Here is a 54,690-nt window from a genome sequence, read left to right as displayed (position 1 = left end):
CTATCATTTCGATCTGGTCCGGCCCGGCTACGCGCTCTACGGCGGACAGGCATCGCAAATCGCCCCAGCGCCGGTACACGCCGCCGTTACCGTTGCAGCGCGCATTCTCGCCGTCGCGGACGTCGCCCCTGGCGAAACGGTTGGCTACTCTGCGACGTGGCGCGCCAAACGCCCAAGCCGTATCGCCACGATTGCCGCCGGATATGCCGATGGCGTTCCGCGCAACGCCAGCGCGCCCGATGGCCGTCCCGGCGGACACGTCCTCATCAGCGGCCACTTGGCGCCGATCGTCGGCCGCATCTCGATGGACCTCATCACCGTCGACGTCACCGATCTGCCTGAAGGTGCCGCCATGCCCGGCGAATTCGCGAAACTCATTGCTGAAGGTCTGACGATCGAGGACGCCGGATTCTCAGCCGGGACCATCGGCTACGAAATCCTGACACGCCTCGGCAACCGCTTCACGCGCCTCTATCTTGATGAGAATCCGTAGGCGCCATGGCAAAGCCCTCGCGCTCCCTTTACGTCTGCCAGAATTGCGGAGCGACTGCGTCGCGCTGGGCGGGAAAGTGCACCGCCTGCGGTGAATGGAACACGCTCGTCGAAGAGACGGACGCAGGCCCCCCACCCGGCGCAGGCGTCACGCGCCAGAGCAAAGGTCGCGTCATCAAGCTCGAAACGCTGAAGGGCGAAGCTGAAGAAGCGCCGCGCTTTTCCAGCGGCATCGCCGAGCTTGATCGCGTGACCGGGGGCGGCATCGTTCCGGGCTCGGCCATTCTCATCGGCGGCGAACCCGGCATCGGCAAATCGACGCTTCTGCTTCAGGTCGCAGCGCACCTCGCCCGCAGCGGCGGACGCGCGTTCTATTTTTCCGGCGAAGAAGCCATCGCTCAGGTCCGCCTGCGTGCGAACCGCCTCGGACTGGCCGATGCACCGGTCGCGCTTGCCTCCGAGACGAACCTGTCGAACATCCTGGCGACGCTCGGTGACGGCAAGGCACCGGATCTCATCATCATCGATTCCATCCAGACGCTCTGGGCCGATACGCTCGATGCTGCGCCTGGCACCGTCAGCCAGGTCCGAGCCGCAGCGCTGTCGCTGATCCGCTACGGCAAGATGGCGGGAGCGGCCATGCTGCTCGTCGGCCACGTGACCAAGGACGGCCAGATCGCCGGACCGAAAGTCATCGAGCACATGGTCGACACCGTGTTGTATTTCGAAGGCGATCGCGGCATGCCCTATCGCATTCTGCGCGCCGTGAAGAATCGCTTTGGGCCGTCGGACGAGATCGGCGTGTTCGAAATGGTCACCGGCGGCTTACAGGAAGTTGCCAATCCGTCAGAGCTGTTCCTCGGCGACCGCGACAGCCGCAGCCCCGGCTCGGCGATCTTCGCAGGCGTCGAAGGCACGCGCCCGTTGCTCGTCGAGATCCAGGCGCTCGTTGCGCCGTCGGGCTTCGGCACCCCGCGCCGCGCCGTCGTAGGCTGGGACTCGAACCGTCTCGCCATGCTGCTCGCCGTACTCGATGCCCGCTGCGGTGTTTCGTTCGCCAACCATGACGTTTACCTAAACGTCGCTGGCGGGCTGAAGATTACCGAACCGGCCGCCGATCTCGCCGCCGCCGCGGCGCTTTTGTCATCCATCTCCGGCATTGCCTTGCCGCGCGACGCCGTCTATTTCGGCGAGGTCTCGCTGTCGGGGGCCGTCCGCGCCGCCGCCATGATGACACCGCGCCTGAAAGAGGCCTCAAAACTTGGATTTGGACAGGCGGTTCTGCCGGAAAACGGCGACGTCGATGTCCAGGGCATGAAGCTGTCGCTTTCCCGCATCGCACACCTCAAGTCGCTTGCAGACGCTACGGCGTCATGCGACTGATTCTTGGGGTGAGTCTCATGCTCGGGGAGCACGCGACCAAAGAGGGGATACGGCCATGGTCGGCCCGTTCACTTACCTAGACCTGGCGCTGATCGCCGTCTCGTTCATATCCGGTCTTCTTGCGATGTACCGGGGCTTCGCGCGCGAGCTGCTGTCGATCGTCTCCTGGATTTCCGCTGCTGGCGTCGGCTACTGGATCTTCGCCACCAAGAAGGAGATGACGGCCGATCTCGCAACCCAGACCGGCCTGCCACCGCAAATCGCGACGGTCGGCGTGGCAGTCGCTGTCGCCCTCATCGTCCTCATCATCGTGCACCTGATTACCGCGCGCATCTCCGATGCAATTCTGGATAGTCAGGTCGGCATGATTGACCGGGTTCTCGGCTTCATCTTCGGGGTCCTGCGCGGCTTTCTTCTCTTCGTCATACCCTACATGGCCTATGAGGCCTTCATTTCGCCTGAGAAAGAAAAGCAGCATCCTCTTGTTCGGGATGCATTTTTTAGGCCCTACGTGAAGGCGACGGGGGAGTCGATCCGCAATGTCCTGCTGCAGGTCATTCCGCAACCGTCCGCGACGCCGCCACCGGCTTCGCCAAACGAACAGCCTGGACAGCAAGGCTTTCTTGAGCAAAAGGGTCGTTCAGTCGCGCTGGTCATCAATGGCCAACGGTACTATATGACGCTCGCGTGACGCGGGTAGCGTCAGCGGCGACGGCACGTTCGGAATTTAGTTACCCGGCGTATCGGGCAGAGCAGGGCGGCTCAATCGCGGGAGGTGCCTTATGGCACAGCAAGGCGGCGCGACGACGAAAATCGACGGGCTCACGTTCACGCGCTATGGCGATGATCGTCTACGCGAAGAATGTGGCGTCTTCGGCATCTTCGATCATCCCGATGCGGCGGCGATCACAGCACTGGGTCTACATGCCCTGCAGCATCGCGGCCAGGAAGCAGCCGGCATCGTCTCCTACGACGGCCGCAACTTCCACTCCGAGCGCCGCATGGGCCTCGTCGGCGACAACTTCTCGAAACCCGAAGTTCTCGCCCGCCTCAAAGGTCGCATGGCCATCGGCCACGACCGCTACTCCACAACCGGCGATCCCCTCATCCGCAACGTCCAGCCGCTTTTCGCCGACATCGATACCGGCGGCTTCGCAGTCGCCCACAACGGCAACCTCACCAATGCTCTGACGCTCCGGCGCGAACTGATCTCATCCGGCGCCATCTGTCAGTCGACCTCCGACACGGAAGTCATTCTTCACCTTCTCTCCCGCTCCAAGAAGCGCCGCATCGTCGAGCGCCTCGTTGATGCGGTTCGCCAGGTCGAAGGCTCTTACGCCCTCGTCTGCATGACCAACGACATGATGATCGGCGTCCGTGATCCGGTCGGCATCCGCCCGCTGGTCATCGGCCGCCTCGGCACCTCTTATGTGCTGGCTTCTGAAACCTGCGCGCTCGACATGGTCGGCGCAGAGTTTTTGCGCGAAGTGGATAACGGCGAAGTCGTCGTCATCACTGACGAAGGGCTCGAAAGCCACCGCCCCTTCCCGATGCGCCCAGCGCGTCCATGCATCTTCGAATACATCTATTTCGCGCGTCCGGATTCCATCGTCGGCGGCCAGACCGTTTATGATATCCGCAAGCGCATGGGCATCGAACTGGCGCGCGAATCCGCGCCCGCCGCCGACGTCATCGTGCCGATCCCGGATTCCGGCGTGCCGGCTGCTATCGGTTTCAGCCAGCAGAGCGGCATCCCGTTCGAACTCGGCATCATCCGCAATCACTACGTCGGCCGAACCTTCATCGAGCCCGAGCAGCGCATCCGTCAGCTCGGCGTCAAGCTCAAGCACTCGGCGAATTCCGGCGTCATTCGCGGCAACCGCGTCGTCCTGATCGACGACAGCGTCGTGCGCGGCACCACGTCGAAGAAAATCGTCCAGCTCATCCGCGACGCGGGCGCAGCCGAAGTCCACATGCGCATTTCTTCGCCACCGATTACGCATCCGGATTTCTACGGCATCGACACGCCGAGCAAGAAAGACCTGCTCGCCGCCAACATGTCGCTCGACGAAATGCGCGACTTCATGGAAGCCGACAGCCTTGCCTTCCTGTCGGTTGACGGCATCTATCGCGCCATCGGTCTTGAGGGCCGCGACAACCGTGCGCCGCAGTTCACCGATCACTGCTTCACCGGCGATTACCCGACCAATCTGACCGATTACGGTGGCGAAGCCATTCCGAGGCAGCTATCCCTTCTCGCCGAAGTCGGCTGATGAGGGCGGCCTGTCCGTCCGTTGCTTTTGAAGAGTGACACATGACGGACACTCCCCTCTCAGGGCGCATTGCGCTCGTCACTGGCGCGTCCCGCGGTATCGGCCGCGCCGTTGCTCTCGGCCTCGCGAAATCCGGAGCTCACGTCATCCTGGCAGCGCGATCGCTCGGCGGGCTCGAAGCGGTTGACGATGAGATCCGGGCACTTGGCGGCGCCGCGACCCTTCTTCAGCTCGACCTCAAAAAAGGCGACCGGGTCGATCAGCTCGGGCCGACAATCTATCAGCGCTGGGAGCGCCTCGATATTCTGATCGCCAACGCCGGTATCCTCGGCCCGCTCTCCCCGCTCGGCCACACGACCGACGAAGGCTTTCTCTCCACCATCGACATCAACCTCAACGCCAACTGGCGTCTGATCCGCACGCTCGATCCGCTGCTGAAGCGTTCCGACGCCGGCCGGGCTGTGTTCGTGACGTCGGGCGCCGCCAGCGGCAAATACGCTTACTGGGGCGCCTATTCCGCGTCGAAGGCCGGTCTGGAAGCGCTCGTCAAAACCTGGGCCGCCGAACTCCAGAGCACGTGCGTTAAAGCCAATCTGATCAATCCTGGTGCCACGCGCACACAGATGCGTGCCAAGGCATTTCCGGGCGAAGATCCTGAGACGCTTCCCGCTCCTGAAGATCTCGTTCCCCTCTTTCTCGAACTTGCATCGCCGCAGTGCGAAAGAAACGGCGGGATCATAAACTTCCGCGAATGGCGCGAGCCATTAGCCTAGCGAGCGCCATATTTACTTTTTCGACAGCTGCCGTCCCTAGACTCCCGAACCATCGATGGAATCTGAGTCGCGCATTGCAGGCGAGGTCTGCAGTGACGGATGTCGCCTCATTACGGTCACATCAACGCGCGTTTTGACGATCGCGGTCGGGGGGCCGCTTCCGGTCGTTCCGGACTGATGGGAAATTCAAAGGGGAAGTCAGGGGAATGCTCTCGAAGAGAAGTCTTGTATTGTTGCTTACGTTTGCGGGCAGCACGCAAACGGCGTTGGCGGATGCTTCGATGGACCGCGTGCTCAAGGAGCTTCAGCCGGAAGAACGTGCGCATCAGGTCTGCAATCTTCGCGGCATCGACGCCGTCCGCAAAGGAAGCCATTTGAAAGGCATCGACCGCGTCACGACGACCATTCAGAAGCCGGCGATATTCAAGGACAACGTCGTCACCGCAAAAGGCGGCGCAGTGCGCGCCAACAACCGCTGGTATTTTCTCGATTTCACCTGCACGGTCACGCCTGACCAGATGCGAGCGAAAACATTCACGTATAAGCTGGGTGGTCTGATCCCCGAAGCGAAATGGGACGATTACGGCCTTTGGCGATGACGTCAGGCGGCGTTCGCGCCGCCCTTCCTCAGGTAAACGAAATCATCATGCCGTCGTAAGCCGGCTCCACGCCCGCAGGCAATTCGCGCGCCAGCGTCGCGTAATCGAGTTCGCTGGTCATATGCGTCAGGATTGTGCGCTTCGGCTTCAGACGCTCAGCCCACATCAGTGCCTGCTTCACGCTGAAATGGCTTTCGTGCACGCCGTGACGCAACGCATCGACGATCCAGACGTCGAGGCCTTCAAGCAGCGGAATGGACTCCGCCGGAATGTCATTGATGTCCGGCGAATACGCGAGATTGGAAACCCGGTACCCGAGCGACAGGATCGAACCGTGATGCTGCTGGATCGGCCGTGCCGTGATCGTGCCGCCGCCGCCCGCAATTGCGACCGGTGTTACGCCGTCGATCTCATGACCGTTGAGCATCGGCATGTACGCCGATCCGGGCGGCGTCTCGAAGCAATACGAAAAGCGCGACTTCAAGCTGTCGCCCGTCGCCTTGTTGAAATAGACCTCGACGCGCCGCTTCATCGAAAAGGCGACCATGCGCAGATCGTCGATGCCGTGCGTGTGGTCGGCGTGATCGTGCGTATAGAGCACGCCGTCGAGCGCGGTGAGACGCGTCGACAAAATCTGCTCGCGAAAATCCGGGGAGGTGTCGATGAGAACCGACGTCCGCCCGCCCGACCCGGTGCGTTCGATCAGCGCCGAGCAGCGCAGACGCCGGTTCTTCGGATTCTCAGGATCGCATGCCCCCCAGTTCATGCCAATGCGCGGCACGCCACCGGAAGAGCCGCAACCCAATATCGTGCATCTGTAGTTCATGCTGCGGCAGACCCGCCTTCCGTGGACGAAAGAGATTTCGGCGGCTTTGCCTTGCTGTAGAGCCGGAAGAAATTCGCCGTCGTAGCGGCAGCAATCTCGTCAGGCGTGACGCCTTTCACATCGGCCAGCGCCGCCGCTGTGCGCACGACATAAGCCGGCTCGTTGCGCTTTCCCCGGAACGGAATGGGCGCGAGGAACGGCGCGTCCGTTTCGACAAGCAATCGGTCGAGCGGCACGTCGCGCACGATCTCGCGCAAGCCCTCCGAGTTTTTGAAGGTAATCACGCCCGTGAAAGATACGTAAAGCCCAAGCTCCAGCGCGCGCATCGCGAGCTTGCGCCCGCCGGTGTAGCAATGGAGGACGGCCGGAAATGCACCCTTTGCCGTCTCGTCTTCGAGAATGGCGAGCGTATCCTCGTCGGCATCGCGCGTGTGAATTTCGAGCGGCAAACCCGTCTCGCGCGCCGCCGCGATATGCCGGCGAAAACCTTCCGCCTGCGCGGCCGGTGTCGAGGTATCGTAATGATAGTCAAGACCGGCTTCCCCGATCGCAACGACCTTCGGGTGCTTTGAAAGCGCGATGATACGTTCGAGCGGAATGTCGAGCTCTTCGTGCGCATTGTTGGGATGCGTGCCGACCGAGCAGTACACATCCTCGAAGCGCTCGGTAATCGCCTTCAGCTTGTCGAACTCGCGGATCCGCGTCGAGATCGTGACGAGCGTGCCGACGCCTGCCGCGCGCGCCCGCGCGACGACATCATCAAGCTCCGGCGCGAAGTCGGGAAAATCGAGATGGCAATGATGATCGACAAGCATCAGGTCGTTTTACCCTCTACAGGCCGCGCCGCGCCGTGCGGCGCGTTGTCCGCTCACGCCTTGCTTTCCTCCGGCGCGACGTAGCGGGGGAAAACGCCTTGTGGTTCAGGGGTTTTCGTCCCCGGCTTCAGGCGTCCTGTGGCCCCGAGACTTGCGAACATGCGATCCTCCGGCGCAACTGCCAGCAGATCGAGCAGTTTCGCCGCACTTTCGGGCATTACCGGCTGAATGAGGATTGCAAACTGGCGCACGCATTCGGCCGTGACGTACAGGATCGTCGCCATCCGCGCGGGATCTGTTTTCTTCTTTGCCCACGGTTCTTCGGCGGCGAAGTAACGGTTGGCATCCGCGATGACCGCCCAGAGCGCATCGAGATATTTGGTGATGCCCTGCCGTTGCATCTCAGCGCGTACGGTGACGTAGAGCCCGTCTGTCGCAGCGAGGATCGCTTCATCGGCTTCGCTGAGTGCGCCCGGCTGCGGAATAGCTCCATCGCAATTCTTGAAGATCATCGACAGCGACCGCTGCGCCAGGTTGCCGAGGTTGTTCGCGAGATCGGCGTTGATCCGATTGACGATGACCTCGGATGAGTAGCTGCCATCCTGACCGAACATCACTTCGCGCAGGAAGAAATAGCGCACGGCATCGCGGCCGAACGTTTCAACCAACTCGAACGGATCGACGACGTTGCCGACAGATTTCGACATCTTCTCGCCGCGGTTGAACAAAAAACCGTGCGCGAAAACCCGCCTGGGCAGCTCGATGCCCGCCGACATCAAAAACGCCGGCCAATAAACGGCATGGAAGCGAACGATGTCCTTACCGATCATGTGGACGTCGGCAGGCCAGTACTTCCACCTCTCGGCGCCGTTATCGGGATAGCCCGCGGCGGTAATGTAGTTCGTCAAAGCGTCGACCCACACGTACATCACGTGCTTCTCGTCGCCCGGCACCGGTACGCCCCAGTTGAACGTCGAGCGCGAAACGGACAGATCCTTGAGGCCGGATCTCACAAAGCTCGCAACTTCGTTCAGTCGCTCTGGCGGGCCGACGAATTCCGGATTGCTCTCGTAGAGTGCGAGCAGTTTGTCCTGATAGGCCGAGAGACGGAAGAAGTAGCTTTCCTCCTCGTTCCATTCGACGGGCGAGCCGAGCGGTTCGCGACGTACGCCGTCTTCGCCGACCGTCGTTTCCTTCTCGTCGAAATAGGCTTCCTGGCGAACCGAATACCAACCGCCGTATCGACCGAGGTAGATGTCACCGTTGGCTGCCATCTTTTCCCAGATCGCCTGGCAGGCTTTGTAGTGACGCGGCTCCGTCGTGCGAATGAAGTCATCGTTCGAAGCGCCGAGAGCTTCGTACATCGAGCGGAAGATCGCCGAGTTGCGATCGGCCAGCGCGAGAGGCGTAATACCTTCCTTCTCGGCGGTCTGCTGCATTTTGAGACCGTGCTCGTCGGTGCCGGACAGGAAGAACACGTCGCGGCCATCGAGACGCGCGAACCTGGCGAGCGTGTCGCTCGCAATCACGGTATAGGCGTGACCGATATGGGGTTTGCCGTTCGGATAGAAGATCGGCGTCGTGATGTAATATTTTTCCGCCACTTTAGGTTCTTTCTGCAGTGCCAGATGCGGCGCGCATGCGCACCCTGCTCAGCCGCGGCTCGCTGCCTCGAGGCGCGCGAAACTTCCGAGGATGAGCGATTTGCGGTCAAGGTTGAGCGTAACGGTGTCAGCCTTGTCGCGGGCCAGTGTTTCCCATAGCTCGGCAAAAGTCGCAAGGCGCTGAGGCCCTATCAGCCGGGCCGCCAGCTCCACGTCGCGCTGTGCCCCCTCGCCCGTCGCCGCCGCTGAGATCAGGCGTCCCAGGCTCGCCTGGAAAAGGTCCATGAAGAGCTGGAATTTCCGGTCCTGGGCTATGGGTTGTAGCTCATCCGCAAGGCCGTGAACGACCCTGAGATCGAGCTTCGGTAGGCTCCCGAGAACCTGATCGATACGCGCCTGCAGGCCGAGCCCTCCGCCTCCGAGCAGGATCAGCGCCCGCCCGACGCTGCCACCGGCCAGCGGCAAGAGCTTGTCCCAATCATGCTCTTCCGGGAGTGCCATCTCTGCCGCCGTCAGCGCCTGCGCAGCAGCACGCTTCAGGTCGCTGTCCGACAACGGCGGCATGGCAATGACGCGGCACCGCGACCGGATCGTTGCGAGCAACCGTCCCGGCGCCGATGTGATGAGGAGGAAGACCGTTCGCCCTGGCGGCTCTTCGAGCGACTTCAAAAGCGCGTTGGCCGCGTTCTGATTGAGCTCGTCGGCACTGTCGACGATGACGACCCGCCGGCCTTGGTCGCCCGAGCTGAGCGACAGGAAGCCTTTGAGCTTGCGCACCTCGTCGATCGGTATGGTCTGCGGGAAACGCTTCGTCTTCTGATCGTACGGCCGCCGGATGACAAACTGTGCCGGATGCGAAAGCGCGCGCACCTGCCGATCCGTCCGCGAGTCCGGTTCGATCGTGAGACCCTGCCCGAACATATCGCGCTCGTCGGGTTCGGCGAGCGCCGCACGCGCCACGAGATAAGCCAGCGTCGCCTTGCCGATGCCGGCTGGCCCTGCGAGCAACCACGCATGATGCATGCGCCCGCCGGCGAGTGCTTCTGCGAACACCTCTTGTGCTGCGTCCTGGCCATAGAGAGCACGCGTCTCCCGCGGGTGCGGAAAATCATCGAGCCGATCCGCTTCCGGCAACGCCTCGATGTCGGCCCCCAATGGCGCACGCGCCATCAATCGGCCTCAGCGAGCAGATGCGCGGTGACCGCCTGCCACACCGCCGTCTCGACGCTCGCCACCGGCAGATGGCCGTCGATCAGCACGCAGCGCTGCGGTTCCTGCTCGGCGATTTCGAGGAAGCCCTCTCGCAACGTCTCATGCGTTTCGATGCGCTCGGCATCGTAACGCGAAAGCGTGCCGCGCAGCTCCGCCCGCTCGATCCCCGCGCTCGCAGGCAGGTCAAGGATCAACGTCAAGTCCGGGTAGTCCGGCGCCACGATGAACTTTTCCAGTTGTTCGATAAAGGCGCGCTCCAGACCATAGAGCTTGCCTTGGTAGACGCGCGTTGAATCGATGAAGCGATCCGAGATCACCCACGTGCCGTCATAGAGCGCTGGGCGGATCACCGACGTCATATGCTCGGCTCGTGCCGCGGCGAAAAGCAGAAGCTCTGTCACCGGATCGGTTGGACGATCCTTCATGATAAGGGCGCGCACGTCTTCGCCGACCGGCGTGCCACCCGGTTCGCGTGTTACGATGACGGGAATACCGGCGCGTTCCAGCCGTTCGGCCAGGCGCTTCGACTGGGTCGATTTTCCGGTGGCCTCGCCGCCTTCGAAGGTGATGAATTTTCCGCGCTTCATGGCTCGCCTCTGCTTTTCGGCGGGCGTAATCTAGAGTGCCAGCCGGCGCAAGGCCATTAGCACAAGGGAGTCGACGCCCTGGCGGACGATCCCGCCGTTCGAAACGTCCTCCGTAGCATAGAGCGGCACTTCGGCCGATGCGCTGCTTGAACTCGAAATACGCAGCGTCGCGACCTGATCGCCTTTCTTCACCGGCGGCTTCAAGGGCGCCTTATAGACGATTTCCGCCGAGATCCGCTGATTTGCCGGATATTTAGGCATCGTAAACATCACGTCGCCCTTGGCGGCGAGCGGCACATACCAAGTCTTCCCGCCCCAGACGCGCGCTTGCCCGACGATTTCGCCCGCGTTGAAAAGTTTGACCGCGCTGAACGACTGAAAGCCCCACGTCAGAAGCTTCGCAGCCTCGTCCTTTCGCTGATCCGCTTTCTCTAGGCCGCTGACGACGACGATAAGCCGCTTGCCGTCCTGAACGGCCGAACCGACCAGGCCATAGCCCGCAGCCGCTATATGCCCGGTCTTCATGCCATCGGCACCGATGTTCAAGAACAGCAGCGGATTGCGATTGATGAAGCGATGCTGGCGGTAGCGAAATTCCTTCTGGCTGAAAACCGGGTAGAAGTCCGGATATTCACGGATGACGTACCGCGCCAGAATGGCAAGCTCCCGCGCCGTCATCAGCTGGTGGGGATCAGGCAGCCCCGTCGAATTGCCGAACGTTGATTTTTTGAGGCCGATCCGCCGCGCCTCCTCGTTCATCATCCGCGCGAACGCGCCTTCGGTTCCCGCCATGTTCTCGGCGATGCACATGGCGGCATCGTTGCCCGACTGAACCGCGACCCCCTGAATAAGCTCATCTACCGTCACCGTTGTATTGACCGGTACCATCATCGCCGACGTACCCGACGGCGCGCCGCCGTTGCGCCAGGCGTTGACGCTCATCTTGTATTCGTCGGTCTTTTTAACGCGGCCTTCCTTGATGGCGCGGAAAAGCACCTCCAGCGTCATCAGCTTGCTCATGCTCGCTGGCGGGAAAAGCTCGTCGGCGTTGTGCTGATAGAGGATGGCGCCCGTTTCCGCGTCCATCAGCATGGCATGCGGTGCCTTGGTCGCAAACCCCGTCTCAGCGGCTTCCGCATTTTGCAACACGACCGCAAGCAGCCCTGCGATCGCAACAATGACGAGCCAAATGCTCCGCGTCTTCCACATCGCTCGAATCGTTTCCGTGTGATGCCGCCTGGCTAGACGACCCGACTGATGGAAACCGAAGTATCCGACTGCATTGAGACATGGTCAACGCCGGGTTAACGCAAATTGTGCAACGAGCCGCTTAATCCATCACGATCGCGGTATTCGCGACACCATATGTCGCAATGCGGCTCTGGGCGCGCGACGCCTCGCCCTGCGAGAAAGGCCCAACGCGGACGCGATAGACTTGCATCCCGTTGCTGGCTTGTAGAGGCGCTACTTCCACCGGACCCAAAGCGCCAAGTTCACGCCTAAGTCTCTCGGCATTGGAGCGATCTCGGAAAATGCCGACTTGCACATACGCGCGTTCGGAATAGCCGCTACTCGCAGGCTCGTCGTACGCCGATACGGGCAGATAGGCGTCGCCGTTTTCGGCCGAAGTCTGCGCCGGCGCAAACGGCTGCGGGGCGTCGAATGGCTCGGGCTCAGGTTCCGGCTGACGCTGGGGCGCGGCCGTCAAAGACATGCGCTGCGTAAAATCAGGCTCGCCGATACTCGCCGTCTGCACCAACTGGCGCCGCGATCTCTGGGCCGGTGCAGGTGCTGGCGGCACGGGCTTGCCCGCGAGCGCCGCGCGATAGCTGTTTGGGTCCCACCGATCGGATGCATCTGCAGGCAAGTCGGAGGCATTCGTCTCGGCCGCCGCATATTCGCGCGCGGGCGAAGGCTGGCCCTGATACGGCTGGTTGTTCTGCTGCGCCAGGAATTGCCGTTCTCGGCTGTCGTCGCCATTGAGCGGCGCCAATCCGGCATACCGCACGCGGACGCGTGCACGCCCCTTGCCGACAAAACCAAGTTGCTTGGCTGCCGCATACGACATGTCGATCAGGCGATCGTTGACATACGGTCCGCGGTCGTTGACGCGCACCAGCACCGTCCGGCCGTTGTCGATATTAGTCACATAAGCATAGCACGGCAGCGGCAGCGTCGGATGGGCCGCAGTCAGCGCGTTGGCGTCGAACACCTCACCGTTCGCGGTCCGGCGGCCGTGGAAATCAGCGCCATACCAAGAGGCTACGCCGTATTCATCGTAATTCGGATTATCGCGGGGAACGTACCATTTGCCCGCCACCTTGTAGGGCGAACCAAGTTTGAACTTGCCACCGCCCTTCGCAACACGACCCGACGCAACCCGCGGACTGCTGCTGACGCCGTATTCGTCTTCCGTGAAGGTGGAGCGATTGACGCCGGTTAGGGATTGCGGCGACGGGCTGCTCGAACAGGCGCTCAAAAGCGCCGCGGCACTGACTGCCAGCATCAGCCGGCAGGCAAGCCTCCCGTAAAGGCCCCTGTCCATGTACGCAAACCCAACTCGATACGCTACGCCCGCCCAAGCGCACCCTTTCCGCAACTACACACGGCGAGAATGGCCGAAGCTTGCTGGAATGATGACAAACGCTGCTTAGGATCAGGTTAAGCGCGGGGCTTGAGGCCGGCGCCGGAACCCGCTAGGAGGGGCGATCCGGACAATGCGCATCGAGGCCGCCTCTCAGGAGGCCTCCCCGCAGTGGGTCCTGGAGGGGTGGCCGAGTGGTTTAAGGCACCGGTCTTGAAAACCGGCGTGGGCGCAAGTCCACCGTGGGTTCGAATCCCACCCCCTCCGCCAGAACCCTTATTCCGCACTCTTCCATACTCTTCCACTACGCTCCGAATTTCCTGGAAACAGCCAGCAAACATTGGGCTTTAGACTTTCCATACTCTTGCGCGTTCTTCCGCACTCCTCCATTCCAATCCGCAACAAACTGTGGGATAAAACGTGGGACATGTGATTTGCGTCGTCGGGGGAAGCGCATGGCCGTCCAGGATGACATTTCAACTGTTTCACGCCGCAAACGCGGGCTGACGGCACTCTTCGTCGAAAAGGTGAAGACGCCCGGCCGCTACGGCGACGGCAATGGTCTCATGCTCGTGGTCGATTCGTCCGGGGCATCGCGCTGGGTGCTGAGAATTCAGGTCCATGGCCGGCGCAGGGATGTAGGGCTTGGGGGAACATCGGTGGTCTCGCTCGCGGAAGCCCGAGACCTTGCGCACGAGATCCGGAGAAAGGCAAAAGCTGGCGCCGACCCCGTCGCCGTGCGGCGTGCTGAGCGTGAAGGCGTTCCGACGTTCTCGGATTGCGCGAAGGTCGTTCACGCCGCCCTGCTCAAGACGTGGAAAAATGGCAAGCACGGGGATCAGTGGCTCACCACACTTGAGACTTACGCTTTTCCCATCGTCGGCAAGCGTCCAATCAACAGGGTCGAGACCGCCGACGTGCTGCGGATCCTCTCTCCAATCTGGACGGACAAACCCGAGACCGCGCGCCGTGTCCTACAGCGCATGCGAACCGTGATCGATCACGCCACGGCGGCCGGCCATCGCAGCGGGGAAAATCCATGTCGCCTCGTGAAGATGGGCCTCCCGAAACAGAACGACGAGCCTGAGCATCACGCAGCTCTCCCCTACGCCGCTCTGCCTGCATTCATGATCAAACTTCGCGGCGCTGGGGATTATGACCCGATGATCCGCCTCGCGTTGGAGTTCCTGATTCTCACCGCCGCGCGATCGGGTGAAGTGCGCGGTGCTCCGCCGGCAGAGTTCGATCTCAAGGCAAAACTCTGGACGGTTCCTCCCGAGCGCATGAAAGGCGGTAAGGAACATATCGTTCCATTGTCGCCGCGTGCGATCGAGATCATCGGGGAGGCGCAGAAGCTCGCACCGAATGCCGAGTTTGTCTTCGCATCGAAGCGGACGGGAGGGAAACCGCTTAGTGACATGGCGCTGACGATGTTGCTGCGGCGGCTCAAAGTCGATGCGACGGCGCACGGTTTCCGCAGCACTTTCCGTGATTGGGTGAGCGAAGAGACTGACTTCCCGAGTGAAGTTGCCGAGATGGCGTTGGCGCATGAAATCGATTCAAAGGTCGAGAAAGCATACAGACGCGGCAAGCTGTTGGAGAAGCGTCGCGCGCTGATGATCGCTTGGGCCACTTTTGCTGGCGGGAGATGATCGATGCCAAGAAAGGTTAGATGCAAACGACTGATCAAAACTCTTGACCATGCTTGCGCCAATTTAGAACAAATAGAGCGGAGCATCGCGCACGCTAAGCAAATGCATTCTTTTCTGATAGGTGCCATCGAATCTGAAATATCCGGCACTCTCGATGATCAACAGCGAAAGCACTTGTTAGAGCTTCTGACTTTCTGGTCGTTGGGCCCTTTGATCGCGAAGCAAGCAAAAATTCGTGTCGCGGCATGGAGAGATTTACTCATCCTCGCGCTGAGACGAATTCTCGCCGAACGTGGCGTATCGACGAGTCTGTCAGAGGACGCCCCGACGGAGTTTCATCAACCGTTCGCCCGTGTGCTCAAAGCTGCATGGCTGTCTCTTCCGAAGGAAGCGAAAGCGAGAGGAAGTGGACCGAGCGCATTGGTCGCGAGAGCCCGCACGCACAGCAAACGTAAGGGCGTCCCTCGTGATTTGGTTCTCAACTACGTCGCCGCGCACGGGAGGGAAATAATCGCAATCCAAGATGCGGCCCCGATGCGATCGTCCGAGGCGGTGCGCCACTTGAGAAATCAATTGGCTTCCGGGGAAGTTCAGCGCGGCAACCCAACTGCGGAAGATTTGGCAAAATACGGTGGCATCGGCCTACCAGGTACCAAAAACAGCTGAACTCTACCCTCCCCGAAGCAATAAGTATCGGCGACCATCCTCGCACACTGATTTGCATCGATATGCAAAAGCGAGGAAGACGATGGAACAATCACAAATCTCCCCTGATCGAATCCTGAGGATCAGGGGGGTGCTTGAAAAAGTCCCGTTCGGCCAATCGAAGATTTATGAGATGGTCGCCGCTGGCGAGTTCCCGGCGCCTGTCCGTATTGGCTCACGGTCGGTTGCGTGGCGCGAGAGTGAGATAGACGCCTGGATCGCAAGCCGCCCCGTCATCACCCGCAAACCGTATCGGCGTTCTCGCGATACCGGGGCCGCGGCATGATCTCAGCAAAAGTAAACCGCCCACAGTTGGCGCTGGGGCGGCTGAATTCATGTGCTGCGTTCCGAACCACCGGCCGCGCGATTTTGATACTCGTATTCGCTTAAAAAATCAACGGCCCCTCACTCATGGGGCAACAATGGATCTACTGGAAAAGCCGAGCGTCCTCGATGATTTCAGTGACTTCGGCGACGAATTTGCGGAACTGATGGCGATGGAGATCGCTGATGCTGCGCTCGTCTGCGGCAAGGCTGCCGGCGAAATCACACTCATCGATGCGATTGAAACGGCTTGGCGTCGATCTAATGGTGAAAACGCACAGCCTGAATACAGCCCGAACGAAATCGGACAACTTCCGGGGTATTCTAGGGCAAGCGCGATACGGTCCGCCGAAGCTTACGCGATGTCTTCAGTTGGCCGTCAACCGATGGCGGATCGAATAAACAGCCGCCTGATCGGTCCGCTTCTTCATCACATCGCACTCTGGTCCGACAATCCATACGGTCGGTGCACCATCGGTTCTCAGCGCCACGCCGACTACATAGGTTGCTCCGATCGACAATGCCGCTCCCTGATCATCCAGGTGGTCAATGATGGCATCGTCAAAATCAAACCGCGGCCAGGACTGCCTCCTGCGTTGTGGCTTCGATATCCGCACGTCATCATCGCAGCCAGCCCGATGCAGATCTCCGAGGCGATTGCGCCGCCGCGGCGCTCACCTGGCCGGCCTTCGTCTGTAGAAAAACCCCGGAAGTCATCCGTTCCGGAGGATAGCCCGACATCAGACCGAAAACCCCGGAACTCATATGTTCCGGGGGATAATACCGATGATCAGAAAACCCCGGAAGTCAAAGACGAAAACCCCGGAAGTCTAATCGATAAACCCCGGAACCACAGCGCTTCCGACTGCAAGAACTCACTGCAAGATCTCAATAAGCAAGATGATAGTGAAGAAAGAGAAGAGGCGAACCTTGGTTCGCCCTCGCTCGACGAGGACTCATGTTCTTTGCATTCGGTAGAATCAGAGGTCCAGACCGAGACTGTCGAACTTATTTCTCTCGAAACATCCGCAACGAAGCGCCAGCGCGCCGCAGCTCGGCCACATGAACTTCCCGGCGATTGGGATCCGGGCGCAGACGGCTTCGCCTATGCGATCGAGAGAGGTCTCTCGGAAGATAATATCCGACACGAGTGGGAGAACTTTCGAGACCACCACATTGGCAAGCGCACGAAGTGGGCGCGCTGGGATTTGGCTTGGCAGAAATGGGTCCGCAACGCGATCGAGTTCCGGAATAACCGAAAGGGTCGCGGACGCGCATCATCTGAAGAAATCGCAGCTCAAGCATTTGGAGGCTCGTCATGGGAGCGCTCGTAACGGTTAGCAACCTCGTCCCCGTCGGTGCTGGGTCGCCTCTATCGTCTGCTGTGCGGACGCTCATTGTAGATCTTGACATCGCATTTCAGGCAGGCACTCAACGCTCGGATGCCGATCGGCGCCGCGCCTATCAGCTCCGGGCACGCGCTATATCGCATGTCCACCAGAGCGTCGCGGCATACATGCTGGCGGACATGCACTTGCATAATCCCCGAAACCCATTTCCTCCGACTGATCAGGATCTTTTCGAAGCGGCGAATACCGTCAACGATCGCTGGCAATATTGGGTCAAAGATTTCTACTTCAGCGGACAATGGGCGAAAGCGCCAAACAACGTGGAGAAGCCGGACATCGCTCGCCATAGACGTGCGGCGATTGCTGGTGGCAAGCCTGGAGAACCTGGTTGCATCGTTCCTTTCGATCTCTGCCTCCATTACTTGAGCGAAGAGATTGATAGGCAGCTTCCAGACATCGCCGACTCAGAAAGGCGTGCGAGGCAAGGCTACGGCGTGCCTTCGCTACTCGCGATCAAAGATGAAGTTCTCGAGCGCATGCCCGAGGCGGCTTTCTCCGATGGTGCGCTCACGAAGATCCGCAGCATTCGAGCAGCACGAGCGGAAGCGGCACGCAAGGCAGAAGAGCATGAAGCCTACCTCAAAAGCCTACCTGATGAGGTCCGTTCCGTGCGGTGGACCGTTCTAGACTCGGACCAATGGAAAGACGCCCCCGAGTCTGCGGTGATGGCCGAGACCAATCGTCGGATCGAGAGGATCAAAGAAGGTAGAGCTGAGGCCGAGGCTAATGGCGGCGAGTTTGCCGGCTGCTGTTTTGACGACGGCACCGAGTGGCGTGAGTCCTGGCGCCGCAGCATTTGGAGAGCCTGAGATGTAGGGGGTGGTCGCATCCTAAAAAAGGCAAAAACGCCGGAACCGCGCGCCCACAAATTCGCAGATTTTGCGCGCGCATTAGAAAAAATCAGGAGGCCATCTGATGGGACGTAAAAAAAAGTTCGATCCGGTGAAGATTTTGCAGGAAATCGCGGCGAATCCGACCTCTGGCGATACCGCCAGAGTGGCAGCGGCAAAGGTGCTTTTAGCGCACCAAAAAGCCGTCGATCCCAAGCCCGGCGAGAAAGACGCGCCGCCGTCGGACGCCATCACGCGGCGCGCACTGCGGCTTTTAAGCGGAGGAAAATCATGAGCAACGATGAAATCCCGACGGATGGCTCGTATCGCGGAGTTGGCTTGCACATCGGCCAAAACGAAGAACGACTTCGTGTCGTTCGCGCCGATATCGACGCTGCGCATGCGCTTCATGATCTGCGGGACATTTACGATTTTGCCCGAGACACGGGCAATGCACCCGAGGCGCGCTTGTTGGCCCGTGCCAAAGCCGAGGCGACCCTGGACGATGCCGTCGAGCGGCGTGCACCTCGCGACCGAAACTCAACGATCAGCAGGGAGATACTCCGAGCCGTGACTGCGGGCTTGAAATCGCTGACCTGGCAATCGCGGTGGCGTTACTGCTCGGTGCTAGATCCCCGACCCAAGCCCGGCGAGCCGGATCGCAGCGTAAAGCGCGAAGTGCCGTTGCCCGATAGGTACGCGAATTGACCGAAACGAAACCGGGGTAACTGAAATGCCGAACGACGATAAGACCGCCGCCCGGCGCGCGCAGAGCCGCGAACGAAGCCGCCGCTATCGCCGGCGTCGAAAGTTGGGCCAGATTAGGATCTCGGTTGACCTGCCGGCAGCCGAACTGGACGACGCCCTGATCGACGGTGGCTTTCTCGCCCTCGAACGGGCGGACGACAACGATGCTGTTCGCGCAGCGGCTGAAATGTTCGCGCGCGAGACATTGGCGTCACGCGTGACGCGCTGAAGGCGAACGATGTGGCAAGGTGCTCGTAGTTCGCACAATCTACGAGACAGCTATGAACGACACTTCGACCGTTGACTTGGGCTCTGTGGTGACAGCCTTCGAGCGCGAACTTGGCCTAGGAGCGGCACGCAGCCGTTCTGTTGCCAGGTGTCTCTCAGAGGCGAAGATCGTTCCTGCCGGCGCCGCTCACGCACCCGCGCGATACGACTTTCGCGACGTTGGCAGCTTGCTTTTAGGGGTTTGTGCCGACGTCACGCTGCCGAACGTGGCCGAAACTGTCGTCACGCTGGACCGCCTCATGCCGAACGGGATCGTCGTCGATGACGAGATGCCCGAGCGGCTCAAATCCAAACTGTTTCGCGCGGGCCATGCGCTCGACGCTCTACTCGAAGCAGCTGTTGAGGACGACGATACGCTGCGCTCGATCGACTACATTGAGGTCGTAAGTTCCTGGCCCGAAATTTCCATTCATTGGAGTGTTGGCGAGCCCGAGCGGTATCGCGAGCCCGGCAAGGACGCGCGCCAATGGGGCGCGATGCACATGCGGAGCATCAAGATTCCAGGCAAGGCGCTCTTCCAATGCATACGCCGTCTGTTTGCCGATGAGGCATCTGCAGACGCGGCGTAATGAATTCGCGGCGTCAGTCGCGATGTTTGACAACAGCCATCGGGGAAACACATGGCAGCGAAGCCGATTGTAAAACCTGAAGTTCGCGTTCCTGGCCTTGCAGAGTCTGATCCGACTTACGCGGCACTTCTGGATAAACGAGAAGCGATTTCGGCCGAGGCGCGAGCCGTCGCGGACGAAAAGAAAGCGTTAGCCCGTGACTTGGAGAAGAACCCTCCGACCACCGGCAACGTCAGCCGGGCGGTAGCGGAAGCCTTAGGGGAAGTGGCCGCTCTCGACGACCGCCCGAAAAGGCTTCTTGAACTGCGTCAACGTGGAACCGTTCTCGATGAAGCAGCGGCCGTGTTGATTAAGCGGATTCAGGACCGGCGTTCCGCTGCGAGCCGAATTGTCTGCGATCAAATCAGGCCAGAATTTGCGGCTCGCGTTAAGCGGCTCGCTGATGCGTTGGAAGCTGCCCACAAGGCGCGCGTCGGACTTGAGGACCTCATCAACGATCTCGAGGCGCAGGACGTTCAGTGGAGCGTTCTCGGCTCCTTCCGAGCACCGTTCCTCGGCGACATCGAGAATGGCCCCGTGCAGCGATTTATCCGTGAAGCGAAGGAAGCCAAATATGTCTGAACTAAAACCCGGCCATGAAACGCGCATCGAAATCGAACGCGCAACGATCCATGGCAAGCGCGGCACAGTGCGGGCATTGACCCGCTTGCCCGGCAAATCTTCTTACCAGGCGACGGACGAAAGTGCCAACGACACCGCTCGCCGCATCCAACGCGAGAAAATCGAACGGCGCGCACGGCGGGGCTAACGTGAGCAAATTCATCAGCGGCTATTGCGTTCGGTTTGGCGACATCACCACCATCGCCGGGTTGTTTCGCGAACGGATTGCTGTCGGCGCATTCGATCGGACGCTTCGGGAAAACGAAGATGTCTTGGGTTTGTGGGGCCACGATTGGAACCGCGTCCTTTCCCGCACAACGAGCGGGACGTTACAATTGCGAGCCGATCGCATTGGCCTCTTTTTCACGATGGACGCGCCCGAGGATATGAGCCCAGAATGGCAGACTGTATGGTCCGCGGTTCAGCGCGAAGATGTTCGACAGTGTTCTTTTTCATTTTCCGTTCGTCGACAGACATGGGAGGATGGCGACGACGATCAGTTGCCTCTTCGCACGCTCGAAGACGTGGACCTTTTCGAAGTGAGCATCGTTTCGGCGCCCGCCTATCCGACCACGAGTGCTTCAACGAGCGATCGCAAAGCCAATAGTCGCAACGCGCAGAGACGGATCGCTCACAAAATGACGCTCCGTGAGCGCCAAATCGCGAATGCACAGATGGCGATGAAAGCGCGGGGGATCTGATGCCGCCAGCCATCCGTCGCGCTCTCGAAAACCCGTTTCTTCGGTTTGTTTGCGCCAGTTCGGCGATCGTGCTTTTCGCGGTGACGTGGCCACATTGAGGAGGAGAGATGAGAATTGTTCTTTACGCGATAGCAGCTTTTGTCACGATGACGACTGTAGCATGCGCTGATCCGATTTCGGGTGCGATTGTAGCGTTTGCGGGACTGGGAGGTCTCGGGGCCGTCACGTCGGTTGCTACAGCCATCGTCGATATCGGCCTTGCTGTCGGGATCAGAAGCGTTGTGAGGAAACTCGCGGCGGCAGGTTCGCCAATCTTGAATGGGTGATGGACCGAGCTCGCGGCATGAAGTCGCCAGTCTTTGGCCGTGGGGAATCTGTTGCCCAGGTCGGCGGACACGTGGTGCTAACTAAGATCACGATGGGGAAGATCGAGACCAGCATTCTGAAGACTTGGCCAGACAAAATCGGTCAGAAGATCGCTATTTGAGGAGGCCAGAATGGCTGATGATCGGCGGGGTGCTGCAGATCTTATCTCGTCGAGGAGCGATTAATCTCGCTGTCCTACCCTCGCGCGGCGCTAACCACAGATATCCATATCTAGATGGGGCACATCAGCGTAGGATGGTTAGCGTTGGAAAGATTGGTCTCTCGATAACCGAAGTTAGATAGCTCGCACACGAAGGCTAGACTATGTAACGGTGAATGCATTTCCATTCGAATTGCTACTATGTCGCGGTGATTAAGGGGAAATCGAACCGAACAACAAGAGCGGTTCCTGGATTTGTCATGCAGGCTAGGTCGCTGGATCGTGTTGGATTGGAAAATAGATGATTCACTGGAAGCCGATTGCAGAATACGTGGAGCCCAATTGGGTAAAGCTCGGTACGGTCTTGCCGCCGTCTCTCTTTTGGCGCCCGAATAAGGGGGCGACGCTCGGTTATATAAGGGATGGAGAACTCTTCGACCTGAAATGGATCTATGTCTCTGACGCGAACAAAGTAACTGACTTTTCGATCGTGAATGAGCCTAGCGATAACATTACGACCCTGAACGTTGCTCGCTTGGGCGGAGCACAAAAAGGCTGACACTCGGTTCTAAACTGCATTGTGTGTCTTCCCAAACCCCCTTCAGCCGATTTTACTTCTCAGCCCCCATTTCACGGATCTCCGCGATAGAATCGGATGGGCGATAGAAAGTTCAGAGTATGCAGCATCGCGGCGTCGATTTCTCAGTGAAACCGATAGGACCTACGGAATGGCATTGGCGGTGGATCGTCTATCGACGGCAGCCTCAAGGCTCAATGGCTTTGGGCGAGGTTATGGGGACCAGCGAAGACGCCATAGCCGTCTGTATGAGCGAGATCGATAAGGGTCTCGATGGGGAAGGGCGTCAAAACAAAGCGAAGCCCAGAAGCGTAACGCCGTTAGAATGACGGCTTTAAAGTGCATGTGCGGCGTTAGACGATGCATTGAGAGTGCTGAGCAGCCCATCATCAATAGGCGCTCCTGGTCTTTGCTAGGATGGTAGCCATTCGTACAACATAACCATCACCATAACGGCAATCACGGCGACTACCGTGGAGATCGACAGGCTTTTAATTGAATAGATCGAACGATGCCCTGGGACATCGCGAGAAGATTCTGTTGTGTTGTTCGATTTTGGATCTGTTCGTGCCATCACGGCAATCGCAAGACGGCGCGGCCGAGCTTCGTTCTGTGCTGGACGTTAGCCGGCTTGGTGATAGCTGCGGTCGCTTCTTCGGATTTGAGCTCACGGCGGAGCCTTTCGAACTTGTCATCGTACCTTGTCTTTTTCGATAACCTGATCGCGCGAGCGCGATCGGTGAACTCACCGATGTTCATGCTAGCCTCTTTGTCTAGAGCAATGGCGCGTCGGACTCATTGGCCTGCGCGCTCAGATGCGGATATTGCCGCCAACTTAATTATAACAGATTTCAAATGATCTTGTTCCTTTAATTTTAAAGAACGAGTGACCGAGAGCGCACTGAACGCCAATCTTCATCGTTATGTCTTGAACATTTCGCTGGAACAACCCTCACAACCAAGATGTTGACCAAGTATCGCCTGTCTGCATGCACGCAATAAGCACGAACAAAGAGCTCAGATCGGCCCCTGCGAACAAAAAGAACTGGAAGCCAGCATGGGTGCCAGCCGCGCGCCGCCCGTCGCCCTCGTGATTGAGGATGAGGGGCTGATAAGAATGTCGATCGCCGAAGACTTGCGCGCCGACGGCTGGACCGTGCACGAAACCGCGACCGGCGAGGAAGCTATGGGTCTATTTCGAGCCAACCACATCGATGTTGTTTTCACGGATATTGAACTTGCGGGAACCCTGAGTGGCTGGGAGGTGGCGGAGATTTTCCGCTCAACGCATCCGGACCTTGCCATCATATACACGTCCGGCAAAGTTGCGTTGGAATCCAGGAAAGTCTCGGACTCCGTGTTTTTCGGAAAACCCTACGATAATATTGAGGTTTTGGCAGCGTGTGATCGGCTTGTGGCACGGTGAATGGGCTCGACGTTCTGGGGTCTGCGAATATAAATTACACATGCGCCGAGCCAGCTCCTTGGGCAACACTCCAAAGGCTCAGCGCTTCCGCTTCCAGGTCCATGCATGTCCATCGCGCTTCGCAATATCCATAACCGCGTGTTGGTCGTTACACCCAAACCATCGAACGTGTGATCGAGCGCGTTGTCTGCGAAATTCTTGTGCCCGGGCTCTAAGCGTTCCATCGATCGCCGTCACGAGGACGTTGACACCGCCTTGCGAGGCTATTTTAGTGCCGCCGAAAGCGGAACTGAGCCATGCGCGCACGGCGAATTGTGCAGACCGGTGCATTTGACCCTGAAGACGTAGAGCGTCTGCAGGCGGCATTGGAAGCTGCGTGGCTGCAGTTGGAAGCCTCCGTGCCCCAAAGGGAACGTGATGCCGCGCGCGAACAACTTGCAACTGTTGTTGTCTCCGCCGGAAACGTATCCGGCCTTGATGCCGAAGAGCTCGCGACCGTTGCGGTTCGAACATTCTTATCTATTCGCGCAGGCACTCAATCCCTGCTTTGACCGCCGGACCCGCCCAACATCCGCCACACACATGTTATCATGTGTAAATTGCGTGTCGCGCTGGGCATGTTAGAAAAGAGCCATCTGCAATGCATGTTGAGAACCAACACATGGTCAAGAACCTGCCCCCGTCACGGCAAGACCGAGTGCAAATATCAATCTGGATCACGCCAGAGCTCCGCTCTGCCATGAAGGTGACGACGGCGGAAAACAATACGACATTGCAGGATGCCATCGAAGCGTTCTGCATGGAGTATTCCGCGACGGCACTCAAACGGATGAAGCGGAAGTCTCCGGATTGATCCTCAACCGAACGAGAGAGATCATGGATACTGAAAATCATTCACGTCGTAACGCGATTGCCCTCTTGGCCGGCGCTGTTCCTGCGCTATGTGCAACGTCAACGGTGGGAATGGCGGCTCAACATCAGTCGCGCGAGTTTCTTGAGTGCACAGCGCTATGGGACGAAGAGCAACGGCTCTGCGAACTTGCCGGAAAAGAAAAGAAGGGAGAAAATCACTTCAGTGATGCATTTAAAGCGACCTACGATAAGTTTGACGAAGCCGCTGAAAAACTCGCCGCTACGCCTCATAGCAAACAAAAACTGAAAGAACTTCTTACGCTGGCGGCACGGGATCAAAAGGCAGCACCCGGCGGGATTTACGACGGTTGTGACCGCATGGTCATTTTGTTAGGCGCGGCTCTTGAAACTTTCGATGCCCTTGGGGAGGTCGCCTGATGACAAGCCATGAAGCGACACCACTCTATCGCGAAATTCTCGCCTGCCTTGAGCGGCAACGACCATTGATTTTGGAGCATTGCGAACTTGCCCACGGTACTCCGGAGGAACGGACGGCAGAAGCTCGCGTTGAGGCTGAGGGGTTTGTCTACAACGAACTATTTTCCAAGTATGCGGAGGAAGCTTTGGCGAATCCAACGCTTCAACACGTTGGTGAACTTACCGCGCTATGGCGCTTCTATGCTTATGACGAAGCCGGCGAGCAAGTCGGCATCATGGGCGAGGATAAAGAAATCCAAACTTTGTTCGCCGTGGTTGAGAAGCTGACCGGGGTACCTGTGCCCAAGAGACCGTTTGCGCGAGAAGCTGCCTAGCCCGGCCACTTCGGGAGATCTTTGGAATCCAGAAATTCTCCCCCAAACCTCGCCCGAAATTTCTCTGCGTCCTCTCGCTCAGCAAAACACCAGCAATTCACATACCGGCCATCGCGAACGAATGTATGCCCTCGAGGTGAGAGGGATAGATCCTTGCAGAACAGCAGTAAGGCCTCGTGGACTTTACCGGTCGTAAGAGACGCTGGAATCGCGACCTGGTGAGGCCAGTCACGATCGATCGCGCTGTTGCTGATTTCGCCTTTTCGCCGACCCATGCCAAGCGTTTAGGAGGTTCATGGGGCAGAAAAAAGCCCCCCGCGCTGGGTAGCGCCGAGGGCAGTAACGGGAATTTAGAAGCTACTTGTGAACTGCGATGGAATGGGCGCGCGATTGCTCTCTAGCAACTTCCGCGTTGAGCCGCTTCTCGAGATTCTCGCCGCGTTCAAGCCCCGTGGCGATTCGGAGATTCCGAATGGGCTTAAGGATATTCTGGGCAGTATCTCTAATGGCCGATCTGACCAGTGCAGTTAGCTCGGTTTTCAGTTCTGACATCTAGGACCTCCAGACCTCGTTCAAGGCCGCCCTGCATCCTCTTAAGATAAAGCATCCGACCACGAAACAATCGCTCAAAACGATGAACATATGAAAATAATATCGCACGGCATCGATGATCGGGTCATCTGGTTCATTTAGCCAGCTCTGCACCCAACGCAACCCATGGTCTCCAAGTTGCGCAGCGGCAAAAACCGCAAAAAAAAGTATAGTTACAAAAAGAATTTCAAGCAGAATAAAACCAAAAACCCTGGTTGACCCCGTCGGGCCATGGGGTGGTAGATCACTCATAAAGCCCCCAAATATAGTTATGCTTCGTCTTTATACAAGTACAGAGCCCGATAAAAAAGCCCCCGGCGCCGGACGCCGACGGCTAGCTACCGCAAAAGTTTTTAGCTTGTCCGGCGACAGCCACGTTGAACTTCGGGCTCGGGCCGGAGCCACACCTTGTTCGGCCGCCTCTCATTTCTTGGGAAGCGCCGGACGCGGTGAAAATGCATGTGCAAGCAGCAGCCGCGCATAGTCATTGCCGTAGCCACCAGCCTTGCGGATTGAAACATCTGTGGCGGCAGCGAGGACGAGAGCCCCGATCGTTATCGCAAGGCGTCGTTCGTTTGCGGTCGGTTCAATCATCGGCCGGCCTCCTCAGCAAACATTGCTGCGGTCATTAACAGGCCACCGACGATAAATGCCCCGAGAGGGACAAGAAGTCCGATTAGTGCTAGATCTGACATTGGGTCTTAGCCTTTCGTGAGAAGGTTGAGATCAAGGCCTCGTTCGGTGTTGACGCACCGCTCGGGGCCGCTTTGTTTTAGGGATAGCTGCGCCGTTCCCTTTCTCAGGGTTGGCTTCGGGTCGCCGGTCGTCCCGTGATCCGCTTCCCGTCCGCTTGTTTCGCGTTTTGTACGGGTCGTTCTGTCTTGGGGCCTGCACACCGTCTGATGCTAATATAGCAAGACGTATGTACGTTGTCAATACCTCATGGGCTTGACGAGTGCATAAGAAGTATGTACGTTGTCCGTATGGCAAATACAGCACAACTCAGATACGATGAGCGCTTCAATATGAAGGTGGATCAGGCCTTCTTTGACGCTTTAGACAAGCTCAGGAAGCGTGAAACACCCGAAATGTCCCGGTCGGACATGGTGCGGAAACTCGTGCTTGAAGCGGCAAAGAAGGTCCGCTGAAAACGGATGATTTCACTCGGGGGATGGTTCGCGGCATTAATGCCAATGGTGGGCGGGCACCGGTTGGGCACCGGTTATGGGAGGCCTTCCGAACCCATGCCCAACCCGATCCCAACCGCTGCCCGCATGCCTTCCCGCACCCGTCGCTACAAGGCAGAAACTAAAGCAAATAACGCGTTGGCAACGATTGCCGTAACCCCTGCCCAACCGCTGCCCGCTCCGAGAGGCATCGTTGCCGTGAAACTGGCGGCTGGGGATGGCAAGCGGCTTCGGTTCATCGCGGATGTTTCACGGGCTCCGCCAGGAAGTTTCGACGAAGCCGGCGCGCAATTCGTGAGTCTCATTCGGGAAGCAGCAGCGCTGGGGCATCTGCCCAAGGAAGTGCCATACGCTCAACTGCGCAGGGTGTACGATGCCATAGCAGCCGAGTTCGATTGGCCTGCGCTGAGCAACGTGAAGCTTCCAAAGCTGCTCGATCGGGACGGGTGTGTGAAGACGGTCCACCGAGATCGCAGCGCTGGGCAGGACCGGCGGACGGTCGCCTACCGGCTTCTGTAGCGGGAATAGCAGAAGTAGCAGGCACCTTTCGCAAACCACGATTTCTCATTCGCACGCATGAAGTGGGTTAGAATGTGGGATGACAAGTTTGCGTGTCTGAAAGTTTCGTTATAGCTCAGCACCTTGTTTCAATTGTTTTGCGGACACCCCCTCCGCCAGATGCCTGCCCTATTCCGTAAATCGCCAAGCTGGCGTCGCGTTCCAGAGGACTGAGGGAACAACGGCTTAAACACTGGGTGGGGGCATGACACTTCGGACGAGCCAAGCGGCGTGGACAATTGTCGGCTTGCTGTGGGTCGTCTGTCTGCTGAATTATCTCGACCGGCAGCTTGTCGTCGCGATGCCTGGAATGATCAAAGCTGACCTTAAAATCGGCGATGAGAAATTCGGTCTGCTGTCTTCCATGTTTTTATGGATCTACGGTATCTGTTCGCCAATTGCCGGATATGTGGCTGACCGCGTTGGGAAGCGACCCATCGTGATGGCCAGCCTCCTCATCTGGTCGGCGGCGACGTTTCTAAGTGGCGTAGTCACCTCATTCGAGGGAATGCTGCTGACAAGAGCAACGCTCGGCATCAGCGAAGCCTTCTACATGCCGGCCGCCGTTTCGCTCATCGTCGAATTCCACCGGGGGCCTACACGCAGCCGCGCCACCGGATTGCATCTCAGCGGCGTCTATGTAGGCTCTATTCTCGGCGGCCTTGGTGGAGTCACGGCCGAAATTTTTGGCTGGCGCACCGTTTTTCTCGCCATGGGAGCGCTCGGCGTCGCTTATGCCCTCGTCCTTTTGATCCTGTTTCCGCAGAAGACGGAAGAGGCCTATCCCCACTCTCAAGAAGATGCATCTCCTTCGTTTCCCGAAGGAGCTTCACTTTGGTTCCTCCTGTCGGCTCAAGGGTTTCGCCTGCTGCTCTTGATGAACCTGCTCAACGGCGCCGCCTATTGGCCCGTTCGCAATTGGCTGACCGAGTTCTTTCGCGTTGAACTGGGCGTGAGTTCGGCATTGGCGCCTGTTTACGGGCCAATGACCTTCAACGGCGCGGCATTCGCCGGAATGCTAATTGCGAGCAGTCTCTCCGACTGGTGGGCGGTGCGGAATTTGCGGGCGCGGGCTCTTGTCCCTGCGTTCGGCTTCTTGATCGCGTCACCTTTTCTTTTCGTGCTCGGCGCTGCGCAGTCCATCCCCGTAATTCTAGCATGCGTGCTGATTACGGGTATGTCCCAAGGTTTTCTGGACGCCAATCTGATGCCCGCGACCTGCACGGTCGTGGACCCGCGTTGCCGGGCGATGGCCTATGGCCTACTCAATTTTGTTGGCACGACTGCCGGCGGCTTCATGACTTACGTGGGGGGCTGGCTGAAAGAGCAGGACATTCCGTTCAGCGCCACATTCCAATTCGCCAGCATTCTCATTCTGATTGCTGGCGTTCTCTTGATGCTGGTGACACCGGCCCATAGGCGGCAAGTGACTCAAGACGTATAGATGCAGACTGGGAAGGCGCGGTATGGCGACGGCGGCGCGCGTTATTCCGACAACATTTCGAAAAACATCCTCAGCGCTAAATTAAAGAAGCAAAAACATCAAAAAATCTTCGCCGATTTTGCAACTTCCACTGCATTGATATCGATCGGATGAGGTGAAGCGGACAGCCTTTCAGCGGCTTCCAATTTCGATTTATGCCACCAGACGATGTCGAATGCTTTGCCGAAGTTATCCAGGCCCCCACTCAATTCCAGAGCGATGAGCGTCCGGATGCATTTCGTGCATTTGCCGCAGTTTATAGGATCGCACGGACCTCTATTTGCTTGGTATTTTTGATTTGTACAAACGTCCAAGTGCTCGAACGCGAGCGGCATTTTCGATACTTCCGCCGTCCGCTTTATCCTATTTGCATCCCAACCTAGATAGATTGTCTCCAAGCCGGTCGGAAGAAATGAGCGGATGATCGCGGGGTCGATAAAATCAAGTCCGTATCGCTTCGCCGCATCAAAGGATAGATCCGTAACCTCGTGCGCCGCTGAGTAGTATATTGTGCTCACTTCTGACGCGGCGATGGCAGCAGAAATGTTTCTAAAAGTGTGGCACCGAACATGGGCTTCTTTATATGCGCGATGGAAGTTGGTTTCGATGGTTAAAAGAGGAATGCCCAAGGCGGTCGCAACAGCATTGACGTTGTTCAGCCGAACATTCCAGGTTTCCAAATTATCGTCATGAGCACCTGCGTGGACGTTAAGGAATGCATCGGGCGTTATGCCAATATTCCTCAGCAGATGAAGACTGTAAAAGGAGTCAATGCCAGCACTGAACATCAGCGCCGACTTTCCAGGTCGTACGTCGATCTCAGATTGATCTTGTCTGCTGTAATCGCTACGCGGTGGCCGCCAAAATACCGTTCAACAAAGGGCGATAGCTCGCAGGACAGCTTTGCCAAAAGCGTCGAACTGATTGCACCTTCGATATGAAGATCTCTATTCAGCCTTGAGGCGATTAGTACGGCCATAGGAATGAATGCAGAAATGGGCGGCGTTTTCCGCACGACCGAGCCGCGGATGGCGAGCTCGATATCCCCCATCTTGGCGACATGCCATCCCGAGTTGGAGGCTAAAACGGCCGCTAGATGCATGAACTGGTTCATGATTTTGTCCCGTCAAAATCATCTCAGCGCTGAATGCTTAACGAGCCCAACACCATCGCACGCCCCTTAAAAAGGCGCTATACTGATCGTTCTCCGCCCCGCGAAAACCATATCGGTCTTTGGTGTTAATTTGACGCCTCGCATCAAGCAAATGCAGGCGCTGGGGCTCGACGTCCGTCAGGAAATCGCTCGCTAAAACAGGCGTGGCGGCGATAGCCGCTAGATTTTCTGGCGGGGTAAAAATGATAGCAAGCGGCGCCCCGTTGGGGGCCTTTCCCGAAAGCATACAAAATCGTGACTTTCCTACCGCAATTGCGTCACGCTGCCCTCAGAGGTCCAAGGTTTGGGGCTCTCGTGGCTATGATGACAACAACGACGTCGATCTAATGCGCATACTTCTCGTCGAAGACGATCAGGAAACGGTGAGGATCGTTCGTGAGAGCCTGATTGGCCAAGGACACGACGTCGTAGTTGCCATCAACGGCGCCGAGGGCCTCAAGGCGGCGATGGTTGAAACCTTCGATGTTCTTGTCGTCGACAGGATGTTGCCGGGCCTCGACGGACTGCACCTCGTGCAAAGCCTTCGGCGCGCCGACGTGCTGTCCGGCATCATTCTGCTCACTGCAGTGGGAGGTATCGAGGATCGCATCGAAGGCTTGGAAAGCGGCGCTGACGACTACCTTGTGAAGCCTTTCGCGCTCGGCGAGCTGCTTGCGCGGATTACAGCCTTGGGCCGCCGTCCCCCCGGCCCCAAGCAGGACGCCACCTTCCGGATCGGCACCTTGGAAGTGAACCTCATTCGGCGGCAAATCCGGCGAGGAAACGATGAGATTCATTTGCAACCGCGCGAGTTCAAGCTGCTTGAAATTTTCCTTCGCAATCGCGGGCGCGTCGTCACGCGATCCATGCTGCTGGAAGAGATGTGGGGATTGGAACGCGACACGAAGACTTCTATCGTCCAGACCAACGTCAGTCGCCTTCGATTGAAGATCGAACGCCCCGGAGATCCGCCTTTGATCCGTACAGTGAGAGGATTGGGATACATCATTGATGCGGCATAGGCTAACCCGCGGCACCGCCTTTCGGTTGGCCGCCCTGGTCGTTGTGATCATTACGTTGGTCAACTCTGTAATTTTCTCCGCGCTCTATTATTCCCTCAGCACGCAATTGACGGCGCATCTGCGTGCGCACATCGACGAGGTTCGTAAAACGCTGATCGACGTCCAAGGGAAAGAAAGCGACGGCTTTCAAGAACTCGCGGCAATGATCGAAAGCCATGCCCGTGTCGCGAAGTCCGATGAAGATATTTATCTCCTGACGGACAGCTCGGGAAAACGCATCGCTGGTAACGTAGCGTCTCTCCAACGGTTCGAGGGCTGGCGGAGCATTCCTTGGAACAACTTGAATCTTCTCGGCGACTGGTCTCCGCACAGGGCAAGCGATGCGGTGATTGGGCGATGGACGACGATCAATGGCGGTTATCTGTTTGTCGGCGACGGCAATGGAGACATCCGCGATGCGCAGAGACTGCAGCTCAACGGCCTGATGTGGGGCATCGGTCTTTCGGTGATTTGCGCGATTATCGGAGGCTGGTTCCTCGGCAGCCGGGCGCAACGACGCATCGGGCAAATGGAGGAAGTTTTGAATGCCGTGGCAAGCGGTGCGCTTGACCGCAGAGTGCCGCGAGTATCCGCGTCGGACGACATCGATCACGTTGCGGCGCTCATCAATGCCGCCCTCGACCGCCTGCAACGTCTCTTCGAAAATTTGCGCCAACTCTCCGTCGATATCGCGCACGATCTCCGCACGCCGATCAGCCGCATGCGCCAAAGGCTGGAGCACGTGCGCTCAGGTGGCGATAGCATCGAGGCCTATCGGGAAGCGGCCGACGCTTCGATCGCAGAGATCGACAACATCGCTGAAACCTTCGATGCCCTAATGCGCATTTCGGAGATCGAAGCCGGTGCCCGCAAAAACAGATTTGCCGATGTCGATCTCAAACCCATGCTAACCAACATCGTCGATGCGTTGGAGGCGGTCGCGGAGGAGCGAGGTCACCGCCTGCATCCTCTCATCGCGGCTGAGGGCGCTTTTATTGTGCACGCCGACCACCGCCTTCTGAACCAGCTCTTCCTCAATCTCATTGAGAACGCGATCGTCCATTGCCAAGAGCCGGCCGACATCAGCGTCGAAGTCACGAACGGCGGCGGCTGTCCCGTCGTGCGCATTCGCGATACTGGACCAGGAATTCCCGCTGAAGAGCGCGAAAACGTCTTTCGCAGATTGTATCGGCTGGAAAAGAGCCGGACCACGGCAGGCAATGGATTGGGCCTTAGCCTCGTGGCGGCGATTGCCGACTTGCATGGAGCGCGCATTACGCTCGCCGACAATGAACCCGGCTTGTTGGTCGAGATATGGTTTTCTTCTTCAGTCTGAGTATCGACCGCCGACGACCGCAAATAACATATGAATGGCCGATGCCGTTAGCGCCATAAATACGCCGGCAAACGCGACATCGGACAGGAAATGTCCGCCCTCGGCCATGCGTACGAACCCCGCGAGCGTTCCCAGAACAACGCCGCTCAGCGTCCAAAATGCGGCATCGGCGGGGAACAGAAAAGCGGCGGCAAAGCAAATGATGTAGATCGACGAGGCCTCCCCTGAAAAGAACGAGCAGTTCCGGATGCATTGATCCGATGGTTTCAAGGGCGGCGCATAGATCTTCGATCCGCCGAATTCCATGACATGATTAGGTCGCGGCCGCCCCCAATGGTCCTTGAAGCCGAGGTTCGCGATCGTAAGCGGCCCTATCAAAAGGCATACCGCAAGGTATAGCCATTGACTCGCGGAAAGACTGAGCCAGCGTTTGCGCATGCTGATCAGCGAGACGACGCAGCCGACACCCGCGAGCACGCAGACGGCACAAAACAACGTCGAAAATCCCTTACGAAGACTGCCAAAGAACAGGGATTCGCTGCCAATGAAGCGATGGGGCTGCACGTAGAGGGCTCGGCTCACCGAGAGATCGAAGCGAGGATACGCAAGATAGAAAATCATCAAGCAGATGCCGAACGCAACGGCGCCGAAAAGCATCGCTTTGGCCGGCGCACATGCCACATCCGCAGCGGACGCCTGATTTGACTTCCACACCTCTGCATTGTCCAACGGCAATCTGAATACTCCCCCGATATTCGCGGGTACACATTGGGCAAAACTCCATGCAGCCTTTACGGCCGGAACGTCTCAGAACTGTAAGTAAAAGGCGACCTTTCACCCGCGCTTTGAAACGTGCGGCCGGCGTCGGTCGAGAGACAGATAAAGAATGGCCAGCAGCAGCCCGAACGTTACCAGCGACGCCTGCCCACGCGGCAAGCTCAAGCCGCCGTCGCCGACGGGTTTCGTCAGGAAATCGCCAAATGTCGCGCCGAAGGGACGCGTAAAAACGAAGGCGATCCAGAACAGGATGACATCGTTGATACGAGAGAAATAATGAAGCAGGGCGACAGCTCCGATAATACCGGCCGTCACCAGCGCGCCCTGGATGAAACTCAGACCCGCATCATCGACGAGATAATCGCCGAACGCCGTGCCGAGACTGTTGGAGAACAGGACCGCGGCCCAGAACATGATTTCGACGTCGCGCCCGCGAATGGGGAAGACCCAAAGCGTACCTTCGCGAAGGCGCCAAATTGCCAAAGTCAACGCCAAGGCTGTCGCCAGGATCACGGATCCGGCGAGATATCCAAGGTCGAGCGAGCGGTCCATGAAGTCGGAGATTTCAGTGCCGGCCGTCGTCGTGGCAATGATCGTGAACCAAAAGAGCAGAGGACGGTAGATTTCGCTTCTGACCTGCAGGAAGAGCAACGCGACGAGGATTGCAAAGGTAACCGCGAGGCCCACATAATAGCCAAGTCCAAGCGACATCGAGAGGAAGTCGCCAGCCGTTTCGCCCAGCGTCGTCGCCAGGATTTTCATGATCCAGAAGGCGAGCGTAACTTGCGAGACTTTGGACATTTGATCTTGAGCGTTACCCATTGCAGCAAAGCTCATAGGTCGTCGATTTCGTCAGAACGCCACCCGGCGTGACCTGCAGATGACGTCATTGCGAACCCGCCAGTTCCAGCCCACGTGCCAGAGGCGCGATCAGAGACCTCGCTTCGATGTAATTCAAAATCGCCCTAACCGCCGATTTGCGATCCCGGTACGTGCGATTATTGCCGACCAGTCGATTGGCGACGAGAGTCCAGGTCGCGATCCCTGCTGGCCTTGCAGCAATCAACGCATCGAGGCGAATCCGGAAGACTTCGGCATCATCGATGTAAGGCGCAAGCTCCGAGCAGATATCGTTTGCTAGCGCCGCATTTTGGCTTTTGAAGCGGCGCGCGCCCACGCCTTGCGGCGCAGGCGGAAGGCAGATCGACGTACAAAAATCGTCGACTGAAGCGCCGGGCCGACCTGTAAAGATTTTCAACAGCTCCCGAACGGACGAACTCGCCTTAACGGCGCCGCTGGCGTGAAGTCCGACGGCAATAGTGTCGAGCGTTTCCTTGAGACGCCCCGGATACTGCTCGGATGGAGACATGCGCTTGACGCGAGCGGCGATGGTCTCGTCACGACCGCGATCCAGTACGGCTGCCAGTCGATGCAGTTCGTACGAGCGATCAAAGTCGGCAATCGCGGCGAAAGCCCGAAGCGCGCTCGCAAAGTCTTTCGTATGCATGGGATGAGCCTCCACGGCATCTTTCGTGTGCCGAGGAAGCACAATGCTTCGCAGTGATTTTGCGGCATCAAAGCCACAGAATTGTAAGACTGGAGCCAGCCAGCATGGCTTTGCTGATCAGTCCACCGGCCGAGGGCGAGTCCAGCCGTGCTGAAGCAATCTCCGCGCGAATTTCTTAGGCCGAGCTTTGCAGCGGCGGAGTCCGAACCCCTCAGGCGTCCGAATCGTTCGTGGCAGCAGGAAGACGCAGCGTAGCAATGAGGCCGACCGTGCCGTTCTCGATCGCTAGGCTTCCCCCCCATGCCTCGACGATGTCGGTGACGATCGCCAATCCGAGACCGGCACCCCCAACGTGCGTATCGAGTCTCTGTCCGCGAATCAGCATCGCCGCCTGATGTTCCTTTTCAATGCCCGGACCGTCGTCGATGATAGAAATCGAGATACTCTGCATTTCGGCGCGCGCCTTCACAGAAACCTTTTCCTTGGCATGGCGCGCGGCGTTGTCGAGCAAGTTCCCAAGCGACTCAGCCAGATCGACGGCATCGATGCGCGCCTCCAGATCGGGCGGCGCATCAATAGTCCAGCTCAAGGATTGCCCGCGTGGTGTCTTCTCGACGACACGTATGATTTGTTCTGCTGACGTCCTGACGTTCGTCGACGCATTGCTGTTGGCGTAGGAAATGCGCGCACGCGCAATCTCGCGATCGATGTGGCGGCGCATGAGATTGACGAGATAGGAAATATCCGACGCGATTCCCGTCTCGCCTTTCTCTTCGAGCCGTGTCACTTCTCCATTCAAAACCTGCAGCGGCGTCTTTAGTCCATGCGCCAGGTCCGCGGCGCGCCCTCGCGCTTTCTCGATCGCCTTCTCCCGCTCGTCGAGCAGCGCGTCGATTTCCTCGGCGAGTGGCCTTACCTCTTTCGGAAACGCACCGCCGAGCCGCTGTTGCTTGCCCGAGCGAATGCTCGAAAGCCTGCCACGTATCGTCGACAGCGGACGCAGACCGACGCTGACTTGCACCCAGGAAGCCGCGACCAGTAGCGCACCGATGATCAGCAGAAACGGCGCTAGCTCAGACGCAAAACTTCGCACCGATTGGCCGACTTCCCGAGAGTCCACAGCAACCGCGATCCGAACTTTCGAGCCTCCGATATTGTCAGGCAGCTCGATGTATCGTTGCAGCAGATAGAGCCGCGCGTGCTGCGGGCCAACAATCTCGTACCGGCGAGAAACATCGGCGACATTGGTTTCGGGCGGAAGCGACAGAACCGTATCCCACAACGATCGCGATCGCAGATCGTCCGTCGGCGATCCTCCTTCGATCTGCCAATAAAGCCCTGACAACGGCTCCTCGAACCGTGGGTCAGACGGGCGATGCGCCAGCGCCAATTCACCAGACGGCTTGCGCGTCAGCCCCGCTGCGAGCTGGTTCAAGTAAATGGTCAGCTCCGCATCGACGCGGCGCTCAACGTGGCGCTTGAACAATTCCGTCAGACCGAAAGCGGCGACGCCAAGCGCGAGCAAGATCGACAGCACACCCGCAGCAAGCAATCTGAGGCGAAGTGAACCCACGCTCATGCCGGCACTTCCACGACGGTGTAGCCGAAGCCGCGCCGGGTCTCGATCAAATCCTGGCCGAGCTTTTTGCGCAGTCGCGTCACCACGGCTTCGAGCGCGTTGGCATCTCGCGCGTCGTCGTCGCCGTAAAGATGTTCGATCAGTTCCGCCGGAGGAATGACGCGTCCCTTGTGATGGATAAGGTAGGAAATTAACCGGTATTCCAGCGGGGATACCGCCACCGACGCACCGTCGATAAGAACGCGCATCTGCCGGGTATCGACGGAAAGCTTGCCTGCCGTTAGTAGCGCCGACCCCTGCCCCACCGAACGGCGAATGAGCGCGCGAACGCGGGCGATCAATTCCTCGATCTGGAATGGTTTGACGAGATAGTCGTCCGCACCGGCATCAATGCCTTCGACCCGCTCCATCCATGCACCACGCGCCGTCAGAACCAGAACAGGCATCATTCGGCCCGCTGCGCGCCAGCGCTTGAGCACGGAAAGCCCGTCGATTTTTGGCAGGCCGAGATCCAATATCACGAGGTCGTAATTCTCCGTGTCGCCACGGAACCAGGCATCCTCGCCGTCGTGAACGGCATCGACGCTGTAGTTCGCAGCGGTCAAGGCCGTTGCGAGGTTTTTTGCAATTTTGGGTTCGTCCTCGACGATGAGAATGCGCATCAATCGTCATCCTCAATCGTCAGGATCTTTGCCGTCGCCGCGTCGACGTTGACCTCTTTCAGCTTGCCCTGAGGCGTCAGGATCTTGAACTCATAAACGAAAGCTCCTGTTTTTTTGACCTCCAGCTCGACACCGATGATTTGGCCCGGAAACTGTGCCTTCAATTCGTCCATGATGTCCGTCAACGGACGAATGCGGCCCTCGCTCAACGCTTTGCGGGCAATCTCATGATCGCGCTCGTCGTCATCGTCGGCAATCGCAGTGAGCGTACCGGCGGACAACAGCGTGAATGCGGTCAGAGATAGGACGATAAGGCGCTTCATGACGGGTTCCATGACGTGAGCATCGTGCAGGATCGGAGCTGACAAACTCCTGACAGATGCCATCAGACTGGCGTCAGCGCGCCTCGGGCAAGGTCACGCTCGACCGACAACGGTTTGGCAAAACACAGGAGTTTTTACAATGCAGAAGGCCCGCAACCTTGTTCTTCCCGTTGCAGTGATCATCTTCGGTCTTGCAGCATCCGCGCAGGCCGACGACCACAAGTATCGGCTCAACGTGCCGGCCGATAAGTGGCTCTCCGTCTCCGAAGTGATCCAGAAGCTGAAGTCTCAGGGCTATCAGGTGACGAAGATCGAAGCCGACGACGGCGTTTACGAGTTCGATGCGACGAATGCCGAAGGCGTGCGCATCGAAGGACACGCCAACCCCGCGACCGGCGAAGTCCTGACTGGCTACGACGACTGATGCTCTAAATTCTCTGGCTCTGCAGCACGCACTCGCAGAGCCAGAGACTATCGGCTCACACTTTCTCTGCTCGGCGATATCGGGATCGGGAGCTTGAACGGACTTCTAGATCAGAGGTTGTAGACACACAATCGCCGCGCCTATCAATTCTTGACGAACATCCGGCGAAGAATTCCAGGCCGCGGCGACGCCGCCTCCGCATCGCTCTCGCGCTCGGTTTCCGCTCCCCTGTCTTTGACGAGGCGGTGAATGAACGCGAGTTTGCCTATGATGGCTGGCGAGAGCACAAACGGATAGAGATCCGGTTGGCCCATGCTGCGATTGAGGCTGTTGACGGCGAACGTAACCGGTATCCATTCACTCATGAGTGTTTCCATATCGGCGATGGCATAAGGATCGCGATCGGCTGTTGCGCTCAAGCCTTCTGTAGCCGCCAGTCGCGGCGAAATTCGCAAATTGAACGTATGCGCCATTTCGAGCGTATCGATTATGTGCAGATAGTGAGCCCAGGTTTCAGCGAAATCTTCCCACGGATGCATGGTCGCGTAGGCGCTGACAAAATTTTCCCGCCAATTCGCAGGCGCTCCGTTTTGATAGTGCGCTTGCAGAGCGGCGTCGTAATCGAGCGTTTCGTCGCCAAAAACTTCGCGAAATGCCTCGGTCTTTCCGGCATCCCTGACCAACCGATCCCAATAATAATGACCGACTTCGTGACGGAAATGTCCGAGCAGCGTCCGATAAGGCTCATGAAGATGTGTGCGCAGTTTCTCCCGTTCGGCATCGTCCGCCTCCAGAAGCGAAATCGTGATGATGCCATTATCGTGGCCCGTCAGAACTTTGGCTTGCGGAGCCGATGCTAGGAAATCAAAAAGCAAGGGCTCGGGATCGCCACTCGCTGTCGTGGGCACCGGGAGGCGCAGTCTTAGCAGCGTGTACATCAAGCGCCGCTTCGCTTCTTCGATCCGATGCCAACGTGAAACATTGATCGGATCAGACAGATCGGGAACCGTCCGGTTATGCTCGCAGGCCGAACAGTAAGGTGTTGCGGAAGAGGCGTTGACCAGCCAATTGCAGGCGTGAAGCTCCCAATTGGCACAGTATCGATATTGATTCTGATTGTCGGCCAGCGCGATCCACGTGCTTCCGTTGGGTTTTACGGCGCTCATGGTCTCCTGGGGCGGAAGATATCCGACCTGAAGATGGCAGCGCTCACAATGCGTGTTCTCAAAAAAAAGAACCTGCCCACAATTCTGGCATTCAAATAATTTCAAAGGAATTGTTCCTTCTAACCCGCAAACATTGCGTACACAATCGGCACTGCAACGCCGAAGGGAGATCAAAGTTGCTCACGGGCAACCGAAATTTGCGGAAATATTCCAAACCGCCGGGCTGTCGGGAAGCCATGATCTTTTGTCCTCGTTACAGAGCGGAGTGAAGCTCATAACAAAGACGTTGGATTGCGATGGAGCTTCACATGTTCGCCGATCTTTGCAGAATGCTTTTTCTCTCGACGTTTTGTTTAACCGTAGCGACATCGGAGGTCCGCGCCGATACCTGCGGGGATCGTCTCTCCAACGTACAGTCGCAAATAAAAGGCCTGACTTTGAAACAACGAACGCACGTCACGGATAATTTCGATGCGTTCTACCTAGAGAGTGCAGCTCCGCCCGCACGGATAACGGTCTCCTGCGGAAATAAGATACTGTCATTCGATGCGGAGTGGCACGGTGGAGACCTTGCTGCCTATAGCGCGCTGCTAGCCGACATCGGGACTTCGCTCGATCTCGGCAGCGATGATTTCTCGTCGTTGCTACAAAAGTGCTGGGATAGAGCAAGCATAGAGGATGGCGAGGACGAGGAAGGGACCGTTGTCGTGCAGACGAAGCGCGCACAAATCAGCTGTGCGAACACAAACGGCACGGCTGAGATAAGCGTAATTCCCCTACCGCATTAGCAGTTGAAAACGTGGTTGCGCCCGATTTGGATCGAGGGGGATTCGATAACGATCCCCCCTGACCCTTTATCGCCTTACAGCTTGTCGGTCGCCTTATCGACCGCATCGCGCACCTTATTGACCTTGTCGGATACGGCGGTCTCGACCTTACCTTTCACGGCCTGAGCCGCGCCCTCGGCCTGAAGCTTATCGGAGCCGACGGCATAGCCGACCTTCTCCTTCGCCTTGCCGACAGCAGTATCAATTTTACCTTTCAGTGCGCCCATTTTGCGCCTCCTTATCAATTGATAGCGCACTGTAACGCCGGAAAATCCGCCACGGTTCCGTATGGCGAAAGCCAAACCGTCCGCACGCGGTTAATGTGAAGCCGGAGCGACTTCTCGACTGGTCTGCCGCTCGGTGTCCGAAGAATTTGAGAGGGAATGTTCCAATGAATTCGTAAACCGCGCAAACGAGGTAAATATCTCGGGAGCGACGAAACGGTCACGTGAAGAAGGCAGAGAAAGCTGCCTTGACGAGACGTCGAGCAGAACGACCTCAACGCCTGGGAATAGAGAGCGGGCGCGATCGACCAGTATCCTTATCCCGCCTTCGGCAAGCCCTGTGACCGTCATAAGCACGATCTTCTGCAAGTCGGCGTAACCGATATCCGCCAGAAAGGCCAAAGCCGTCAGACCCGAAGCTTCATTCATGGCACACGCCAGACCCGGGTGATCCCGATTAATCGCCGAGACTGCAAAGCGGGTCGCGAGCTCGTCGAATTCTCCCCGCACGGGGACGAGCACCATAATGGGATCTTTATCGGGCTTCTCCGGCTTGGACTTTTCCGGCCTGGACTTTTCCGCGATGGCGCCAATCGTGCTCGATAGTTCCGCCTGGGCTTCCTTGTCCAATCGACCGCGCCGCCGATCCCGGGCGCTTAATGCCAGCGCCGGAAAGACGAGCTTGTCCAAAACTTCCGCGTAAGGGGCCTTTTCTTCGGCTTCGGCGATTTGTTCCGTCGCAGCAAAGACATCGCTCGACAAGAGTCGATGATAAAGGTTCTGCTGCTCGGATAACGGCGGCTCATCACCGAGCAGCACCGTTATGAATTCAAGGTCGGGCACGTATTTGCCCAGCACCACAAGGATGAGCGTGATCGGCGCAGCTAAAACGAGCCCGATGGGACCCCAAGTGAGCGTCCAAAAGCTCGTCGCCAAAATCATCGCAAAGGGAGATAGGCCAGCTCGCCGGCCGAGAACCAACGGTTCCAGAACCTGCCCCATGATAGGTTCGCCGATAGCAAATATCGCAAGCGTCAGAAGAGCTTTCGTCCAGCCTGGATCGACGGCCGCAGCCAACAATATCGGCGGAATGGCCGCGACGTAGGAGCCAACGAACGGGACGAAGCGCATGACGAACGCCATCACACCCCAAAGCGGCGCATTCGGAACTCCGAGAGCAAATAACGACAGACCGACGAACGTCCCGAACGATGCGTTGAGTATGACCTGTCCGGTAAAAAGCGCGATGAGCCGATCGCCGGCATCCGACATCGCTGCAGTCGTTTCGGTTATATGCTCGACGCCGAAAATTCGCACGATCCTGTCTCGCAGGTCGCGAAACTGCATCAGCAGAAAAAGCGTGAACAGGAACGTCAAGGCCGCTTGCGTCAGCGGCTCGGCGAGAATGCGAAGCCCGTAAAGCGCCGTGCTTTCGTCGTCGCCCTTAACGATCTGGACCTTGCCGCCGTCCTTACCCGAAGCATTCTCTGCTGGCGGTTGAGCCTCAGGATAAGTCACCCCGAACTGAAGTTCGTTATTGATCATTCGCTGATACGTTTCGACCGCGTCGATGGCACGGCCAACAAGACCGCTCGGCACGGATGAACCAACGATGCTTCTGACTTTCTCCAGCACATTCGTGCGGTACTGAGGCAGATCGGCCGCGAGCGACAGAAGTTGCGAACTCAAACCGATCGAGGCTGCCGTCATGCACACAACCACGACAAGCAGGACGGTGCCTTCGGCAAAGCCTTGAGGAATGCCACGTTTCTTGAGAAAAACGACGATGGGCACCAGCACGAAGCAAGATATGCCTGCGAGCGCGAGTGGCACCAGGATATCCCGCCCCAAAACGAGCGCCGCAATAATAAGGGCCGCCGTTACGAGCGTGGCAGACAAACTTCGTATCGAATCTGCGAGTAACGGCATCGGATGACGTATCGGACGTTAGAGGAAGCGTCGCGCTTTAACGTTGCTGCCTTCCCTCCTGTTCCCGGCCCGCAGGCAATGCTTATTCAACAGTGAACTGAACCCTTTTCCCTTCCGCACGTTGAATGAATGCACGCGCCCGGTGGCAACCGGCCGCAACAGGGAATGATGGACGCAGCTATTTTGCCGGTTTCTCGCTGCGACACCAACGCATTGGTACGCGCTGACATCTAACCCGTTCCGGGCGAGTGCGCTTTCCTGAAAGGCCGCACCAGCCACGGCCACCCGTTGCCGCTAAACGCTCTTCCGCTAAACGCTTCAGACTGCGCTTTTCCGAAAGCATGAGTGTCCCCGCCGCGGCTCCGTCTTTTTGGGGCGATCGACCACGTTCTCTGATCGTATGACGCGTGGCAATGTGGGCACGATCGAACTTGCGAACGGGGTTCATTCGAGCCTGAAGCGAAGTGGGGAAAATGGTTTTGGCTGAACTCCGCGAGATCCTGGAAAGCCGGCAGGTCTCGATCTATTTCGCCGCCGTCGCGTTGGCCGCAATGCTCGCTCTAACCGTCGGTGGGACGGATGTTCTGGAAGGCAGCATCAATCCCGCACTCGCCGCGATGCTGTTCCTCACCTTCCTACAGGTCCCCTTAGCCGATCTTGGCGTGGCCTTCGCGCACCGCCGGTTTCTTGCCGCGCTACTCCTCACGAATTTCGTCGCGATGCCGCTGCTCGTCGCACTTCTCGTACAGATCCTTCCCGATGATCCGATGATTAGGCTCGGAGCACTGCTGGTACTGCTCAGTCCCTGCATCGACTACGTCGTCACGTTCTCTCACCTCGGTCGCGCCGACGCCCGCCTGCTGCTTGCCGCCACGCCCATCCTGCTCATCGTGCAGATGCTGCTGCTGCCCATCTTCCTCCAGTTATTTCTCGGAGTGCGCGTGGCAGACCTCATCCATGCCGGACCGTTCGTGCATGCCTTCATCTGGCTTATCGCCATTCCGCTGGCGTTTGCAGCTCTCCTCCAGTACTGGGCCGCGCGCAACGCTGCCGCCGCGCGCCTGTCCTCTATCTTCGGACTTCTGCCGGTTCCGGCCACCGCCATCGTTCTCTTTATTGTCGTCGCGGCGGTCGTGCCCCAGCTCGGGCATGCCATCGACAAAGCTCTGAGCGTCGTCCCGATCTATGTCGCGTTCGCGATCCTCGCGCCGCTCATTGGATGGCGCATCGCACGCCTATTTCAGCTTCAGGCGCCGGCAGGACGCGCCGTCGCATTCAGCGCCGCGACGCGGAATTCGCTCGTCATCCTTCCGCTCGGACTTGCTATTCCCGGCGCGGTGCCGGTCCTTCCGGCGATCATCGTGACCCAGACGCTGATCGAACTTTTGAGCGAACTCGTCTACGTCCGCCTCATGCCGAAGTTGACTACCAATCGCGAGACGGAAACGGTCTGACCGGCCGCCGCAATATCAGCTTTGCAAGCTAAAAGGCTGCCAGCCGTTTCGTCGGACGCTGGCCGATGTCATCCGCCCGTCGCTTGAGCCACGTTCCGCCCTTCTGGTCGGCTTCGGCCACGCAGTCGTCGACCCACGCCACCAAATTCGACGATTGCTGACGCAGACTTTCGAGCTTCAGGATACGCCGCACCTCCATCAGTCGCCCCGGTTGATGCGGAAAAACCGGCCTATCGTCGCGATCGACGTTCCAGTGGCACAGGATCATAAGATCGCCGTCGCCCGCTGCCGCTTCCTTCACGACGTCCGCAAGAATATCGTCAACGGGCAGAACTTCCGCGAAGCCGCCGCCAACCCCAATGAAGAGCAGGATCTGCGCCAGGTTCTGCGGACGGCGCAGCGCGTTACGCAGAATGACGTGCCGGTGCATTTGCCGAAGCGCCGTCCTGAATTCGCCGTCGAAAATCTGTAGCAGCGCCGTGCCGCGATCAGGCTCCGTGCTTCGCCATAGCGTTTGGCCCGGATCGTATTCGAGGTCGACAAGTTGTGGGTCGGAAACGGAAGCGGGTGAGCGGAAAGGCATGGCGGGGCTCCGGATGCGCTCGCAAACGCACGGCAATGATTGCCGGCGCAAGGTATTTCGAAATCCCGCGAAGCGATCTGTAATACCAAAACTGGGTCGAAAGAATGACCGAGCCGAGCATTTGCAGCTAATTGGCTTTGATGAAATCGACGAACGCCCGCAATGGCGCGGGCACCAGCCGCCTCCCTGGATAATACAGAAAGGGCCCGGAAAACGCTTGCCACCACGGTTCGAGGATGGGCTCCAGCGCGCCGCTGTCGAGATACGGCCGCAGCCAATCTTCGAACAGATAGATGACGCCCGAACCAGCTACGGCGACGTCCACCGCCAAGTCGACCATGCCGCCCGCCTGCACGATCATAGGTCCGGTTGTGTCAACGCTCACGATCTCGCCGTCGCGCTCGTATTCCCACGGCGGCATGGAGCCACTCGCGAACCGCCCTCGCAGACACGCATGATTGAGCAGGTCCCGCGGATGTGAAGGTCTGCCGTGGCGATCGAGATATGCAGGCGATGCAGCCGTCGCGAAACGCTGCACGCGAGGGCCGATCGGCACGGCGATCATGTCCTGCTCCAGCCGTTCGTCATAGCGAATACCGGCGTCGCATCCCGCTCGCACCACGTCGACGAAGGTGTCTTCGGCAATGATTTCGAATTTGATTTCGGGATAGGCCGACAGAAAAGGCGGAATGATCGTCGGCAGCACGAGCCGCGCCGCGCTGACCGGCACGTTGAGACGCAGCGTGCCCGCAGGCCGGTCGCGGAAAACATTGACGACATCGAGCGCGGCTTCGACCTCATTGAGAGCAGGCGTAAGCCGTTCCAACAAGCTGCGGCCGGCATCCGTCGGCACCACGCTCCGGGTTGTCCGGTTGAGAAGCCGGACACCAAGCTGCGCTTCCAGCCGACGCACCGCGTCGCTCAGGCCAGAAGGGCTCGCACCGCTCGCCCGGGCGCCATCCCGGAAGCCACCGGCCCGCGCCACAGCAACGAACGCGTTCAAATCACCAAGGTCAACGGCCATTGTTCGAAAATCCGCACAGCTTGTCCGGATTGTGGTCGATTATCGCATGCTAAACAACCGCTATATCTCCGCGCAGCACGAATAAGGAGACGCCCATGACCACCCTCGACGCTTCCGACACCTTCAAACTCGGCGACCGCACCGTCACGCGCCTCGGCTACGGTGCCATGCAGCTGGCCGGACCCGGCGTTTTCGGTCCGCCAAAAGACCGTGCCCAAGCCATCGCCGTTTTGCGCGAGGCCGTTGCGTCCGGCGTGAACCACATCGACACCAGCGATTTTTACGGCCCGCACGTCGTCAATGAACTGATCCGCGAAGCACTGCACCCGTACCCGGACGACATGGTGATCGTGACGAAAGTTGCCGCCCGCCGCGGTGACGATGCCTCGTGGATTCCGGCGCTCTCACCAAAAGAGCTGACCCAAGCCGTGCACGACAATCTGCGCAATCTGGGCGTCGATGTGCTTGATGTCGTCAACTTCCGCAGCATGCTCGACGTGCATGGGCCAGCAGAGGGCTCGATTGAAGAGCAAGTCTCTACGCTTGCCGACCTTCAGCGAAAGGGACTGATCCGCCACATTGGCCTCAGCAATGTCACGCGCAAGCAAATCGAAGACAGTCGCAAGATCTGTGACATCGTCTGCGTCCAGAACCTTTACAATCTTGCGCACCGTGACGACGACGCCCTAATCGACCAGCTCGGCGCTGAAGGCGTGGCCTACGTGCCCTTTTTCCCGCTCGGCGGCTTCACGCCGTTGCAGTCGTCGGAATTGTCGGCAGTCGCCGCCCGTCTCGGCGCAACGCCTATGCGGGTCGCACTCGCATGGCTGCTCCGGCGGGCATCGAATATCCTGCTGATCCCCGGTACGTCATCGCTGGCGCACCTTCGCGAAAATCTGGCGGCAGCAGAGTTGCAATTGCCGGACGATGCGATGGGCGAATTGGATCGTATTTCTGCAAACACTGCTCCGGCAAACGGGCATTAGGTCGAACGTTGAAGGGACGGGGGAACGAATTCTCAGCCGGACGCCTTTATCCGATATGGAAAACGGCAACGATCCCCCGACCATCCCTTTCCCGACGCAAGAGCCCGGTGAGTTATCGCCGCTGCCACCTGAGCCGAACAAGCCGCCTGAGCCGTCTCCAATTCCGATTGACGATCCGGCCGAGCCGATGCCTCATCCGCCGGGGAGGTGAGCGCTCGGGGCGATGCTACGCGTCGATCACACCGCCGCAATTCTGCAGTAGCGCCCGCAGGGTGTCCGCATCGCCGCCGTACGAGATGAAATGCGGATTGTCGTAAGAACCGTCCGCCGCGCATGGCACGCCGTATTCGAGTTCCCTGCCGTCCGACGTCAGCGTGCAGCCACCGGCGCCGCGCAACACCGCGTCACCCGCCGCGGTGTCCCACTGCATCGTCCGACCGAAACGCGGATAGATATGAGCGTCCGCCATCGCCACGAGACAGAACTTCAAAGACGAGCCAACCGAGACCTTGCGATCGACCGGGAGCTTCTGCAGAAAATCTTCTGTTTCCAGATTTCCGTGCGAAGCACTCGCGACGGCGGTCAGGCGGCCATCTCCGCATGACGCGCGAATTTGCGAGCGCTCACCAATCGAAGCATCTTGCAAAATTGCGGACCGGTAAGATGCCAAGCCGTCACTGCTAAACAACTCGCCCCGCGCCGGCGCGAAGACGACGCCGAGTTTCGGCTTTCGATTTTCGACGAGGCAGATGTTGACTGTATAGTCCGGCCTGCCGCGAATGAATTCTTTTGTCCCATCGAGCGGATCGACAAAAAACAGCGCGCGACTTGTTGAATGGTCTGCAACACAAGAAGCGGCAGATTCTTCCGCGATGATCGGAATATCCGGCGCGATCCTCTGCAGCGCGCGCACGATCAGATCTTCAGCCGCCTGATCGGCATCCGTCACCGGACTGCCGTCGGACTTGGTCATAACGTTCGCGCCACCTTGCCGAATTTGGGCAATGAGCGTGCCGGCCTCGATGGCAATGCGTTCGAGCGTATCAAGCATTTCTTCTTCTCTTACCCGAACAAACGGGCAAGGCGCCGCTCGCATTGATAGCGGGGTCTCAGAAACTCCGAGCGCCTGAATTGACTTTGCAGATCGGGAGCAACTCTGACGTCTTCTTTCAGCACCCACCGTCGCCACAGATAACGATCAAGCTGTGTACGCGATTTCAGCTCGGCGCGTTCGGCGTCCGACAGATCGCCATGGCGCACCATCGTCCAACCGGCCTTTGCTTTTCCATCTTCGGTCGTGTTTTGCCGTTTAGCCACCGGCGAGATACCGAGTTCGGCCGAGATTTTGCGAACCAGGTCGTCTGCCTCGCTGATCGGAGCAATATGATCGACAGACGCCAGCGCGTCGTCGAGCAGACGCATCTTCTGCTGATCCGACAGTCGCACCAGATCCAGCCACGGAAGTTCGAGCCAGCGGTCCAAGAGGAAATGCGAAATGAAATTCTGGCGCGTTGCCCGCAAAAACAGCGAGAACCCATAGGGCCGCAATCCCTGCTGGATGTACCGTATCATGCGATAATTGTAGTAGGACAGCATCAGGCTTTCCGGCTCGCGAAGAATGATCGAGCGAACGATTTTGCGGTCCTTGAACTGCTCCTCGATCGAGCGGCCGATGAAATGCCCGGATAAGGCTTTGATCTGGTCGAGCGGCGCCGGCGGCTTGTCGTTGTATTTTCGACCGAACCAACCGAGCGGAAATTGCCGCGTCCGCTTCGGCGCAAACCACACGCCCGAATGGCCCAGCTCGTATGCCAAATGCTTTTCAACCGTCGTGCCTGCGCATTTCGGCACGTGAATATGGATGAGCAACGGCTCCGGCATGCCAGACTTCCCCCCGTAACAGCTCGACGTCGGATAGACTGAGCAGCTTAGATCACCTTATCGGCAAGTCACACCGAGAGAGCTACCCTAAAAGTCATAATGGACAACTTTTTGGTCGCGGGGGGGATCGCGGCTTCGCGCAGCACGAAGCCCGTATAACGTACTGTTTTTTCGTATTTATTCCTGAAAGGAGGATCGCATTAGCGCCGATTAGGCTTGGTCGGCTAGGCTCTCCTGGAAGACCGAGCGATTACGACCCGCCGCTTTCGCCTGATAGAGCGCCTTGTCGGCAACGAGAAGCAGCGACGCCAAATCGTCGTCCAGCGCCGATCGCGTCGTCGCTCCCACACTAACTGTCACGGAAACGCTGAGACCGTTCTCCATTGCGATCGGCCTCGCCTCGAGCGCTCGGCAAATTCTGTCTGCTACGGCCTTCGCCTCACGCGCCCCGCAACCGCTGAGCAGAATGGCAAATTCCTCGCCACCCAATCGGCCGACGAGATCCTGTTTCTTGACGCAGGCCTTGATCCGCTTTGCCGCGACGGCCAGCACCTGGTCGCCACACGGATGGCCATACTCGTCGTTAATCGACTTGAAGTGATCGAGATCCATCATCAGCAGGCTGACGGGTGCGGCGTGTGCTGAGGCCTGCGCTATCGCGGCAGAGGCGCTATTGATGAAAGCTCGCCGGGTCAACAGCTCGGTAAGCTGATCCTCCGTCGCCATGCGCTCCAGCTCTTTTGTGAGCCGGGCGCGTTCCTCCGCCGCGAGGTACGAGTCATGGATGTCGGTGCTCGTGCCGAACCATCGCGTAATGTTTCCCTCGTCGTCGCGTATCGGCAAGGCCATGACGCGAAGCCAGCGATACTCTCCGGAATGATGACGGAACCGATAGTCGACATCGTAAGGCGTACCGGTCGCAACCGCATCCCTCCATGCCTTGCGGACCATATCCCAATGCGGCGGATAGACCAGCATCTTCCAGGTATCTTCGCTGATTTCATGCGAGAGTATCCCTGTGAATTCGCTCCACCGCGCCGAAAAATAATCGTACTGGCCCTGCGCATCGCAGCTCCATACGATTTGCGGCAACGCTTCCGTTAAGGTTTCAAATTGAAAGCGGCTCTGCGCTAACGCCGACGCCGTTTCCATCTGATCGGTCACATCGACGACGACGCCCGACATGCGTACGAGGTCGCCGCGCTCGTCGTAGACAGGCTTTGCCGACGTAATGACCCAGCGCAGCGCTCCGCCCTGCGGCAGGACGCGATATTTGCAGCGATAAGACGTTCGCGTCTCGATGGCAGTACGCAGCGTCTCTTCTACGCGCGCACGATCGGCGGCATGGATCGCGCGTATAAAATGCCCATCGTCAACACCGCGCACACAGCCTGCTGCCGACAATCCATACATCCGCGCCACGTTGGCGTCGGCCGTGCTGATGTTCGTTTTGACGTCGAAGTCCCAGACGCCGACCATTCCGGATGATTCGAGCGCAAGCTTCAGCCGCTGCTCCGACTCCCGAAGGTTGCGCGCGCACTGAACATGGCTTGTAACCTCCGACGCGATTGCAAGCACACCCAGCACCTGTCCCTGCGCATCGGCGACCGGCGTGAAATGCAGATTGAACCAGCGCGTCGCCCATTGGCCGTTGCGCACGAGACGCATCGGCTGATCATGGAAGCTGCAGCTTTCGCCGGTGAACACGCGCGATAGAACATCGGCGTAGAATTTCGCCCCTTCCCCGACAACCTCTTCGACCGACCGGCCGAGGAAATCACCGCGTGTAAATTCACTGAATAGCACGGTCGCCGCCGCATTCGGCACGAGGTGACCTTCCCGTCCGACCATCAATGCCATGGGTACGGACGCGTGCGCCACAAGCCGCGCGGCCATGCTCAATGCCGCGGGCCAGTCCTGAAACGGCGGCAGCCCTGACGACGGCCAATCGAAATGCGAAATCTCGGCGAGGCCACCGTTGTCGGCGCGTCGTGACAGGAGAAAATCGATACTGCGCGTCGGAATATCGCTATCGCGCATCAAATCAGTGACCCACCGCGTCACGATTGAAAAATTGATACAGCATTCGCGAAAGTTACCCTAAGCCACCGGAATTGAGAAAACGTTAGAATATCGCCGATAGTTCTCGGCTAATCCGTAGTCGGAATATTGTGAAAATAACGCTTAAAAAGCCGACGGTATCAGAGCGAACGCGCATTCAAAGCCATTAAGGCGAAAATGAACAGCGTGCTCGCTGCAATCGAGGCAGCGGTGCGGACGTGATTCCATATCGTCCAATCGGACACGTACCGCTTCCAAACGCCCCCTGACGATGCCGTCATCGGATCTGCTGTAGCCAAAGCGTCGTTTAACGGCACATTGAAGACAATTGTAACAATGAACATGCCGACGACATAGATCACGCCGCCGGCGAACATCGGAGCGGCGCCCTCGTTTCCCCAATGCCATAACGCCAGAACTGCCAACGCCAAACCGGCGACCGAAGTGCCGAAGAACAGCGGCATGAACAGCGATTTTAAAATGTCTGTGTTGATGGCATTCATCGCAGCAATCGCCGCCGCATGGTCGATCCGGCCTAACGCCGCCATGATGAATGCTGAAAACGCGAAGTAAACGCCGCCCATCACGGCGCACCCGACGGCGGAAAACCAGAGCAGCGCTGTCACGATCGTATGCATCGTTGCAACTCCCGACGGCCGGACATGTCCGCGAGGGGAAGCTAAGCGTCCCGATGGCTTTCCCAAAGCAGTTATTGGCAGGCAAACGTAGTGCACCGAATATGAACGGGAGTATTTTTCGGCCAACGTCTTGCGGGCGATACGCGAGCCCTTGCAGCCTAGCGCATTGCTTTTTCCCGGAAAGTCCCGCCGACGTCGATGACGAGCGCCAGTGACATCGCAATCATGCCGATAACAAACAGAATGTGATAATCGCCGCCGCTATGTGCGAAGATAAATGAAAATCCGTAAGCGGCTGCAGCCTGGCACAGTGCAAACGCCACGGTCGCAACACTCCAGGCCGCCTTCTGCTCGGCCGGATGATGCGGCAGAAGCTCGTGAATGCGCCCGAGAACCAGCGGCACGGTTCCGGTCACGAACGCACCAATGATGACGCTCGACAGAAACAGCCAGGGCGTGCTGGTCACGTCGAACACGAGCAAACCGATTGCGAAGATCTGCAAGCTGAACGCCAAGCGCAACGCCGATCCAAATCCGATACGGTCCGCGATGTGCCCGGCCAGAATAGGACCGGCCGTCGCGCTCAGGCCGAAGGCGACCCAGAACTCCGCACCGACTTTCACACCTTGCCCTAACCCGCGCGCCACGAAATCGACGAGAAAAATCATGTGCGGCACCCACCCGCCCGCATTGAGCCCATACTCGACATAAAGCGCGCGGAGTGCACCCAGGCGCGGCGGATGGACGTGGCCCGACGGGGCCGTCAGCACATGACCCGGTCCGTCCGGCCAGCCGCGCCAGGCAATAGCCGTCAGCACCAACGACAGTATTCCAAGGCCGATCCATGCGGCCTGCACGCCGAACTGCAACAGGAAAGGAATGACCGTTCCCGACGCCGCAATGCCAGCGCCGATCCCCATGAAGATCAGCCCGCCCGCCAATCCGCGCCGCGCAGGCGGAACGTGCGCAAGCACCATCGGAGCGGCGAGAACCATCATCGCTCCGCCCGCAAAGCCCGCAGCAAAACGCCATACGAAAAACCAGAGAAAGCCTTGCGGCGCAGCACACGCGAAAAAGGCAGCCGTTGCCAGGATCATCATGGCGCGCAACACCGCGACGCCCGAAAGGCGTGCGGAAATGGGCCTCCCGAGCACAGCGCCTGCGAGATATCCCGCGAGATTGGCCGCGCCGAGATAGGCGGCATCCGCCGGCGCAAACCAGTGCGCATCGACGAGGGCGGGCAGCAGCGGCGTATAGGCGAAGCGCGCGAGCCCGATGCCGATGAGGCCGGTGCAAAATGCACAGATGATGGCTCTGGCAATTCTGGGAGAAGAAGCCTGCAAGACATCAGTGCGCGCCATACCGGTATCCCTTTTTGTTCGCGCGCGACCATACGCAAGCACGGGACATCCACAATAGGCGCTCCGCGATGGCACCTTTGCTCTCGGGCCCCTTGACGAAGAACCCCAAAATTCTAGCGAAACCTCACACCGATCTGCAGGCGACAGATTCATCGAGCGCCCCAGCCTTCACCTGAAACTTCCTTTGGAAAGAAGGCCGGGAAATATTTGTGCGGATACGGAGCACCACCTATAAGAGCGGGGCTTTAATGACTTTTCAGCATTCCATTTTCCGGAGCAGACGATGACCAATGAAAAGCCGATGATCTCGCAACTGCGAACAACAGGCTTCGCCTTCTAAGCGCAGTGCTGACGCCTATTTTCACGTTCGCTTTCAGCTTCTCTTTTGTCGATCTGACACTTCCGGACCGTCCGCTGCTGCCGCCTCAGGATTGTCGTAACGACGCTAAATCCTGTGCGCACGGCGTCGACCGGCTTCTGCGGTGAGAGCATGCAAGACCTTCACGATCCATTCGACCTCGAACGCTTCGTCAGTGCTCAGGCGCACACCTATGAGCGCGTCGTCAGCGAACTGACGGCCGGCAAGAAGCAATCCCATTGGATGTGGTACACGTTTCCGCAGATGCGCGGATTAGGCTCCAGCGCCATGTCGGAGAAGTATGGCATCGGCAGTTACGAAGAAGCACTCGCCTATGTCTACCACCCGATGCTCGGTCCGCGCCTCGCACAAATGACGGCGCTGATCCTCGAACACCGATACGATTCGCTCCTCCAGATTCTCGGCAATCCGGACAATCTGAAATTCCATTCCTCGATGACACTCTTCGCCGCCGTCACTGGGCACGAAAGCATTTACGCGCGAGCACTATTCACGTTTTGCAATGGGCCCGACCCAAAGACGATGGAGCTCCTTGCAAAATCGCGCAAGCTCGACTGACAGGCTGCGTACGGACGCATAATCCGCGGAAGATTTCCGCACGCGGCCTGCACACACAGGCCGGAAAAAAGATTTTTCGCCGTCTTAACTGTTCGTTACACGCCGTCCCCGAAAATGCTCACGACTATCGCGATTCCAAGTTGTACGGCCGCGCGCTTCGTTGAAGCAGCGAACAGCGCTCGCGCCATTCCGACCAAAGATCGTAGTGAGCCACATTCGGACCGAGCGCTTGCAAGCCATGAAAATTCTGCCGACCCTCGCGGCCGCCTTCATCTTTTTTATGCCCGCACTGGCGTGCGCTGCCGACTTCGGCGGCGAGGAAGCCCCGCCGGAAGAAGCTTTCGTTACGCCAATTCCGCCGCCGGTCCTGCTCGCCCGCCCCTATAATTACGTTTACGAGGAAAGCGGCATCTACTACGCGCCGCCGTATCCGATGCCCTACTTCGGACTGTTCCCTCAGTGGGGACCGCAGGTCGCGTTCATGCCGCAGCCATATTGGCAGCCTCCCCCGCGGCCGCCGCATCCGCCACGCCGCCGCTGGTAGAGCTAGACGCGCCAAAGTCAGTCAGATGGTCGCCGTCGGTATCTCCGGGCGCGATTTTTGTTGCCTCCCCGCACCGCTTCGACGACCTTATTACTGAGCAAGATATAGATGTGCAAAAAAGCCTATATCTTTCGGCATAGCGGGCCAATGACGATTATCTTGGAGGCGTGCGGTCGCCCAGAAGCCTGGGCCGTGACCTCCGGGGGGAGCCATGAGAAAAATCGGCATGGAAAGTTTGCGCGGAGATCGCGCTTTGAACCTGCTTTGGCAGGATACAGCCATCTGCAAAGACGATCGGGCCGACGCCAAGGGGCAGAAAGCCTGTTGCCTGTGGTTCACCGGGCTTTCGGGCGCAGGCAAAACGACGATCGCCAATCTTCTCGACCAGACCTTGCATGCCTCCGGCCAGCACACGTTCGTGCTTGACGGCGACCGCTGCCGTACCGGCCTCTGCAGCGACCTCGACTTCACCGAAGCGGGACGCGCCGAAAATGTCCGCCGTATCGCCGAAGTCGCCAAGTTGATGGTCGATGCCGGACTGATCGTCATTGTGTCGCTGATCTCGCCGCTCCTTTCTCACCGGGAAACGGCTCGAAAGATCTTCGATAACGGCGAATTCCTTGAGGTCTTCGTCAACACGCCCCTCACCGTCTGCGAGCAGCGGGACGCCAAGGGGCTCTATAAGAAGGCGCGACAGGGCCTCATTCCGCAGTTCACTGGCGTCTCAGCACCTTACGAGCCGCCGCTGAATGCCGAGATCGAGCTGAACGGCCGCGCGCATCCCGAGGAACTCGTGGTCGCGATCCGTTCCAAGCTCGAAGAATTGGGCGCCCTGGAAGGCCCTTACGGCTGACCGCCGCCCGGCAGCCAGCCCCTCCCGAAGCACCTTCTGCGTCGCCGAGTGCGATCGCGTTTAGCTGTGGTGCTTCGTCTTCCAGGCTTTGACCGCCGCCAGCGTATTCTTCACGTGCTCCGACGGATCGAGCGCCGTGTACTCGTAGGAAATCCGCCCGTCCGGCGTCACCACATAGGATGTGCGGCTGGCATAAGGCATGAAGCCCATCATCACCGAGTCGTAAGCGGTCATGATCCGCTGGCCACTGTCGGCTGCCACCGGAAATTTGCTGCGGCACTCCGACGTCGAAAACTTGTTGAGCGTCGCGATATCGTCGTTGCTGACCCCAATCACCGAGGCTCCCAAAGCATGG

At 58.6% G+C, this 54,690-nt stretch carries 65 protein-coding genes and 1 tRNA gene (2 of these 66 running past the window's edge); 38 read left to right on the top strand and 28 right to left on the bottom strand.

Annotated elements, in window-relative coordinates; all coding sequences use genetic code 11:
• From alr to RLW41_RS20685, 6 genes are all read left to right on the top strand, one after another.
• Nucleotides 1-493 carry the 3' end of an alanine racemase gene (gene alr, locus RLW41_RS20710; RefSeq protein WP_409559906.1) on the top strand. The gene continues 650 nt to the left of window position 1, outside the view, so only the last 493 of its 1,143 coding nucleotides appear in the window; its start codon lies off the left edge, out of view; the stop codon is at nt 491-493.
• Between the two features lie 5 nt (nt 494-498).
• Nucleotides 499-1,875 carry a DNA repair protein RadA gene (gene radA, locus RLW41_RS20705; protein WP_414462719.1) on the top strand — a complete coding sequence of 459 codons (1,377 nt, stop codon included), beginning with the start codon at nt 499-501 and terminating at the stop codon, nt 1,873-1,875.
• Between the two features lie 55 nt (nt 1,876-1,930).
• Nucleotides 1,931-2,566, top strand: coding sequence for a CvpA family protein (locus RLW41_RS20700; protein WP_409559904.1), 636 nt, complete (start codon nt 1,931-1,933; stop codon nt 2,564-2,566).
• Nucleotides 2,567-2,657: 91 nt separating this feature from the next.
• Complete coding sequence (purF, locus tag RLW41_RS20695; RefSeq protein ID WP_409559903.1) at nt 2,658-4,148, top strand: amidophosphoribosyltransferase; 1,491 nt, start codon at nt 2,658-2,660, stop codon at nt 4,146-4,148.
• 41 nt (nt 4,149-4,189) lie between these two features.
• Nucleotides 4,190-4,921, top strand: coding sequence for an SDR family NAD(P)-dependent oxidoreductase (locus RLW41_RS20690; protein WP_409559902.1), 732 nt, complete (start codon nt 4,190-4,192; stop codon nt 4,919-4,921).
• Nucleotides 4,922-5,151: 230 nt separating this feature from the next.
• Entirely contained in the window at nt 5,152-5,520 is a 369-nt protein-coding gene (locus RLW41_RS20685) for a DUF930 domain-containing protein (protein WP_409559901.1), read from the top strand.
• A 28-nt stretch (nt 5,521-5,548) separates the two neighbouring features.
• On the opposite strand, the gene RLW41_RS20680 is transcribed toward RLW41_RS20685, so the two are convergent.
• From RLW41_RS20680 to RLW41_RS20650, 7 genes are all read right to left on the bottom strand, one after another.
• Nucleotides 5,549-6,346 carry an MBL fold metallo-hydrolase gene (locus RLW41_RS20680; protein WP_409559900.1) on the bottom strand — a complete coding sequence of 266 codons (798 nt, stop codon included), beginning with the start codon at nt 6,344-6,346 and terminating at the stop codon, nt 5,549-5,551.
• Nucleotides 6,343-7,161 carry a TatD family hydrolase gene (locus RLW41_RS20675; protein ID WP_414462718.1) on the bottom strand — a complete coding sequence of 273 codons (819 nt, stop codon included), beginning with the start codon at nt 7,159-7,161 and terminating at the stop codon, nt 6,343-6,345. The genes RLW41_RS20680 and RLW41_RS20675 overlap by 4 nt, the downstream gene beginning before the upstream one ends.
• A gap of 53 nt (nt 7,162-7,214) precedes the next feature.
• A complete protein-coding gene (gene metG / locus RLW41_RS20670; protein WP_414462717.1) occupies nt 7,215-8,765 on the bottom strand; it encodes a methionine--tRNA ligase in 1,551 nt (516 codons plus the stop codon).
• 48 nt (nt 8,766-8,813) lie between these two features.
• Nucleotides 8,814-9,935: a DNA polymerase III subunit delta' gene (locus tag RLW41_RS20665; RefSeq protein ID WP_414462716.1), complete on the bottom strand. Its 1,122-nt coding sequence runs from the start codon at nt 9,933-9,935 to the stop codon at nt 8,814-8,816.
• A complete protein-coding gene (tmk, locus tag RLW41_RS20660; protein WP_013947654.1) occupies nt 9,935-10,564 on the bottom strand; it encodes a dTMP kinase in 630 nt (209 codons plus the stop codon). The genes RLW41_RS20665 and tmk overlap by 1 nt, the downstream gene beginning before the upstream one ends.
• Before the next feature lie 30 nt (nt 10,565-10,594).
• On the bottom strand, nt 10,595-11,773 hold the full coding sequence (locus RLW41_RS20655; RefSeq protein WP_414462715.1) for a D-alanyl-D-alanine carboxypeptidase family protein: 1,179 nt from the start codon (nt 11,771-11,773) through the stop codon (nt 10,595-10,597).
• A gap of 121 nt (nt 11,774-11,894) precedes the next feature.
• Nucleotides 11,895-13,109, bottom strand: coding sequence for a septal ring lytic transglycosylase RlpA family protein (locus tag RLW41_RS20650; protein WP_409559894.1), 1,215 nt, complete (start codon nt 13,107-13,109; stop codon nt 11,895-11,897).
• A 219-nt stretch (nt 13,110-13,328) separates the two neighbouring features.
• On the opposite strand from RLW41_RS20650, the gene RLW41_RS20645 reads away from it, so the two are divergent.
• The 16 genes from RLW41_RS20645 to RLW41_RS20570 all read left to right on the top strand — a co-directional run bounded on the left by RLW41_RS20645 (nt 13,329) and on the right by RLW41_RS20570 (nt 22,118).
• A tRNA-Ser gene (locus RLW41_RS20645) sits at nt 13,329-13,418 on the top strand.
• Nucleotides 13,419-13,603: 185 nt separating this feature from the next.
• The gene (locus tag RLW41_RS20640) at nt 13,604-14,800 is read left to right on the top strand and encodes a tyrosine-type recombinase/integrase (protein ID WP_414462714.1); all 1,197 of its coding nucleotides are present in this window, start codon (nt 13,604-13,606) and stop codon (nt 14,798-14,800) included.
• A gap of 3 nt (nt 14,801-14,803) precedes the next feature.
• Complete coding sequence (locus RLW41_RS20635) at nt 14,804-15,466, top strand: hypothetical protein (protein ID WP_414462713.1); 663 nt, start codon at nt 14,804-14,806, stop codon at nt 15,464-15,466.
• 82 nt (nt 15,467-15,548) lie between these two features.
• On the top strand, nt 15,549-15,791 hold the full coding sequence (locus RLW41_RS20630; RefSeq protein WP_414462712.1) for a helix-turn-helix transcriptional regulator: 243 nt from the start codon (nt 15,549-15,551) through the stop codon (nt 15,789-15,791).
• Nucleotides 15,792-15,927: 136 nt separating this feature from the next.
• On the top strand, nt 15,928-17,163 hold the full coding sequence (locus RLW41_RS20625; RefSeq protein ID WP_414462711.1) for a hypothetical protein: 1,236 nt from the start codon (nt 15,928-15,930) through the stop codon (nt 17,161-17,163).
• A 182-nt stretch (nt 17,164-17,345) separates the two neighbouring features.
• The gene (locus RLW41_RS20620) at nt 17,346-18,047 is read left to right on the top strand and encodes a hypothetical protein (protein ID WP_414462710.1); all 702 of its coding nucleotides are present in this window, start codon (nt 17,346-17,348) and stop codon (nt 18,045-18,047) included.
• 106 nt (nt 18,048-18,153) lie between these two features.
• Nucleotides 18,154-18,363 (top strand): hypothetical protein, encoded by a 210-nt coding sequence (locus RLW41_RS20615; RefSeq protein ID WP_414462709.1) that lies wholly within the window; start codon nt 18,154-18,156, stop codon nt 18,361-18,363.
• On the top strand, nt 18,360-18,776 hold the full coding sequence (locus RLW41_RS20610) for a hypothetical protein (protein WP_414462708.1): 417 nt from the start codon (nt 18,360-18,362) through the stop codon (nt 18,774-18,776). The genes RLW41_RS20615 and RLW41_RS20610 overlap by 4 nt, the downstream gene beginning before the upstream one ends.
• Nucleotides 18,777-18,801: 25 nt before the next feature.
• On the top strand, nt 18,802-19,044 hold the full coding sequence (locus tag RLW41_RS20605) for a hypothetical protein (protein ID WP_414462707.1): 243 nt from the start codon (nt 18,802-18,804) through the stop codon (nt 19,042-19,044).
• Nucleotides 19,045-19,096: 52 nt separating this feature from the next.
• Nucleotides 19,097-19,672, top strand: a complete 576-nt coding sequence (locus tag RLW41_RS20600; RefSeq protein ID WP_414462706.1) for a hypothetical protein — start codon at nt 19,097-19,099, stop codon at nt 19,670-19,672.
• A 51-nt stretch (nt 19,673-19,723) separates the two neighbouring features.
• Nucleotides 19,724-20,293: a hypothetical protein gene (locus RLW41_RS20595; protein WP_414462705.1), complete on the top strand. Its 570-nt coding sequence runs from the start codon at nt 19,724-19,726 to the stop codon at nt 20,291-20,293.
• Nucleotides 20,286-20,480: a hypothetical protein gene (locus tag RLW41_RS20590; RefSeq protein WP_414462704.1), complete on the top strand. Its 195-nt coding sequence runs from the start codon at nt 20,286-20,288 to the stop codon at nt 20,478-20,480. Before RLW41_RS20595 ends, RLW41_RS20590 begins: the two co-directional genes overlap by 8 nt.
• A 1-nt stretch (nt 20,481) precedes the next feature.
• Entirely contained in the window at nt 20,482-21,033 is a 552-nt protein-coding gene (locus RLW41_RS20585) for an HK97 family phage prohead protease (protein WP_414462703.1), read from the top strand.
• A 107-nt stretch (nt 21,034-21,140) separates the two neighbouring features.
• Complete coding sequence (locus RLW41_RS20580; RefSeq protein WP_414462702.1) at nt 21,141-21,359, top strand: hypothetical protein; 219 nt, start codon at nt 21,141-21,143, stop codon at nt 21,357-21,359.
• A 17-nt stretch (nt 21,360-21,376) separates the two neighbouring features.
• A complete protein-coding gene (locus RLW41_RS20575; protein WP_414462701.1) occupies nt 21,377-21,520 on the top strand; it encodes a hypothetical protein in 144 nt (47 codons plus the stop codon).
• 340 nt (nt 21,521-21,860) lie between these two features.
• Nucleotides 21,861-22,118, top strand: a complete 258-nt coding sequence (locus RLW41_RS20570; protein WP_414462700.1) for a hypothetical protein — start codon at nt 21,861-21,863, stop codon at nt 22,116-22,118.
• Between the two features lie 591 nt (nt 22,119-22,709).
• On the opposite strand, the gene RLW41_RS20565 is transcribed toward RLW41_RS20570, so the two are convergent.
• A complete protein-coding gene (locus RLW41_RS20565) occupies nt 22,710-22,895 on the bottom strand; it encodes a hypothetical protein (protein WP_414462699.1) in 186 nt (61 codons plus the stop codon).
• 298 nt (nt 22,896-23,193) lie between these two features.
• Between RLW41_RS20565 and RLW41_RS20560 the strand changes: the two genes are divergently transcribed.
• From RLW41_RS20560 to RLW41_RS20540, 5 genes are all read left to right on the top strand, one after another.
• Complete coding sequence (locus tag RLW41_RS20560; protein ID WP_414462698.1) at nt 23,194-23,562, top strand: response regulator transcription factor; 369 nt, start codon at nt 23,194-23,196, stop codon at nt 23,560-23,562.
• 296 nt (nt 23,563-23,858) lie between these two features.
• Nucleotides 23,859-24,113 carry a hypothetical protein gene (locus RLW41_RS20555; protein ID WP_414462697.1) on the top strand — a complete coding sequence of 85 codons (255 nt, stop codon included), beginning with the start codon at nt 23,859-23,861 and terminating at the stop codon, nt 24,111-24,113.
• A 146-nt stretch (nt 24,114-24,259) separates the two neighbouring features.
• Nucleotides 24,260-24,415, top strand: a complete 156-nt coding sequence (locus RLW41_RS20550; protein ID WP_414462696.1) for a hypothetical protein — start codon at nt 24,260-24,262, stop codon at nt 24,413-24,415.
• Nucleotides 24,416-24,438: 23 nt separating this feature from the next.
• Entirely contained in the window at nt 24,439-24,852 is a 414-nt protein-coding gene (locus tag RLW41_RS20545) for a hypothetical protein (RefSeq protein WP_414462695.1), read from the top strand.
• Nucleotides 24,852-25,226 carry a hypothetical protein gene (locus RLW41_RS20540; RefSeq protein ID WP_414462694.1) on the top strand — a complete coding sequence of 125 codons (375 nt, stop codon included), beginning with the start codon at nt 24,852-24,854 and terminating at the stop codon, nt 25,224-25,226. The genes RLW41_RS20545 and RLW41_RS20540 overlap by 1 nt, the downstream gene beginning before the upstream one ends.
• 1,014 nt (nt 25,227-26,240) lie before the next feature.
• Here the strand turns inward: RLW41_RS20540 and RLW41_RS20535 are convergent.
• Nucleotides 26,241-26,411, bottom strand: coding sequence for a hypothetical protein (locus tag RLW41_RS20535; RefSeq protein WP_414462693.1), 171 nt, complete (start codon nt 26,409-26,411; stop codon nt 26,241-26,243).
• A gap of 650 nt (nt 26,412-27,061) precedes the next feature.
• On the opposite strand from RLW41_RS20535, the gene RLW41_RS20530 reads away from it, so the two are divergent.
• Both RLW41_RS20530 and RLW41_RS20525 read left to right on the top strand, forming a co-directional pair.
• A complete protein-coding gene (locus RLW41_RS20530; RefSeq protein ID WP_414462692.1) occupies nt 27,062-27,523 on the top strand; it encodes a hypothetical protein in 462 nt (153 codons plus the stop codon).
• Nucleotides 27,524-27,767: 244 nt separating this feature from the next.
• On the top strand, nt 27,768-29,006 hold the full coding sequence (locus RLW41_RS20525; RefSeq protein WP_414462691.1) for an MFS transporter: 1,239 nt from the start codon (nt 27,768-27,770) through the stop codon (nt 29,004-29,006).
• 98 nt (nt 29,007-29,104) lie between these two features.
• On the opposite strand, the gene RLW41_RS20520 is transcribed toward RLW41_RS20525, so the two are convergent.
• Both RLW41_RS20520 and RLW41_RS20515 read right to left on the bottom strand, forming a co-directional pair.
• A complete protein-coding gene (locus tag RLW41_RS20520) occupies nt 29,105-29,833 on the bottom strand; it encodes a hypothetical protein (protein WP_414462690.1) in 729 nt (242 codons plus the stop codon).
• Nucleotides 29,833-30,159: a hypothetical protein gene (locus RLW41_RS20515; protein ID WP_414462689.1), complete on the bottom strand. Its 327-nt coding sequence runs from the start codon at nt 30,157-30,159 to the stop codon at nt 29,833-29,835. The genes RLW41_RS20520 and RLW41_RS20515 overlap by 1 nt, the downstream gene beginning before the upstream one ends.
• A gap of 386 nt (nt 30,160-30,545) precedes the next feature.
• On the opposite strand from RLW41_RS20515, the gene RLW41_RS20510 reads away from it, so the two are divergent.
• Both RLW41_RS20510 and RLW41_RS20505 read left to right on the top strand, forming a co-directional pair.
• Nucleotides 30,546-31,220 (top strand): response regulator transcription factor, encoded by a 675-nt coding sequence (locus RLW41_RS20510; protein WP_409559891.1) that lies wholly within the window; start codon nt 30,546-30,548, stop codon nt 31,218-31,220.
• Nucleotides 31,210-32,595, top strand: a complete 1,386-nt coding sequence (locus RLW41_RS20505; protein WP_414462688.1) for an ATP-binding protein — start codon at nt 31,210-31,212, stop codon at nt 32,593-32,595. The genes RLW41_RS20510 and RLW41_RS20505 overlap by 11 nt, the downstream gene beginning before the upstream one ends.
• Here RLW41_RS20505 and RLW41_RS20500 read toward each other — a convergent pair.
• The 6 genes from RLW41_RS20500 to RLW41_RS20475 form a co-directional block, all read right to left on the bottom strand.
• Nucleotides 32,587-33,309 carry a phosphatase PAP2 family protein gene (locus tag RLW41_RS20500; protein ID WP_414462687.1) on the bottom strand — a complete coding sequence of 241 codons (723 nt, stop codon included), beginning with the start codon at nt 33,307-33,309 and terminating at the stop codon, nt 32,587-32,589. The two genes, RLW41_RS20505 and RLW41_RS20500, sit on opposite strands and share 9 nt — an antisense overlap.
• 120 nt (nt 33,310-33,429) lie before the next feature.
• Nucleotides 33,430-34,173, bottom strand: a complete 744-nt coding sequence (locus RLW41_RS20495) for a hypothetical protein (RefSeq protein WP_414462686.1) — start codon at nt 34,171-34,173, stop codon at nt 33,430-33,432.
• An 85-nt stretch (nt 34,174-34,258) separates the two neighbouring features.
• A complete protein-coding gene (locus RLW41_RS20490) occupies nt 34,259-34,879 on the bottom strand; it encodes a hypothetical protein (protein WP_414462685.1) in 621 nt (206 codons plus the stop codon).
• A gap of 211 nt (nt 34,880-35,090) precedes the next feature.
• Nucleotides 35,091-36,458, bottom strand: coding sequence for a sensor histidine kinase (locus RLW41_RS20485; RefSeq protein ID WP_414462684.1), 1,368 nt, complete (start codon nt 36,456-36,458; stop codon nt 35,091-35,093).
• Nucleotides 36,455-37,120 carry a response regulator transcription factor gene (locus RLW41_RS20480; RefSeq protein WP_414462683.1) on the bottom strand — a complete coding sequence of 222 codons (666 nt, stop codon included), beginning with the start codon at nt 37,118-37,120 and terminating at the stop codon, nt 36,455-36,457. The genes RLW41_RS20485 and RLW41_RS20480 overlap by 4 nt, the downstream gene beginning before the upstream one ends.
• Nucleotides 37,120-37,506, bottom strand: a complete 387-nt coding sequence (locus RLW41_RS20475; RefSeq protein WP_409559884.1) for a PepSY domain-containing protein — start codon at nt 37,504-37,506, stop codon at nt 37,120-37,122. The genes RLW41_RS20480 and RLW41_RS20475 overlap by 1 nt, the downstream gene beginning before the upstream one ends.
• A gap of 76 nt (nt 37,507-37,582) precedes the next feature.
• Here RLW41_RS20475 and RLW41_RS20470 point away from each other — a divergent pair, with 76 nt between their 5' ends.
• A complete protein-coding gene (locus RLW41_RS20470; RefSeq protein WP_409559883.1) occupies nt 37,583-37,867 on the top strand; it encodes a PepSY domain-containing protein in 285 nt (94 codons plus the stop codon).
• A gap of 143 nt (nt 37,868-38,010) precedes the next feature.
• Here RLW41_RS20470 and RLW41_RS20465 read toward each other — a convergent pair whose 3' ends face one another.
• Complete coding sequence (locus RLW41_RS20465) at nt 38,011-39,138, bottom strand: putative zinc-binding metallopeptidase (RefSeq protein WP_414462682.1); 1,128 nt, start codon at nt 39,136-39,138, stop codon at nt 38,011-38,013.
• A 203-nt stretch (nt 39,139-39,341) separates the two neighbouring features.
• On the opposite strand from RLW41_RS20465, the gene RLW41_RS20460 reads away from it, so the two are divergent.
• Entirely contained in the window at nt 39,342-39,821 is a 480-nt protein-coding gene (locus tag RLW41_RS20460; protein WP_414462681.1) for a hypothetical protein, read from the top strand.
• 74 nt (nt 39,822-39,895) lie between these two features.
• Here the strand turns inward: RLW41_RS20460 and RLW41_RS20455 are convergent, their stop codons facing one another.
• Entirely contained in the window at nt 39,896-40,087 is a 192-nt protein-coding gene (locus RLW41_RS20455) for a CsbD family protein (RefSeq protein ID WP_013947614.1), read from the bottom strand.
• Between the two features lie 90 nt (nt 40,088-40,177).
• Nucleotides 40,178-41,983, bottom strand: a complete 1,806-nt coding sequence (locus RLW41_RS20450) for an AI-2E family transporter (RefSeq protein ID WP_414462680.1) — start codon at nt 41,981-41,983, stop codon at nt 40,178-40,180.
• A 509-nt stretch (nt 41,984-42,492) separates the two neighbouring features.
• Between RLW41_RS20450 and RLW41_RS20445 the strand changes: the two genes are divergently transcribed.
• Nucleotides 42,493-43,467 carry an arsenic resistance protein gene (locus tag RLW41_RS20445; RefSeq protein WP_414464624.1) on the top strand — a complete coding sequence of 325 codons (975 nt, stop codon included), beginning with the start codon at nt 42,493-42,495 and terminating at the stop codon, nt 43,465-43,467.
• Between the two features lie 28 nt (nt 43,468-43,495).
• Here the strand turns inward: RLW41_RS20445 and RLW41_RS20440 are convergent, their stop codons facing one another.
• Together RLW41_RS20440 and RLW41_RS20435 are read right to left on the bottom strand one after the other, a co-directional pair.
• Entirely contained in the window at nt 43,496-44,050 is a 555-nt protein-coding gene (locus tag RLW41_RS20440; protein ID WP_414462679.1) for a hypothetical protein, read from the bottom strand.
• A gap of 127 nt (nt 44,051-44,177) precedes the next feature.
• On the bottom strand, nt 44,178-45,074 hold the full coding sequence (locus RLW41_RS20435) for a LysR family transcriptional regulator (protein ID WP_409559877.1): 897 nt from the start codon (nt 45,072-45,074) through the stop codon (nt 44,178-44,180).
• A gap of 95 nt (nt 45,075-45,169) precedes the next feature.
• Here RLW41_RS20435 and RLW41_RS20430 point away from each other — a divergent pair, with 95 nt between their 5' ends.
• On the top strand, nt 45,170-46,060 hold the full coding sequence (locus tag RLW41_RS20430) for an aldo/keto reductase family oxidoreductase (RefSeq protein ID WP_414462678.1): 891 nt from the start codon (nt 45,170-45,172) through the stop codon (nt 46,058-46,060).
• Between the two features lie 226 nt (nt 46,061-46,286).
• Here RLW41_RS20430 and cysQ read toward each other — a convergent pair whose 3' ends face one another.
• The 5 genes from cysQ to RLW41_RS20405 all read right to left on the bottom strand — a co-directional run bounded on the left by cysQ (nt 46,287) and on the right by RLW41_RS20405 (nt 52,001).
• On the bottom strand, nt 46,287-47,111 hold the full coding sequence (gene cysQ / locus RLW41_RS20425) for a 3'(2'),5'-bisphosphate nucleotidase CysQ (protein WP_414462677.1): 825 nt from the start codon (nt 47,109-47,111) through the stop codon (nt 46,287-46,289).
• Between the two features lie 11 nt (nt 47,112-47,122).
• On the bottom strand, nt 47,123-47,941 hold the full coding sequence (locus RLW41_RS20420; RefSeq protein WP_409559874.1) for a hypothetical protein: 819 nt from the start codon (nt 47,939-47,941) through the stop codon (nt 47,123-47,125).
• A gap of 210 nt (nt 47,942-48,151) precedes the next feature.
• The gene (locus RLW41_RS20415; RefSeq protein WP_414462676.1) at nt 48,152-50,005 is read right to left on the bottom strand and encodes a diguanylate cyclase; all 1,854 of its coding nucleotides are present in this window, start codon (nt 50,003-50,005) and stop codon (nt 48,152-48,154) included.
• Between the two features lie 137 nt (nt 50,006-50,142).
• Entirely contained in the window at nt 50,143-50,640 is a 498-nt protein-coding gene (locus tag RLW41_RS20410; RefSeq protein WP_414462675.1) for a DUF1772 domain-containing protein, read from the bottom strand.
• 158 nt (nt 50,641-50,798) lie between these two features.
• On the bottom strand, nt 50,799-52,001 hold the full coding sequence (locus tag RLW41_RS20405; protein ID WP_414462674.1) for a YbfB/YjiJ family MFS transporter: 1,203 nt from the start codon (nt 51,999-52,001) through the stop codon (nt 50,799-50,801).
• 490 nt (nt 52,002-52,491) lie between these two features.
• Between RLW41_RS20405 and RLW41_RS20400 the strand changes: the two genes are divergently transcribed.
• From RLW41_RS20400 to cysC, 3 genes are all read left to right on the top strand, one after another.
• Entirely contained in the window at nt 52,492-52,938 is a 447-nt protein-coding gene (locus tag RLW41_RS20400; protein ID WP_414462673.1) for a DUF1810 domain-containing protein, read from the top strand.
• 205 nt (nt 52,939-53,143) lie between these two features.
• Entirely contained in the window at nt 53,144-53,482 is a 339-nt protein-coding gene (locus tag RLW41_RS20395; protein WP_409559869.1) for a hypothetical protein, read from the top strand.
• Between the two features lie 211 nt (nt 53,483-53,693).
• A complete protein-coding gene (gene cysC, locus RLW41_RS20390) occupies nt 53,694-54,335 on the top strand; it encodes an adenylyl-sulfate kinase (protein ID WP_409559868.1) in 642 nt (213 codons plus the stop codon).
• Between the two features lie 60 nt (nt 54,336-54,395).
• Here the strand turns inward: cysC and RLW41_RS20385 are convergent, their stop codons facing one another.
• On the bottom strand, nt 54,396-54,690 hold the 3' portion of the coding sequence (locus RLW41_RS20385) for a peroxiredoxin (RefSeq protein ID WP_414462672.1). It continues 251 nt past the right edge of the window; the window shows 295 of its 546 coding nt (coding positions 252-546); its start codon lies off the right edge, out of view; it ends in the stop codon at nt 54,396-54,398.

Source organism: Hyphomicrobium sp. DY-1 (genome assembly GCF_047497105.1).
Classification (GTDB): Bacteria; Pseudomonadota; Alphaproteobacteria; order Rhizobiales; family Hyphomicrobiaceae; genus Hyphomicrobium_B.
The sequence above is the reverse complement of the archived record's forward strand: the minus strand, read 5'-3'. Positions and strand labels throughout refer to the sequence as shown.

What these genes read in the sequence shown, in the direction of transcription:
- RLW41_RS20535 (WP_414462693.1), bottom strand. Translation starts at nt 26,411, where the DNA reads ATGATTGAACCGACCGCAAACGAACGACGCCTTGCGATAACGATCGGG.
- RLW41_RS20675 (WP_414462718.1), bottom strand. Translation starts at nt 7,161, where the DNA reads ATGCTTGTCGATCATCATTGCCATCTCGATTTTCCCGACTTCGCGCCG.
- RLW41_RS20655 (WP_414462715.1), bottom strand. Translation starts at nt 11,773, where the DNA reads ATGTGGAAGACGCGGAGCATTTGGCTCGTCATTGTTGCGATCGCAGGG.
- radA (WP_414462719.1), top strand. Translation starts at nt 499, where the DNA reads ATGGCAAAGCCCTCGCGCTCCCTTTACGTCTGCCAGAATTGCGGAGCG.
- RLW41_RS20480 (WP_414462683.1), bottom strand. Translation starts at nt 37,120, where the DNA reads ATGCGCATTCTCATCGTCGAGGACGAACCCAAAATTGCAAAAAACCTC.
- purF (WP_409559903.1), top strand. Translation starts at nt 2,658, where the DNA reads ATGGCACAGCAAGGCGGCGCGACGACGAAAATCGACGGGCTCACGTTC.
- cysC (WP_409559868.1), top strand. Translation starts at nt 53,694, where the DNA reads ATGAGAAAAATCGGCATGGAAAGTTTGCGCGGAGATCGCGCTTTGAAC.
- RLW41_RS20460 (WP_414462681.1), top strand. Translation starts at nt 39,342, where the DNA reads ATGTTCGCCGATCTTTGCAGAATGCTTTTTCTCTCGACGTTTTGTTTA.
- RLW41_RS20495 (WP_414462686.1), bottom strand. Translation starts at nt 34,173, where the DNA reads ATGTCCAAAGTCTCGCAAGTTACGCTCGCCTTCTGGATCATGAAAATC.
- RLW41_RS20650 (WP_409559894.1), bottom strand. Translation starts at nt 13,109, where the DNA reads ATGGACAGGGGCCTTTACGGGAGGCTTGCCTGCCGGCTGATGCTGGCA.
- RLW41_RS20435 (WP_409559877.1), bottom strand. Translation starts at nt 45,074, where the DNA reads ATGGCCGTTGACCTTGGTGATTTGAACGCGTTCGTTGCTGTGGCGCGG.
- RLW41_RS20520 (WP_414462690.1), bottom strand. Translation starts at nt 29,833, where the DNA reads ATGTTCAGTGCTGGCATTGACTCCTTTTACAGTCTTCATCTGCTGAGG.
- RLW41_RS20440 (WP_414462679.1), bottom strand. Translation starts at nt 44,050, where the DNA reads ATGCCTTTCCGCTCACCCGCTTCCGTTTCCGACCCACAACTTGTCGAC.
- RLW41_RS20580 (WP_414462702.1), top strand. Translation starts at nt 21,141, where the DNA reads ATGAGAATTGTTCTTTACGCGATAGCAGCTTTTGTCACGATGACGACT.
- RLW41_RS20485 (WP_414462684.1), bottom strand. Translation starts at nt 36,458, where the DNA reads ATGAGCGTGGGTTCACTTCGCCTCAGATTGCTTGCTGCGGGTGTGCTG.
- cysQ (WP_414462677.1), bottom strand. Translation starts at nt 47,111, where the DNA reads ATGCTTGATACGCTCGAACGCATTGCCATCGAGGCCGGCACGCTCATT.
- RLW41_RS20635 (WP_414462713.1), top strand. Translation starts at nt 14,804, where the DNA reads ATGCCAAGAAAGGTTAGATGCAAACGACTGATCAAAACTCTTGACCAT.
- RLW41_RS20605 (WP_414462707.1), top strand. Translation starts at nt 18,802, where the DNA reads ATGCCGAACGACGATAAGACCGCCGCCCGGCGCGCGCAGAGCCGCGAA.
- RLW41_RS20590 (WP_414462704.1), top strand. Translation starts at nt 20,286, where the DNA reads ATGTCTGAACTAAAACCCGGCCATGAAACGCGCATCGAAATCGAACGC.
- RLW41_RS20575 (WP_414462701.1), top strand. Translation starts at nt 21,377, where the DNA reads ATGAAGTCGCCAGTCTTTGGCCGTGGGGAATCTGTTGCCCAGGTCGGC.
- RLW41_RS20510 (WP_409559891.1), top strand. Translation starts at nt 30,546, where the DNA reads ATGCGCATACTTCTCGTCGAAGACGATCAGGAAACGGTGAGGATCGTT.
- RLW41_RS20455 (WP_013947614.1), bottom strand. Translation starts at nt 40,087, where the DNA reads ATGGGCGCACTGAAAGGTAAAATTGATACTGCTGTCGGCAAGGCGAAG.
- RLW41_RS20595 (WP_414462705.1), top strand. Translation starts at nt 19,724, where the DNA reads ATGGCAGCGAAGCCGATTGTAAAACCTGAAGTTCGCGTTCCTGGCCTT.
- RLW41_RS20640 (WP_414462714.1), top strand. Translation starts at nt 13,604, where the DNA reads ATGGCCGTCCAGGATGACATTTCAACTGTTTCACGCCGCAAACGCGGG.
- RLW41_RS20505 (WP_414462688.1), top strand. Translation starts at nt 31,210, where the DNA reads ATGCGGCATAGGCTAACCCGCGGCACCGCCTTTCGGTTGGCCGCCCTG.
- RLW41_RS20560 (WP_414462698.1), top strand. Translation starts at nt 23,194, where the DNA reads ATGGGTGCCAGCCGCGCGCCGCCCGTCGCCCTCGTGATTGAGGATGAG.
- RLW41_RS20515 (WP_414462689.1), bottom strand. Translation starts at nt 30,159, where the DNA reads ATGAACCAGTTCATGCATCTAGCGGCCGTTTTAGCCTCCAACTCGGGA.
- RLW41_RS20700 (WP_409559904.1), top strand. Translation starts at nt 1,931, where the DNA reads ATGGTCGGCCCGTTCACTTACCTAGACCTGGCGCTGATCGCCGTCTCG.
- RLW41_RS20610 (WP_414462708.1), top strand. Translation starts at nt 18,360, where the DNA reads ATGAGCAACGATGAAATCCCGACGGATGGCTCGTATCGCGGAGTTGGC.
- RLW41_RS20430 (WP_414462678.1), top strand. Translation starts at nt 45,170, where the DNA reads ATGACCACCCTCGACGCTTCCGACACCTTCAAACTCGGCGACCGCACC.
- RLW41_RS20555 (WP_414462697.1), top strand. Translation starts at nt 23,859, where the DNA reads ATGCGCGCACGGCGAATTGTGCAGACCGGTGCATTTGACCCTGAAGAC.
- RLW41_RS20470 (WP_409559883.1), top strand. Translation starts at nt 37,583, where the DNA reads ATGCAGAAGGCCCGCAACCTTGTTCTTCCCGTTGCAGTGATCATCTTC.
- RLW41_RS20475 (WP_409559884.1), bottom strand. Translation starts at nt 37,506, where the DNA reads ATGGCATCTGTCAGGAGTTTGTCAGCTCCGATCCTGCACGATGCTCAC.
- RLW41_RS20680 (WP_409559900.1), bottom strand. Translation starts at nt 6,346, where the DNA reads ATGAACTACAGATGCACGATATTGGGTTGCGGCTCTTCCGGTGGCGTG.
- RLW41_RS20490 (WP_414462685.1), bottom strand. Translation starts at nt 34,879, where the DNA reads ATGCATACGAAAGACTTTGCGAGCGCGCTTCGGGCTTTCGCCGCGATT.
- RLW41_RS20420 (WP_409559874.1), bottom strand. Translation starts at nt 47,941, where the DNA reads ATGCCGGAGCCGTTGCTCATCCATATTCACGTGCCGAAATGCGCAGGC.
- RLW41_RS20410 (WP_414462675.1), bottom strand. Translation starts at nt 50,640, where the DNA reads ATGCATACGATCGTGACAGCGCTGCTCTGGTTTTCCGCCGTCGGGTGC.
- RLW41_RS20600 (WP_414462706.1), top strand. Translation starts at nt 19,097, where the DNA reads ATGAACGACACTTCGACCGTTGACTTGGGCTCTGTGGTGACAGCCTTC.
- RLW41_RS20540 (WP_414462694.1), top strand. Translation starts at nt 24,852, where the DNA reads ATGACAAGCCATGAAGCGACACCACTCTATCGCGAAATTCTCGCCTGC.
- RLW41_RS20545 (WP_414462695.1), top strand. Translation starts at nt 24,439, where the DNA reads ATGGATACTGAAAATCATTCACGTCGTAACGCGATTGCCCTCTTGGCC.
- RLW41_RS20530 (WP_414462692.1), top strand. Translation starts at nt 27,062, where the DNA reads ATGCCCAACCCGATCCCAACCGCTGCCCGCATGCCTTCCCGCACCCGT.
- RLW41_RS20620 (WP_414462710.1), top strand. Translation starts at nt 17,346, where the DNA reads ATGCTGGCGGACATGCACTTGCATAATCCCCGAAACCCATTTCCTCCG.
- RLW41_RS20615 (WP_414462709.1), top strand. Translation starts at nt 18,154, where the DNA reads ATGGGACGTAAAAAAAAGTTCGATCCGGTGAAGATTTTGCAGGAAATC.
- RLW41_RS20565 (WP_414462699.1), bottom strand. Translation starts at nt 22,895, where the DNA reads ATGAACATCGGTGAGTTCACCGATCGCGCTCGCGCGATCAGGTTATCG.
- RLW41_RS20690 (WP_409559902.1), top strand. Translation starts at nt 4,190, where the DNA reads ATGACGGACACTCCCCTCTCAGGGCGCATTGCGCTCGTCACTGGCGCG.
- RLW41_RS20570 (WP_414462700.1), top strand. Translation starts at nt 21,861, where the DNA reads ATGATTCACTGGAAGCCGATTGCAGAATACGTGGAGCCCAATTGGGTA.
- RLW41_RS20630 (WP_414462712.1), top strand. Translation starts at nt 15,549, where the DNA reads ATGGAACAATCACAAATCTCCCCTGATCGAATCCTGAGGATCAGGGGG.
- RLW41_RS20525 (WP_414462691.1), top strand. Translation starts at nt 27,768, where the DNA reads ATGACACTTCGGACGAGCCAAGCGGCGTGGACAATTGTCGGCTTGCTG.
- RLW41_RS20400 (WP_414462673.1), top strand. Translation starts at nt 52,492, where the DNA reads ATGCAAGACCTTCACGATCCATTCGACCTCGAACGCTTCGTCAGTGCT.
- RLW41_RS20625 (WP_414462711.1), top strand. Translation starts at nt 15,928, where the DNA reads ATGGATCTACTGGAAAAGCCGAGCGTCCTCGATGATTTCAGTGACTTC.
- RLW41_RS20665 (WP_414462716.1), bottom strand. Translation starts at nt 9,935, where the DNA reads ATGGCGCGTGCGCCATTGGGGGCCGACATCGAGGCGTTGCCGGAAGCG.
- RLW41_RS20405 (WP_414462674.1), bottom strand. Translation starts at nt 52,001, where the DNA reads ATGGCGCGCACTGATGTCTTGCAGGCTTCTTCTCCCAGAATTGCCAGA.
- tmk (WP_013947654.1), bottom strand. Translation starts at nt 10,564, where the DNA reads ATGAAGCGCGGAAAATTCATCACCTTCGAAGGCGGCGAGGCCACCGGA.